51 protein-coding genes (1 of these 51 running past the window's edge) are annotated in these 56,465 nt (G+C 66.9%); 25 read left to right on the top strand and 26 right to left on the bottom strand.

Annotated elements, in window-relative coordinates:
• The 4 genes from rpsI to erpA form a co-directional block, all read left to right on the top strand.
• Nucleotides 1-165, top strand: a 165-nt coding sequence (rpsI, locus tag V6M63_RS11595) for a 30S ribosomal protein S9 (RefSeq protein WP_332742273.1), incomplete at its 5' end; no start/stop codon positions are given.
• Between the two features lie 101 nt (nt 166-266).
• Nucleotides 267-974, top strand: coding sequence for a DUF6776 family protein (locus V6M63_RS11600; RefSeq protein ID WP_332741927.1), 708 nt, complete (start codon nt 267-269; stop codon nt 972-974).
• Between the two features lie 29 nt (nt 975-1,003).
• Entirely contained in the window at nt 1,004-1,402 is a 399-nt protein-coding gene (locus tag V6M63_RS11605; RefSeq protein ID WP_332741929.1) for a bactofilin family protein, read from the top strand.
• A gap of 112 nt (nt 1,403-1,514) precedes the next feature.
• The gene (gene erpA, locus V6M63_RS11610; RefSeq protein ID WP_056267778.1) at nt 1,515-1,880 is read left to right on the top strand and encodes an iron-sulfur cluster insertion protein ErpA; all 366 of its coding nucleotides are present in this window, start codon (nt 1,515-1,517) and stop codon (nt 1,878-1,880) included.
• A 72-nt stretch (nt 1,881-1,952) separates the two neighbouring features.
• Here erpA and V6M63_RS11615 read toward each other — a convergent pair whose 3' ends face one another.
• Nucleotides 1,953-3,308, bottom strand: coding sequence for a M23 family metallopeptidase (locus V6M63_RS11615; protein ID WP_332741932.1), 1,356 nt, complete (start codon nt 3,306-3,308; stop codon nt 1,953-1,955).
• Nucleotides 3,309-3,508: 200 nt separating this feature from the next.
• Between V6M63_RS11615 and tyrS the strand changes: the two genes are divergently transcribed.
• Complete coding sequence (gene tyrS, locus V6M63_RS11620; protein WP_332741934.1) at nt 3,509-4,771, top strand: tyrosine--tRNA ligase; 1,263 nt, start codon at nt 3,509-3,511, stop codon at nt 4,769-4,771.
• A gap of 206 nt (nt 4,772-4,977) precedes the next feature.
• Here tyrS and V6M63_RS11625 read toward each other — a convergent pair whose 3' ends face one another.
• The 10 genes from V6M63_RS11625 to glgB all read right to left on the bottom strand — a co-directional run bounded on the left by V6M63_RS11625 (nt 4,978) and on the right by glgB (nt 19,425).
• Nucleotides 4,978-5,658 (bottom strand): ankyrin repeat domain-containing protein, encoded by a 681-nt coding sequence (locus V6M63_RS11625; RefSeq protein ID WP_332741936.1) that lies wholly within the window; start codon nt 5,656-5,658, stop codon nt 4,978-4,980.
• Entirely contained in the window at nt 5,655-6,146 is a 492-nt protein-coding gene (locus V6M63_RS11630) for a GlcG/HbpS family heme-binding protein (protein WP_332741938.1), read from the bottom strand. The genes V6M63_RS11625 and V6M63_RS11630 overlap by 4 nt, the downstream gene beginning before the upstream one ends.
• A gap of 104 nt (nt 6,147-6,250) precedes the next feature.
• Complete coding sequence (locus V6M63_RS11635; protein WP_332741940.1) at nt 6,251-6,892, bottom strand: response regulator transcription factor; 642 nt, start codon at nt 6,890-6,892, stop codon at nt 6,251-6,253.
• A 61-nt stretch (nt 6,893-6,953) separates the two neighbouring features.
• Complete coding sequence (locus V6M63_RS11640) at nt 6,954-8,420, bottom strand: sensor histidine kinase (RefSeq protein WP_332741942.1); 1,467 nt, start codon at nt 8,418-8,420, stop codon at nt 6,954-6,956.
• Nucleotides 8,421-8,456: 36 nt separating this feature from the next.
• On the bottom strand, nt 8,457-10,925 hold the full coding sequence (locus tag V6M63_RS11645) for a glycogen/starch/alpha-glucan phosphorylase (RefSeq protein ID WP_332741944.1): 2,469 nt from the start codon (nt 10,923-10,925) through the stop codon (nt 8,457-8,459).
• A 56-nt stretch (nt 10,926-10,981) separates the two neighbouring features.
• On the bottom strand, nt 10,982-12,502 hold the full coding sequence (gene glgA / locus V6M63_RS11650) for a glycogen synthase GlgA (RefSeq protein ID WP_332741946.1): 1,521 nt from the start codon (nt 12,500-12,502) through the stop codon (nt 10,982-10,984).
• Nucleotides 12,499-13,758 (bottom strand): glucose-1-phosphate adenylyltransferase, encoded by a 1,260-nt coding sequence (gene glgC / locus V6M63_RS11655; RefSeq protein WP_332741948.1) that lies wholly within the window; start codon nt 13,756-13,758, stop codon nt 12,499-12,501. Before glgC ends, glgA begins: the two co-directional genes overlap by 4 nt.
• A gap of 95 nt (nt 13,759-13,853) precedes the next feature.
• A complete protein-coding gene (malQ, locus tag V6M63_RS11660) occupies nt 13,854-15,359 on the bottom strand; it encodes a 4-alpha-glucanotransferase (protein WP_332741950.1) in 1,506 nt (501 codons plus the stop codon).
• Complete coding sequence (gene glgX, locus V6M63_RS11665; RefSeq protein ID WP_332741952.1) at nt 15,356-17,512, bottom strand: glycogen debranching protein GlgX; 2,157 nt, start codon at nt 17,510-17,512, stop codon at nt 15,356-15,358. The genes malQ and glgX overlap by 4 nt, the downstream gene beginning before the upstream one ends.
• Nucleotides 17,509-19,425, bottom strand: a complete 1,917-nt coding sequence (gene glgB, locus V6M63_RS11670) for a 1,4-alpha-glucan branching protein GlgB (RefSeq protein ID WP_332741954.1) — start codon at nt 19,423-19,425, stop codon at nt 17,509-17,511. The genes glgX and glgB overlap by 4 nt, the downstream gene beginning before the upstream one ends.
• Nucleotides 19,426-19,507: 82 nt before the next feature.
• Here glgB and V6M63_RS11675 point away from each other — a divergent pair, with 82 nt between their 5' ends.
• Both V6M63_RS11675 and dtd read left to right on the top strand, forming a co-directional pair.
• Nucleotides 19,508-20,437, top strand: a complete 930-nt coding sequence (locus V6M63_RS11675) for a cation diffusion facilitator family transporter (protein ID WP_332741956.1) — start codon at nt 19,508-19,510, stop codon at nt 20,435-20,437.
• A complete protein-coding gene (gene dtd / locus V6M63_RS11680) occupies nt 20,434-20,883 on the top strand; it encodes a D-aminoacyl-tRNA deacylase (protein WP_332741958.1) in 450 nt (149 codons plus the stop codon). Before V6M63_RS11675 ends, dtd begins: the two co-directional genes overlap by 4 nt.
• Here dtd and ybeY read toward each other — a convergent pair.
• Genes ybeY through V6M63_RS11695 form a run of 3 tightly spaced genes read right to left on the bottom strand, consistent with a single transcriptional unit; the run spans nt 20,874 to nt 22,721 of the window.
• Nucleotides 20,874-21,329, bottom strand: coding sequence for an rRNA maturation RNase YbeY (gene ybeY, locus V6M63_RS11685; protein ID WP_332741960.1), 456 nt, complete (start codon nt 21,327-21,329; stop codon nt 20,874-20,876). The two genes, dtd and ybeY, sit on opposite strands and share 10 nt — an antisense overlap.
• Entirely contained in the window at nt 21,329-21,730 is a 402-nt protein-coding gene (locus tag V6M63_RS11690; protein WP_332741961.1) for an MliC family protein, read from the bottom strand. Before V6M63_RS11690 ends, ybeY begins: the two co-directional genes overlap by 1 nt.
• 10 nt (nt 21,731-21,740) lie before the next feature.
• Nucleotides 21,741-22,721 carry a PhoH family protein gene (locus V6M63_RS11695; protein ID WP_056267838.1) on the bottom strand — a complete coding sequence of 327 codons (981 nt, stop codon included), beginning with the start codon at nt 22,719-22,721 and terminating at the stop codon, nt 21,741-21,743.
• 28 nt (nt 22,722-22,749) lie between these two features.
• Between V6M63_RS11695 and ruvA the strand changes: the two genes are divergently transcribed.
• From ruvA to V6M63_RS11720, 5 genes are all read left to right on the top strand, one after another.
• The gene (gene ruvA / locus V6M63_RS11700) at nt 22,750-23,328 is read left to right on the top strand and encodes a Holliday junction branch migration protein RuvA (RefSeq protein WP_332741964.1); all 579 of its coding nucleotides are present in this window, start codon (nt 22,750-22,752) and stop codon (nt 23,326-23,328) included.
• Nucleotides 23,329-23,410: 82 nt separating this feature from the next.
• On the top strand, nt 23,411-24,469 hold the full coding sequence (ruvB, locus tag V6M63_RS11705) for a Holliday junction branch migration DNA helicase RuvB (RefSeq protein WP_332741966.1): 1,059 nt from the start codon (nt 23,411-23,413) through the stop codon (nt 24,467-24,469).
• 13 nt (nt 24,470-24,482) lie between these two features.
• The gene (locus V6M63_RS11710; protein ID WP_332741968.1) at nt 24,483-25,775 is read left to right on the top strand and encodes an efflux RND transporter periplasmic adaptor subunit; all 1,293 of its coding nucleotides are present in this window, start codon (nt 24,483-24,485) and stop codon (nt 25,773-25,775) included.
• Between the two features lie 18 nt (nt 25,776-25,793).
• Nucleotides 25,794-27,020, top strand: a complete 1,227-nt coding sequence (locus tag V6M63_RS11715; RefSeq protein WP_332741970.1) for an ABC transporter permease — start codon at nt 25,794-25,796, stop codon at nt 27,018-27,020.
• Between the two features lie 4 nt (nt 27,021-27,024).
• Nucleotides 27,025-27,744, top strand: a complete 720-nt coding sequence (locus tag V6M63_RS11720; protein ID WP_332741971.1) for an ABC transporter ATP-binding protein — start codon at nt 27,025-27,027, stop codon at nt 27,742-27,744.
• Between the two features lie 14 nt (nt 27,745-27,758).
• On the opposite strand, the gene V6M63_RS11725 is transcribed toward V6M63_RS11720, so the two are convergent.
• Complete coding sequence (locus V6M63_RS11725; protein WP_332741972.1) at nt 27,759-29,486, bottom strand: lysoplasmalogenase family protein; 1,728 nt, start codon at nt 29,484-29,486, stop codon at nt 27,759-27,761.
• Nucleotides 29,487-29,588: 102 nt separating this feature from the next.
• Between V6M63_RS11725 and V6M63_RS11730 the strand changes: the two genes are divergently transcribed.
• The 3 genes from V6M63_RS11730 (at nt 29,589) to V6M63_RS11740 (ending at nt 32,337) form a co-directional block, all read left to right on the top strand.
• Nucleotides 29,589-30,599 carry an SPOR domain-containing protein gene (locus V6M63_RS11730; protein WP_332741974.1) on the top strand — a complete coding sequence of 337 codons (1,011 nt, stop codon included), beginning with the start codon at nt 29,589-29,591 and terminating at the stop codon, nt 30,597-30,599.
• A 209-nt stretch (nt 30,600-30,808) separates the two neighbouring features.
• Nucleotides 30,809-31,942, top strand: a complete 1,134-nt coding sequence (locus V6M63_RS11735) for a 3-deoxy-7-phosphoheptulonate synthase (protein ID WP_332741976.1) — start codon at nt 30,809-30,811, stop codon at nt 31,940-31,942.
• 74 nt (nt 31,943-32,016) lie between these two features.
• On the top strand, nt 32,017-32,337 hold the full coding sequence (locus V6M63_RS11740; protein WP_332741978.1) for a hypothetical protein: 321 nt from the start codon (nt 32,017-32,019) through the stop codon (nt 32,335-32,337).
• Nucleotides 32,338-32,444: 107 nt separating this feature from the next.
• Here the strand turns inward: V6M63_RS11740 and mpl are convergent, their stop codons facing one another.
• Complete coding sequence (gene mpl / locus V6M63_RS11745) at nt 32,445-33,920, bottom strand: UDP-N-acetylmuramate:L-alanyl-gamma-D-glutamyl-meso-diaminopimelate ligase (protein WP_332741980.1); 1,476 nt, start codon at nt 33,918-33,920, stop codon at nt 32,445-32,447.
• 90 nt (nt 33,921-34,010) lie between these two features.
• Between mpl and V6M63_RS11750 the strand changes: the two genes are divergently transcribed.
• The 7 genes from V6M63_RS11750 to V6M63_RS11780 all read left to right on the top strand — a co-directional run bounded on the left by V6M63_RS11750 (nt 34,011) and on the right by V6M63_RS11780 (nt 40,181).
• Nucleotides 34,011-34,643, top strand: coding sequence for a hypothetical protein (locus tag V6M63_RS11750; RefSeq protein ID WP_332741982.1), 633 nt, complete (start codon nt 34,011-34,013; stop codon nt 34,641-34,643).
• Complete coding sequence (locus V6M63_RS11755; protein WP_332741984.1) at nt 34,640-35,167, top strand: TlpA family protein disulfide reductase; 528 nt, start codon at nt 34,640-34,642, stop codon at nt 35,165-35,167. The genes V6M63_RS11750 and V6M63_RS11755 overlap by 4 nt, the downstream gene beginning before the upstream one ends.
• 248 nt (nt 35,168-35,415) lie before the next feature.
• Nucleotides 35,416-35,868, top strand: a complete 453-nt coding sequence (gene accB, locus V6M63_RS11760) for an acetyl-CoA carboxylase biotin carboxyl carrier protein (RefSeq protein ID WP_332741986.1) — start codon at nt 35,416-35,418, stop codon at nt 35,866-35,868.
• 16 nt (nt 35,869-35,884) lie between these two features.
• Nucleotides 35,885-37,234, top strand: a complete 1,350-nt coding sequence (gene accC, locus V6M63_RS11765) for an acetyl-CoA carboxylase biotin carboxylase subunit (RefSeq protein WP_056267886.1) — start codon at nt 35,885-35,887, stop codon at nt 37,232-37,234.
• A gap of 144 nt (nt 37,235-37,378) precedes the next feature.
• Complete coding sequence (gene prmA / locus V6M63_RS11770; RefSeq protein ID WP_332742274.1) at nt 37,379-38,263, top strand: 50S ribosomal protein L11 methyltransferase; 885 nt, start codon at nt 37,379-37,381, stop codon at nt 38,261-38,263.
• A 31-nt stretch (nt 38,264-38,294) separates the two neighbouring features.
• Nucleotides 38,295-39,260: a DUF3426 domain-containing protein gene (locus V6M63_RS11775; protein WP_332741987.1), complete on the top strand. Its 966-nt coding sequence runs from the start codon at nt 38,295-38,297 to the stop codon at nt 39,258-39,260.
• A gap of 30 nt (nt 39,261-39,290) precedes the next feature.
• A complete protein-coding gene (locus V6M63_RS11780; protein ID WP_332741988.1) occupies nt 39,291-40,181 on the top strand; it encodes a carbohydrate kinase family protein in 891 nt (296 codons plus the stop codon).
• Nucleotides 40,182-40,255: 74 nt separating this feature from the next.
• Here V6M63_RS11780 and V6M63_RS11785 read toward each other — a convergent pair whose 3' ends face one another.
• From V6M63_RS11785 to V6M63_RS11820, 8 genes are all read right to left on the bottom strand, one after another.
• Entirely contained in the window at nt 40,256-40,804 is a 549-nt protein-coding gene (locus tag V6M63_RS11785; RefSeq protein ID WP_332741990.1) for a histone H1-like DNA-binding protein, read from the bottom strand.
• A gap of 226 nt (nt 40,805-41,030) precedes the next feature.
• Nucleotides 41,031-42,233, bottom strand: a complete 1,203-nt coding sequence (locus V6M63_RS11790) for a ribonucleotide-diphosphate reductase subunit beta (RefSeq protein ID WP_332741992.1) — start codon at nt 42,231-42,233, stop codon at nt 41,031-41,033.
• Between the two features lie 141 nt (nt 42,234-42,374).
• Nucleotides 42,375-45,293: a ribonucleoside-diphosphate reductase subunit alpha gene (locus V6M63_RS11795; RefSeq protein WP_332741994.1), complete on the bottom strand. Its 2,919-nt coding sequence runs from the start codon at nt 45,291-45,293 to the stop codon at nt 42,375-42,377.
• 444 nt (nt 45,294-45,737) lie between these two features.
• Nucleotides 45,738-46,334 (bottom strand): 1,6-anhydro-N-acetylmuramyl-L-alanine amidase AmpD, encoded by a 597-nt coding sequence (ampD, locus tag V6M63_RS11800; protein WP_332741996.1) that lies wholly within the window; start codon nt 46,332-46,334, stop codon nt 45,738-45,740.
• 140 nt (nt 46,335-46,474) lie between these two features.
• On the bottom strand, nt 46,475-47,983 hold the full coding sequence (locus tag V6M63_RS11805) for a sigma-54-dependent transcriptional regulator (RefSeq protein WP_332741998.1): 1,509 nt from the start codon (nt 47,981-47,983) through the stop codon (nt 46,475-46,477).
• 23 nt (nt 47,984-48,006) lie between these two features.
• The gene (locus V6M63_RS11810; protein WP_332742000.1) at nt 48,007-49,797 is read right to left on the bottom strand and encodes a sensor histidine kinase; all 1,791 of its coding nucleotides are present in this window, start codon (nt 49,795-49,797) and stop codon (nt 48,007-48,009) included.
• Nucleotides 49,798-49,845: 48 nt separating this feature from the next.
• Nucleotides 49,846-50,094, bottom strand: a complete 249-nt coding sequence (locus V6M63_RS11815) for a PP0621 family protein (protein ID WP_332742001.1) — start codon at nt 50,092-50,094, stop codon at nt 49,846-49,848.
• 12 nt (nt 50,095-50,106) lie between these two features.
• The gene (locus V6M63_RS11820) at nt 50,107-50,907 is read right to left on the bottom strand and encodes a cytochrome C assembly family protein (RefSeq protein WP_332742003.1); all 801 of its coding nucleotides are present in this window, start codon (nt 50,905-50,907) and stop codon (nt 50,107-50,109) included.
• A 173-nt stretch (nt 50,908-51,080) separates the two neighbouring features.
• On the opposite strand from V6M63_RS11820, the gene ffh reads away from it, so the two are divergent.
• Entirely contained in the window at nt 51,081-52,451 is a 1,371-nt protein-coding gene (gene ffh, locus V6M63_RS11825) for a signal recognition particle protein (protein ID WP_332742005.1), read from the top strand.
• A gap of 25 nt (nt 52,452-52,476) precedes the next feature.
• Here the strand turns inward: ffh and V6M63_RS11830 are convergent, their stop codons facing one another.
• Nucleotides 52,477-53,370, bottom strand: coding sequence for an amidohydrolase family protein (locus V6M63_RS11830; RefSeq protein WP_332742007.1), 894 nt, complete (start codon nt 53,368-53,370; stop codon nt 52,477-52,479).
• On the bottom strand, nt 53,370-54,356 hold the full coding sequence (locus V6M63_RS11835; RefSeq protein WP_332742009.1) for a tripartite tricarboxylate transporter substrate binding protein: 987 nt from the start codon (nt 54,354-54,356) through the stop codon (nt 53,370-53,372). Before V6M63_RS11835 ends, V6M63_RS11830 begins: the two co-directional genes overlap by 1 nt.
• A 124-nt stretch (nt 54,357-54,480) precedes the next feature.
• Here V6M63_RS11835 and V6M63_RS11840 point away from each other — a divergent pair, with 124 nt between their 5' ends.
• Nucleotides 54,481-55,386: a LysR family transcriptional regulator gene (locus tag V6M63_RS11840; protein WP_332742011.1), complete on the top strand. Its 906-nt coding sequence runs from the start codon at nt 54,481-54,483 to the stop codon at nt 55,384-55,386.
• A gap of 117 nt (nt 55,387-55,503) precedes the next feature.
• A protein-coding gene (locus tag V6M63_RS11845) for a Bug family tripartite tricarboxylate transporter substrate binding protein (RefSeq protein WP_332742012.1) crosses the window boundary here: on the top strand, nt 55,504-56,465 show its 5' portion. Its footprint extends 46 nt past the window's final position; 962 of the gene's 1,008 nt are visible here — the first part of the coding sequence; its start codon is at nt 55,504-55,506; its stop codon lies beyond the right edge, outside the window.

The following is a 56,465-nucleotide window of genomic DNA, read 5'->3' on the forward strand; positions in this document are numbered from 1 at the left end:
GGCGCCGTGCGCCACGGCATCACCCGCGCCCTGATCGACTACGACGCCACGCTCAAGCCGGGCCTGTCGCAAGCCGGTTTCGTGACGCGCGATGCCCGCGAAGTGGAACGGAAAAAAGTCGGTCTGCGCTCTGCGCGCCGTCGCAAGCAGTTCAGCAAACGCTAATCTGTCTGGCCTCAACTGCAAAAGCCGCCTTCAAGTCGAACTTGGGGCGGTTTTTGCTTTCTGGGACTGGGTTGCGTTTGCTTTCATTTTGAAAGGTTTGCATGCGGTTTCGGCTTCTGCGCAGAAAACTCACCGTCAGCGCGCCGCGCATGGCGGTGCGCAGCGCGTTGCCGTGGCCGTTTCGCTGGCTGCTCGGTGCGGTGGTGCTCGGCTTTTCCGGGTCGCTGGCCATGTGGGCGTTCGAGTTTGGTCGCGACATCGCCGGCCTGGATCGAGCGTCCAAACAGGAGCTCACCCAGCTGCGTTCCGAAGTGCAAGCCTTGCGTGTCGAACTGCTCAATGCCCAGTCGGTGGCCAACACCTCCGAGAGCCTGCTCACCACCGAGCGCAGCCTGCAGGAACAGCTGGCCATGCGCATCCGCCAGCTCGAAGCCGACAATGAGCTGCTGCGCACCGATCTCGGTTTCTTCGAGCGTCTGATCCCGGGTTCGGGCGGAGACACCTTGAGCATTCGCAGTCTGCAGGCCGAGCGCGTGTCCGACACCCAGTGGCGGTGGCAGGCACTCATGATGCAAGCCACCAAGAATGCGCCCGACTTCAAGGGGGCACTGGCCATCACTTTCACCGGCACGCTTGACGGCAAGCCCTGGTCGCTGGCGCAGGCGCCCGTGCCACAGCCCGTGCTGATCAAAGGCTATCTGCGACTCGAAGGCATCGTCGACGTGCCCGCGCAGGCCATGGTAAAAAACGTGACGGCCAAGATCCTTCAAGGAAGCTTGGTGCGGTCGGTGCAAACATTCCAGCTGTGACAGCAGCGATACGTCGTTTGGAGAAACCCATGTTCGGCAAGAAGAAACAACCCCCCATCAAGAGCCTGATCGCCCAGGGCACGCGCATCGAGGGCAACGTCTTGTTCCACGACGGGCTGCGTGTCGATGGCGAAGTGGTCGGTGATATCCGCGCCAGCGACGAACACCCCAGCATTCTGGTGATCAGCGAGGTGGCGGTGATCACCGGCCAGATCCTGGCCGATCATGTGATCATCAATGGCCACGTCAAGGGCCCGGTGCAGGCGTTCGAACTGCTGGAGCTGCAGCCCAAGGCGCGTATCGAGGGTGACGTGTCGTACAAGGCGCTTGAAATGCACCAGGGCGCCACCATCACCGGCCAGCTCAAGCCCATGGTCGGCGGTGTGGAGGACAAACCCACACTGAAACTGGCGGCAAACAACGGCTGAGCGCATTCCCGAGCGATTTGATTTAGTATCTTTCTTATTCCCGGAGCGCAATGCGCCCGGTCTTCTCTCAGTGAACCTGCTCAAGGTCCACACATCTCCAAGAGGTCATCCCATGAGTGCAGTGGCAGAAAACATCCAGACTGAAATGCCGGCGCCGCTGGTGTTCACCGACAGCGCCGCCGCCAAAGTGGCGGAGTTGGTGGCTGAAGAAGGCAACCCCGATCTGAAGCTGCGCGTGTTCGTGCAGGGCGGCGGATGCTCCGGTTTCCAGTACGGTTTCACCTTCGACGAAGTGACCAACGAAGACGACACCACCATGACCAAAAATGGTGTGTCGCTGTTGATCGACGCCATGAGCTACCAGTACCTGGTGGGCGCCGAGATCGACTACAAGGAAGACTTGGAAGGCGCGCAGTTCGTGATCAAGAACCCCAACGCCAACAGCACCTGCGGTTGCGGATCCAGCTTCAGCGTCTGATTCGCCGAAGCGTTCGCGCCAACAAAAAGGGGAGCTTGAAGCTCCCCTTTTTGTTGTCTGCCTGTTGCTGGCTTATTCGGCGCTGGCCTGCTGAACGCTGGTTGCGGCGTTGAGTTGTACCCGTTGCAGTTGGGCCACGGCATCGAAGCGGGCACGGGCCGACGGGTTGATCGGAATGGACTCGCTCTGGCGAGCGATGGCCAGTGGATCTTGATGAACGCCGTTGTCGCGGAACTCGAAGTGCAGGTGTGGGCCGGTGGATGCACCGGTGGAACCCACGGCGCCAATCCAGTCGCCCTGGCTGACCTTCTGGCCCTGGCGCACGCCAATGCGGCTGAGGTGGGCGAATACCGTCATCTGGTTGCTGCGGTGGCGAATGTAGATCACGTTGCCATAGCCGCGCTGCACGCCGGCGAACTCGACCACGCCGTCGCCGATGGTGCGCACGGGCGTGCCGGTGGGCGCGGCGTAGTCCACGCCCATGTGGGCTCTGCGCCCTCCGGTGATGGGGTGAAAGCGCATGCCATAACCACTGCTCACACGGGAGAACTCCAGCGGGGAAGACAGGTAGAACTTGCGTGAGCTCTCGCCGTTGAAGCCATAGTAGGCGCCGCGCTGGCCGGGCTCTTCAAACCACACGCCTTCGTACTTGCGGCCGTTGTTGACGAACTCGGCGCTGAGCACGCGCCCGGTGCGCATGCTCTCGCCATCGGCCTCCAGGCTTTCATAGACCACGCTGAAGCGGTCGCCCTGGCGCAGGTCGCGGCGGAAGTCGATGTCGCTGGAGAACATTTCGGCCAACTGCACGGCGACTGGGTCGGGGATGTCGGCCGCGTCGGTGGCGGCGAACAGGGAGCTGCGGATCACGCCACTGGCCAGGCGGGCCGACGCGGTGAGGTCGCCGGTTTCGAGCCGTGACTTGAAGCCCTGCGGGCTGTTCTCGATCACCAGGCGGGAGAACTTGCGGTCGTCGCCGGCGAGCCAGCGCGAGGTCAGGCGTTGCAGTTCCTGGCGGTCGTTGGTTTCAACGCTCACCAGGCGGCCAGCGCGGCCTTGCAGCAACTGGCGGGCCGTGGGGTCGTTGCGCAGGAAACCCTGAGCTTCGGAGTCGACAACGCCCAGACGCTGCAACAGGCTTTGCGCCGTGTCGTCGCGCCGCGTCATTTCGCTGCGGAACAGCACGAAGTCGGTGGCGGGGGCACCGAGCAGGCTGGCGGAAGCGAACGTGGAGGGGTCAAGGGTTTCGACGATCTGGCGCACGGGGAGGTTGGCGGCGTCGGGTGCGAGCGGCGCGATGCCGAAGGCGGTGACGCCGGTGCCCAGCAGCAAGGCGCCGATGCCGCCCATGATGCGGCGGGGGTGCCTGGCGAGGCTTTGACGGGTGGCGTCGGTGACCTGGGTCAGCGAGTGGAGCAGCGAGCGGATCAAAATCGGTGTTTCCTGGAAAGAGTTCCAACGGTCTGTTGGATGGCACACACAGGCTGACAGGCCCAGTCGGAACAAGTTCACACGAATTGTGCCGGGGCGATGAGCTGGGTCTGAGATGTGCAAAAAACGCGCCAACTAAAATCCGTCACTCGGCGCGAAGTATAGCCAGCGCCATGTAGCCCGCATCTGAGAAAACGCTAATGAAACCCAGCATACAAGAAGCACAAAGTACTCACCAGAACCCTCCCGTTGAGAGCGTACTGACAGACGGTGTGAAAAATGCCTTGAGCGTGACACTCAGGGGGTGCGAAGAATTGATCCCCCAGGCCGACTGGATCAAAAAATTGTCACAGTCGGAGAAGAGCGGTCAGCCCTTGCGCATCAAGTTGGGGCTGGACCCGACGGCGCCGGACATCCACATCGGCCACACGGTGGTGCTCAACAAGATGCGCCAGTTGCAGGACCTGGGGCACCAGGTGATCTTCCTCATCGGTGATTTCACCAGCCTGATCGGCGACCCCTCGGGCCGCAACAACACCCGCCCACCGCTGACCACCGAGCAGATCCAGGCCAACGCCGAGACCTACTACAGGCAGGCCAGCCTGGTGCTGGATCCGGCGCGCACCGAGATTCGCTACAACAGCGAATGGAGCCTGCCGCTGGGCTCGATGGGCATGATCCAGCTGGCGGCCAAGTACACGGTGGCGCGCATGATGGAGCGCAACGACTTCCACGACCGTTTCAAGGCCGGCACGCCGATCAGCGTGCACGAGTTCCTGTACCCGCTGATGCAGGGCTACGACTCGGTGGCGCTCAAGAGCGACCTCGAACTCGGCGGCACCGACCAGAAGTTCAACCTGCTGATGGGCCGCCACCTTCAGGCCGAATATGGCCAGGAGCCGCAATGCATCCTGACGATGCCGCTGCTCGAAGGTCTCGACGGCGTGGAGAAGATGTCGAAGAGCAAGAACAACTACATCGGCATCACCGAACCCGCGAACTCGATGTTCGCCAAGGTGCTGAGCATTTCCGACACGCTGATGTGGCGCTGGTACACGCTGCTGTCGTTCCAGTCGCTGGAGCACATTGAAGCTTTGAAGCAGGCCATTGCCCAGGGCGCGAATCCGAAGGACGCCAAGGTGGCGCTGGCCAAGGAAATCACCACACGTTTTCACAGCAAGGCCGCGGCCGATGCGGCCGAGCAGGACTTCATCAACCGCAGCAAGGGCGGTGTGCCGGACGAGATCCCCGAGGTGTCCTTGTCGGGTGCGCCGCTGGGCATCGGGTCGCTGCTGAAATCGTCGGGCCTGGCGCCTTCCACCAGCGAGGCCAACCGTTTGATCGAGGGTGGTGGTGTGCGTGTGGATGGTGCCGTCATCAGCGACAAGGGCTTGAAGCTGCCTGTCGGAACGTATGTCGTTCAGGTGGGGAAGCGGAAGTTTGCTCGGGTTTCGCTTGCCTGACTTCCGTTTCGTTCATTGACCTCACGGGATCGGAGCGGCACGGCGCTCCGATCTGATGAGATGTGGGCACACCGACGTTGGCGTGCTGAAATGTTGGCTGCTGGCTGAATCGGGGTGGACGGCGCAGCGAAATCAAGGGGGAGGCGGCCGCAGGCCGACGGAGGACATTCGCGGAGCCGTCCACCCCGGTTCAGCCAGCGAAGAAGCTACCGGCCCCCAGCTTTCTCAAGCATTGAAACCATCGCCGAGTAACCACGCGACCGCGCCAAGGCCAGCGGCGTCTGACCATGCCGATCGGCCAGCTGCAGGTTCGCACCCGCATCGATCAAGGCTTTGAGCGTGGCCTGATGGCGCGCGCCACCGTCACCCAGCACCACGGCTTCGATGGTGGCCGTCCAATGCAGGTTGTTCACATGGTCCAGCGGTGCACCGGCGGTGATCAACTGGCGCACCACGCCGTCGTGCCCCAGATGCGCGGCGGCAATGAGGGCGGTGCCGTCGTAGCGGCTCGTGGTCTGCTTCGCGCTGGCGCCCAGTTGCAGCAGCACACGCAGCGTGTCCTCATCGTCGGCGACTGAGGCGATCGTCACTGCGTCGTAGCGGTCGTTCTCCAGCCGGTTGATGTCAGCGCCCGCCTTCACCAGCGCGCGCACCGCCTCGCGTTGGCGCGCGAACGTGGCCACGTGCAGCGGTGTGCGTCCGTGCGTGTCGGTGGCATTCACCGCTGCGCCGCCCGCCACCAGGCGCGCGATCTTTGCTGCATCCCCTTGGTGGGCCGCTGCGTGCAACCCGGTGTAGGTCGCCGCTTCGGTCGCGCTGGGTGCGACCTGGGCTTGAACAGTTGCACCAGTGAACGCCAGTGCAAGAACCCACAGCAGCGTCTTCATTTCAGCAGCTCTGCAACCTTGGCAATGCCCGCGTTCGCGCACTGCTCGTCCAGATGACCACCGGGTGCACCACCCACACCCACCGCGCCGACGACCTCGTTGCCCACCTTCACCGGCACGCCGCCGCCCAGCACCAGGAAACCCGGAATGTCCACCAGCGTCGCGGCACCGGGGTTCTTCTGCACGTTCTCCAGCATGGCGGCAGTGGTGTTGCGCGCCGAGGCCGAGGTGTAGGCCTTGCCTTGCGCGGCGGCCACGGTGTGCGGTCCGGCGTTGTCGGCGCGCTGCAGGGCCCGCAGGGTGCCGGCGCGGTCCACCACGGCGGCCGTCACGTTGTAGCCGCCGGCGCTGCACGACGCAACGGTGGCGGCGGCGATCTGGTTGGCCAGGTCCAATGACATGTTTTTCTCCACGCGCACGGCCTGAGCGCTGGCGACGGTGGCCATGAAGGACAGGGCGAGGAAGGACGTTTTTGCAGGGAAGGTCATGGTGTTCTCCGGTGGTGTTGAACGGTTCGATCAACCGTGGGAGAACTGTAGAAATCCGCGCGGCAAACCGCCATTCGGAAGGCTACGCGCGGCCCTCCGTAGAACTACGCGGTGCCGTTGGCGCCATCCGCGTCAACCAGCGCGGCGTAGTGGCGGATCAGCTGTGCCAGCGACGGCGCCTGCAGCTTGGCAAACAGGTTGGCGCGGTGGGTTTCCACCGTGCGCGGCGAGAGGCCCAGCGCGCGGCCGATCTCCTTGTTGGTCAAGCCCTCGACGATCAGGCCCAGCACCTCGCGCTCGCGCTCGGAGAGTTGCGCATAGCGCTCACGCGCCGCGCGGTCGGCCTGGTGGCGCTGGCGCGAGCGCACATGTTGGCGCACAGCGTTCTGCAGCGCTTCGAGCAAGGCCTCGTCGTTCACCGGCTTTTCGAGGAACTCGGCCGCTCCGGCCTTGAAGGCGCGGCGGCACATGTCCACCGTGCCGTGGCCGGTGAGCATGATCACCGGCTGGTCCACGCCCTGCGCCACCAGCGTGTCAAGCACGCTCAGGCCGCTGATGCCGGGCATGCGCACGTCGAGCACGATGGCGCCGATGGCCTCGCGGTCGAAGGTGTTCAGGAAGGCCTGCGGGTCGCTCCACGGCTGCACGCGCAAGCCCACCGTGCCGATCAGCAGGGCCAGGCTGTCGCGCACCGCCTGGTCGTCGTCGATCAGGTGCACGGTGGGGGAGAGGATGTCCATGCTCATGGGCATACCTCCGTGCTGCGCGCTGCGGTGCGAGCATGCTTGGGGCGGCCCGGCGCGGTGCTCATGCCTGTCCGATGGCGAGGGGCAAGCGCAATCGGAACACCGCGCCACCGGTGGCTGCGTTGGCGGCCGAGAGCGAGCCACCCATGCCGCTGGCCAGCGTCTCGCACAGGCTAAGCCCCAGGCCCAGGCCGCCTTCGCGCGTGGAGAAGAACGGCTCGAACAGGCGCGGCAACACCTCGGGCGCGATGCCTGGTCCGCTGTCAGCCACCGCGAGTTCGCCCAATCCATCGACCGTGCGCAGGGTGAGCGTGAGCCGGCGCTGCGCAGCGGGCACTTGTTCCAGCGCCTGCAGCGCGTTGACGATCAGGTTGTGCACGATCTGGTCGAGCGCCACCGGATCGGCCATCACGTCGAGCGCGGGCGCACTGTCCAACGCCGGCGTCACACCCCGGCGCTGGCACTCGGGTTCCAGCAGATGGAGCGCGCGGCGCACGGCGTCCACCGCATCGATGGACTGGCGCTGTCCGCCGCTGTCGGGTCGCTCCACCGCGCGGCGCAGCCGGCCCACCACCTCGGCGGCACGGCGGGCCTGCGCCGCGGCCTGCGCCATGGCAGCGCGCGCGGTGGCCAGTTCGGGAGGGTCGTCGTCCAGCAGGCGCTGCGCGGCCTGGGTGTTGGCCAGCACCGCGGTCAGGGGTTGGTTGAGTTCGTGTGCCATGCCGGCGGCGAGTTCGCCCAGCGTGTTCAGCCGCGCCACCTGGCCCAGACGCAGCAGCTCTTCGGCGCGGCGGCGCGCCATGCGCTGGCGCTGCAGCTGCCGCACCGCCAACAGCGATGCGGCCACCGCGAGCGTCCAGGCCAGCATGCGGGCCCAGGGCCATTGGCGCCAACCCACGGTCTGGGTGGCGACCACGTCGAAAGGCTGGCTCTCGGCGGCCACCACCTTGTGGAATTCGAAACGCGAACCTGCCTGAAGCCGCCCGGGCTGGATCGGGTGGTGTTGTCCCGCCAGCACCAGCTCGACCCGCACGGTGCTCGTCTGTGCGGCCATCGGCCACTCGGCCCACGGTACCAGTGACTGCAGGTCGATGGTGAGCGCGTAGCTGGCGGGCTCCGAGGCGAGCACCAGACGGTAGCGGCCGCTCTGCAGGTCCAGCGGCGCGAGCGCGGCGCGGCCGCTCTGGCGCGACAGGCGTTCGGCCTCGGCCAGCCCGGGGTCGGTCCACGGGGTGGTGGCGTCGCTGCGTTGCACCGAGAGGATGCGCGGGTAGAGCGCGGGCAGGCGCTGCTCGGGTGAACCGGCGCCGGGTGCGGCGGGCGCGGGCTGCAGCAGTGCCAGCGTGGCCAATATCGCGTCGTGCTGCACCACCTGCTGGCTCAATAGCCGGTGCACGATGCGTGCGTCGGTCTCGAACAGTGCGCGCTGCTGAGCGAGCGACTGGCGCGCGATGGCGGCCGCGCCGGCCAGGGCGATCACCGCCCCGCCGACCACCCACCACCACGAGAAACGCCAGGGCTGCCGCATGCGGCGGATTCTGGCACGCGCCCTGCGCGCAAAGGCTCAGGGGAACAGCGGCTTGACGTTCCAGATCTCGTCGGCGTATTCGCGGATGGTGCGGTCCGACGAAAAAGCGCCCATGCCGGCCACGTTCATGATGGCGTGGCGCGTCCATTCGCCCGGGTTGCGGTAGAGCGCATCGACCTTGTGCTGCGTGGCCAGGTAGTCGGTGTAGTCGGCCAGCAGCAGGTAGTAGTCGGACTCCAGCAGCGTGCGCGTGATGTCGTGGAAACGCGCGGGCTCCTCGGGGCTGAAGGCGCCCTCGGCGATGCGGTCGATGGCGGTCTTGAGGTCGTAGTTGTGGTCGTAGTAGCGGCGCGGGTTGTAGCCGCTGGCGCGCAACGCCGCCACCTGCTCGGTGCGGTGGCCGAAGATGAAGATGTGCTCCAGCCCCACGTGTTCGGCGATCTCGATGTTGGCGCCGTCCCAGGTGCCGATGGTGAGTGCGCCGTTGAGCGCGAACTTCATGTTGCCGGTGCCCGAGGCCTCGGTGCCGGCGGTGGAGATCTGCTCGGAGAGATCGGCCGCGGGGATGATCACCTCGGCCAGCGACACGCGGTAGTTGGGGATGAACACCACCTTGAGCTTGTCGCCGATGCGCTTGTCGTGGTTGACCACACGCGCCACGTCGTTGATGAGCTTGATCACCAGCTTGGCCATGAAATAGGCCGAAGCCGCCTTGCCGGCAAACACCACCGTGCGCGGCACCCAATCGGCGTGCGGGTGCGCCAGGATCTGCTGGTAGCGCGTGACCACGTGCAGCACGTTGAGCAGCTGGCGCTTGTACTCGTGCATGCGCTTGATCTGCACGTCGAACAGACTGGCCGGGTTCACGATCACGCCGGTTTCGGCGGCGATGCGCTCGGCCAGCCGGTGTTTGTTCCGCGCCTTGGCGTCCTGGAAGGCGCTGACGAATTCGGGGTCGGTGGCCAGCGGGCGCAGCTGTTCGAGCTCATCCAGATTGCGCCGCCAGGTGGTGCCGATGCGCGCGTCGATCAGGCTCGCCAGTGGCCGGTTGGCCTGCGAAAGCCAGCGCCGTGGCGTGATGCCGTTGGTCTTGTTGCAGAAGCGCTCGGGGTAGAGCCGCGCGAAGTCGGCAAAGATGGTCTGCACCATCAGCTGGCTGTGCAGGGCCGACACGCCGTTGACCTTGTGGCTGGCCAGCACCGAGAGGTAGGCCATGCGCACGCGGCGCTGGCCGCGTTCGTCGATCAGCGACACCCGGCGCAGCAGGTCGTTTTCACCGGGGAAGCGCTCGTGCACCTCGGCCAGGAAGATCGCGTTGAGGTCGTAAATGATGCGCAGGTGGCGCGGCAGCAGGCGGCCCAGCAACTCCACCGGCCAGGTCTCCAGCGCTTCCTGCATCAGCGTGTGGTTGGTGTAGCTGAACACACGCCTGCAGATGTCCCAGGCGGTGTCCCACTCCAGGCTCTGCTCGTCGACCAGCAGGCGCATGAGCTCGGGCACGGCCAGCGCGGGGTGGGTGTCGTTGAGGTGGATCGCCACACGGTCGGCGAACAGCGCGAAGTCGCCCTGGTGCTTGAGGAAGCGGCGCACGATGTCCTGCAGCGAGGCGCTGACGAAGAAATACTCCTGGCGCAGTCGCAGCTCTTTGCCATGCTCGGTGCTGTCGTCGGGGTAGAGCACGCGCGAGACGTTTTCCGACTCGTTCTTGGCTTCCACCGCGCGCATGTAATCGCCCTTGTTGAAGGCGTCGAGGTTGATGCCGCTGGTGGCGCGTGCGGTCCACAGCCGCATGGTGGCCACGCTGCTGAGTTCGTGGCCGGGCACGCCGGAGTCGTACGCGGTGGCGATCACGTCGTCGGTCTCGATCCAGCGCACCTGCTCGTCGGTCTGCACCAGGCGCCCGCCGAACTGCACCGTGTAGCTGAACTCGGGGCGCATGAACTCCCAGGGGTTGCCATTCACCAGCCAGTAGTCGGGTTCTTCGATCTGGCGGCCGTCGACGATGCGCTGCGCGAACATGCCGTAGTCGTAGCGGATGCCGTAGCCCATGCCGGGGATGCCCAAGGTGGCCATGGAGTCGAGGAAACAGGCGGCGAGCCGTCCGAGGCCGCCGTTGCCCAGGCCGGCATCGGTTTCCAGGTCGATCAGCGCGTCGAAGTCCACACCGAGCTGGGTGCAGGCGGTGCGGGCCTCGTCGAGGATGCCCACCGACAGCAGGGCGTTGGTCAGCGCGCGCCCGGTGAGGAACTCCATCGACAGGTAGTAGACGCGCTTGGCGTCGCTGTCCTGCGAGGTGGCCAGGGTCTCGCGCCAGCGGTGCATCATGCGGTCGCGCACGGCGTGGAACAGGGCGAAGAGCCAGTCGCGCCGGGTGGCCGAGCGCGGGTCGCGGCCGACCGAGTAGATCAACCGGTTGGCGATGGATTTGCGCAAGGCGTCCACGCCGTTGTCCAGGTGGTCGTATTCGAACGGGACGGGTTCGAGGGTGGGCTGCGTGTTGGGCATGGCGTTGGGGCGTTCGTTGGGGTGCGGAAGGGCAATAGCAATAAACGTGCAGGCGCTCAGGTGATGGTCGACGCCGGCATGACCGAGGCATAGACCCGCAGGTAGTCGCTGGCCGCATGATCCCAGCCGAAGCGCAGCGACATGGCGTGGCGCTGCACCGCACGCCAGTCGGCAGGACGGCGCTGCAGCGCAAAGGCGCGGCGCATGGCCGAGAGCAAGCCGCTCACATCCAGCTCGTGGAAGACGAAACCGCTGGCGCTGCCGTCGTCCAGATTCTCCAGGCTGCAGTCGACCACGGTGTCGGCCAGCCCGCCGACGGCGCGCACCAAGGGCAGCGTGCCGTAGCGCAGGCCATAGAGCTGGGTCAGGCCGCAAGGCTCGAATCGAGAGGGCAGCAGGATCACGTCGGCCCCGGCGATGACGCTGTGCGCCAGGGCTTCGTCGTAACCCACGGTGAGCGCCACCTGACCGGGGTGGCGCCGGGCGCAGTCGCGCAGGTCCTGTTCGATGGCCACGTCGCCCGAGCCCAGCACCGCGAGTTGCCCGCCGCGCTGCACCAGTTCGTCCACCACGGCGGACAGCAGGTGCAATCCCTTTTGTTCGGTGAGGCGGCTGACCACCGAGAACAGCAGCGCATCGGGCCGGGGCGCCAGACCCATGCGCTGTTGCAGGCGGGCCTTGGCTTGTTCCTTGCCCTGCAGGTGGTCGGCGTCGAAGCCGGGTTGCACCAGCGGGTCGGTCTGCGGGTTCCACACCGCGTCGTCCACACCGTTCAGGATGCCGTGCAGCTGCGCCTGGCGCTGACGCAGCACGCCGTCCAGCCCGCAGCCCTGTTCGGTGCCGGTGATCTCGCGTGCGTAGGTCGGGCTCACGGTGGTGATGGCGTCGCTGTATTTCAGCCCCGCCTTCATGAAGCTGATCTGGCCGTGGAATTCCAGCCCCTGCAGGTGGAAGAGTCCGTCGGGCAGGCCCAGGCGCGGGCGCAGGTCGGCGTTGAACAGGCCCTGGTAAGCCAGGTTGTGCACGGTGAACACGGTGGCCGGCCGGTGCTCGGCGGTGCGCGCGAGTTCGTGCAGGTAGGCGAAGGCCAGGCCGGTGTGCCAGTCGTGGCCATGCACCACATCGGGGAACCAACCGGCATCCAGGCCGGCGCCCAGCAGGGCCGCGGCCCAGCCCAGCCAGGCGAACTGCTCGGCGCTGTCGGGCCAGGCCCGGCCGTGCTCGTCCACGTAGGGGTTGCCGCCGCGCTCGTACAGGCCCGGCGCGTGCAGCAGCCACACCGGCATGCCGCTGTCGGTGATGCGCCCGGCGCGCAGCCACGGCGTGGGGCCGTGGGCGCTGGTGGGTTCTGGACCGAGACCGGTGGGCAAGCCGCTGCTGCCCCCGGCCGGCACCAGCAGGGTGGGGCCCTCGGGCGTGACGCCCGCGACCACACCGGGGAAGGCCGGCAACAACAGGCGCACATCGGCGCCCAGGGCTTGGAGTGCGGGCGGCAGACCGGCGCTGACATCGGCCAGCCCGCCGGTCTTGAGCAGCGGGAAGACTTCGGAGCAGACGTAGAGAACCTTGAGGGTCATTGCATTTTTTCGAGCATTTCTTTGGTGACGAGCACCACGCCGCTGGGAGTGCGGAAGAAACGGCGCGCGTCGTCCGCCGCATCCACGCCGATCTTCATGCCCGGCGGGATCACGCAGCCGTTGTCCACCACCACCTTGTGCAGTTCGCAGCCGCGGCCGATGTCGACCTCGGGCAGGATGACCGACGCTTCGACCGACGCATACGAGTGCACGCGCACGCGCGAAAACAGCACCGAGCGGCGCACCAGCGCGCCCGAGATGATGCAACCGCCCGAGACCAGCGAGTCCACCGCACAGCCGCGGCGGCCGTCGTCGTCGAACACGAATTTGGCTGGCGGCAGTTGCTCCTGGTAGGTCCAGATCGGCCACTCGCGGTCGTACATGTCGAGTTCGGGGATGGTGTTGGTGAGGTCGAGGTTGGCGGCCCAGTAGGCGTCGACCGTGCCCACGTCGCGCCAGTAGGCCGGCGCGTCGGGCGCGCTCTTCACGCACGACATGCCGAACGGGTGCGCCACGGCGTCCCCGGCGGCCACCATGGCCGGGATGATGTCCTTGCCGAAATCGCGGCTGGAGCCAGGGGTGCTCGCATCGCGTTTCAGCGCTTCGAACAGGTGCTCGGTGTTGAACACATACACGCCCATGCTGGCCAGTGCGGTGTCGGGTTTGCCGGGCATGTGGGGCGGCTGGGCCGGTTTCTCCAGGAAGCGCACGACGTTGCGCTCGGCATCGATGTCCATCACGCCGAAGGCGGTGGCTTCGGCCAGCGGCACCTCGATGCAGGCCACGGTGCACTTCTTGCCCAACGCCACGTGGTCGGCGATCAGGGTGGCGTAGTCCATCTTGTAGATGTGGTCGCCCGCGAGCACCAGGATGTACTCCGGCTTGTGCGCGCGCAGGATGTCCAGGTTCTGATAGACCGCGTCGGCCGTGCCGAGGTACCAGCTCTGGTCGTCCATGCGCTGCTGGGCTGGCAGCAGGTCGATGAACTCGTTGAACTCGTTGCGCAGGAAGCTCCAGCCGCGTTGCAGGTGGCGCAGCAGGCTGTGCGACTTGTACTGGGTGAGCACACCGATGCGGCGCACACCCGAGTTCAGGCAGTTGGAGAGCGCGAAGTCGACGATGCGGAACTTGCCGCCGAAGTACACGGCGGGTTTGGCGCGTCGGTCGGTGAGGGCGTGCAGACGCGAGCCGCGTCCGCCCGCCAGCACCAGTGCAATGGTGCGTTTGGCGAGTTGCTGGGGCGATGTCTTTTCCATGCTTGTCTCCGGTGGTGGGGGGCGGGTGCGTCTTGGTGCGCACTGGCTCATTGAAACGGGAATCGTGAAACGCGAACAGGCCAGGCTGTTGCCGTTCAGGGTATTCGGCCGTGCGCACGTGTCATCGCCAGCAGGCGCTCGGCGGGCCGGTGGTCGATCTGGCGCCAGTCGAAGCGCCACTCCCAGCAGCCGGTGGCCCGTCCGGGCGTGTTCATGCGGTGCTTGCCGTCCAGACCCAACACGTCCTGGAACGGCAGCACCAGCGTGTTGGCCACCGACTGCGACAGCGCCGTGATCAGCGTCCAGTGCGGTTCTGTGTCCACCGCGGGGCCCAGGTAGGCGCGCGCGGCGGTCTTGTCGTGCGCAGAGGCGGCGCGCCACCAGCCCAGGGTGGTGTCGTTGTCGTGCGTGCCGGTGTAGACCACGCAGTTGCGCTCCAGGTTGTGCGGGAGGTAGGGGTTGGCCGCGTCGCCACCAAAGGCGAACTGCAGGATGCGCATGCCGGGAAAGCCGCAGGCCAGGCGCAGCGCGGTCACCTCGGGCGTGATCAGGCCCAGGTCTTCCGCGATGATGGCCAGTGGACCCAGCTCCTCCTGCAAGGCCGCGAAGAGCGGCAGGCCCGGGCCGCTCTGCCATTGGCCGGCCACCGCGGTGGGTTCGCTGGCCGGGATTTCCCAGTGCGCCTCGAAGCCGCGGAAGTGGTCCAGCCGCACCACGTCAACCTGCTGGAACAGGTGTGCCACCCGCTCCTTCCACCAGCGGTAGCCGTTCTGTGCCATGACCGGCCAGTTGTAGAGCGGGTTGCCCCAGCGTTGGCCGGTGACGCTGAAGTAGTCGGGCGGCACGCCGGCCACCACGCGAGGTTCGAACGCGTCGTCCAGCAGGAACTGGTTCGCGTGGGCCCACACGTCGGCGCTGTGGTGGGCGACGAAGATGGGTGCATCACCCACGATCTGCACGCCGCGGCTGCGGGCGTACTCGCGCAGCGCTTGCCACTGCACCCAGAAGCGCCACTGCACGAACTGCCAGAAACCCAGCGCCTTGGGCGAATGCTGGCGCACCTCGGCGAGTGCCGCCGGGTCGCGCTGCGCGAGTGGCGTGGGCCACTGCGGCCAACTGCCGATGTGGCGCTCGTGCAGCACCATGAAAAGGGCGTAGTCGTCGAGCCAGTGCGCGTGGTCGGTACGGAAGTCGGCCAGTGCCTCGCGGCAATCGTTGCTGGCGCGCTGGCTGAAGCCCTCCCAGGCCTTGCGCAGGCAGGCCATGCGCCAGGGCGCCACGCGCTCGAAGTCGCAGTGGTGGTGGTCGAAGCCCTGGGTCGGCATCCAGGGCAGCCAGCCCATCTGGACCAGGTCGTCCAGGTCCACCATGAGCGGGCTGCCGGCGAAGGCCGAGACGCTCTGGTAGGGCGAATTGCCCGGGCCCGCCGGTGACAGCGGCAGGATCTGCCACATCGACTGACCGGCCGACGCGAGCCAGTCCACGAAATGGCGCGCGCCGATGCCGAGGTCGCCCGAGCCGTTGGGGCCGGGCAGGCTGGTGATGTGCAGCAGCACGCCGCTGGTGCGGCGCGACAGATGAGGGTGGACGGCGGTGTTCATGGCAGGCCCGGGGGTTTGCCATCGGGTGCATGCAAGCCCTGGACCAGCACCCACATGCCGGCTTCATGCAGCGGCAGCCGGCCGGTGACCGTGTCAGGGGCCTGGCCGGGCGGCGCCACCAGCGCGCGGGCGCTGTCCATCAGCACGCCCCAGTCGCCGGGCGGCAGCGTGAGTTGGCAGTGGCCGTGGGCGGCGTGCCAGACCAGGAGCAGGCGCTCATGGGGCGGGGCGTCGCCGTCACCCACGGTGATCAGGGCCGTGAGCGTGTGGCGATCGCGCGCTCGCCAGGCGTCGGGTCGCATGGGCTGCCCGTCGGTGTCGAGCCAGGCGATGTCGGGCTCGTGGCCAACGCCTTCGAACCAGCGCGCGTGGCGCAGGCCGGGGTGCTCCCGCCGGCGTGCGGCAAGACCGGCGACGAAGCCGGCGAGTTCGGTGTCGGTGTTCGCCCAGTCGAGCCAGGTGGTCTCGTTGTCCTGGCAGTAGCTGTTGTTGTTGCCGTGCTGGCTGTGGCCGAGTTCGTCGCCGGCCAGCAGCTGTGGCGTGCCTTGCGCGCAGAACAGCGTGGCCAACAGGGCGCGGCGCCACAGGCCACGGCGGTGCAGCACCACGGGGTCGACGGTCGCGCCCTCCGTGCCTCCGTTGGCGCTGAGGTTGTGGCCGTGGCCGTCGCGGTTGTTTTCCCCGTTGGCGGCGTTGTGCTTGTGCTGGTAGGCGGTGAGGTCGGCCAGGGTGAAGCCGTCGTGCGCGGTCACCATGTTCACGCTGGCGGTGGGCAGGCGGCCGCGCCGGTTGAACAGATCGCCGCTGGCGCACACGCGCGTGGCGAGTTCGCCGCGCGTGCCGTGGTGGCCGAGCCAGAAGGCGCGCACGCCGTCGCGGAAGCGGTCGTTCCACTCCAGCCAGCCGGCTTCGAAGCCACCCGTGTGATGACCGCCAGGCCCCACGTCCCAGGGCTCGGCGATCAGGCGCACGCCGCGCAGCACCGGGTCTTGCGCCATCGCGTTCAGCAAGGCACTGCGCGGGTTGAAGGCGTGGCCGAGTGCGGCGTCGCGGCCCAGCGAGACCGCGAGGTCAAAGCGGAAACCGTCCACACCGAAGGCCTGCACCCACCAGCGCAGGCTGTCCATCACCCACTGCAACACGCGCGGTTCGCTGAACGCCAGGCTGTTGCCGGTGCCGCTGAAGTTGTGCGGCACGCCGTGTTCACCCATGGCGTACCAGCGGTTCTGGCCCAGGCCGCGCCAGGCGAGGGTGGGGCCGTTGAGATCGCTCTCGGCCGTGTGGTTGAAGACCACGTCGAGCACCACTTCGATGCCCGCGCGGTGCAGCGTGTCGACCATGTGGCGGAACTCGGCGCGCACGGCGGGGGTGTCGTCGGCGCCGGCCGCGGCGTAGGCCGGCTCGGGCGCGAACACGTTGAGCGTGTTGTAGCCCCAGTGGTTGCTGAGACCACGTTCGATCAGGTGGCGTTCGCTGATGTGCTGGTGCACCGGCAGCAGGCACACGGTGGTGATGCCCAGGCGCTGCAGGTGCTGCACCACGGCGGGGTGGGCCAGCCCCCGGTAGGTGCCGCGCTCGGCCTCGGTCACCTCGGGGTGCAGGCGGGTGAGGGCTTTCACATGCGCCTCGTAGATCACCACACGGTCGCCTGCGATGGCTGGGCCGGGCACCATTTCCAAGCCGGCGGCCAGTTCGGCCTGCGCATCCACCACCACGCAGCGCGGCATGTGGGCGGCGTTGTCGGTCGGGTCGGGCTGGTGCTCGCTCCAGGCCTGCGTGGGGTGCAGCGGGTCGGCGCAGGCGTGACCGGTCTGCAGGGCCAGCCGTTCGGTGTCGCCCACCAGGGCCAGTGCCCAGGGGTCGAGCAGCAGGTGCGTGGGGTTGAAGCGGTGGCCGGCTTCGGGCTGCCACGGGCCGCTGGCGCGCAGGCCGTAGCGCTGGCCTGCGGTCAAGCCGGGCACGAAGGCCGCCCACACGCCGTCGCCGGCGGGCTGCAGTGCCACGCGGCGGTGCTCGGCGGCTGCGCCGGCTTCGAACAGGCAGACATCCACGCCATGGGCATCGGGCGCCCAGACCGAGAAGTGCACGCCGTCCTCGCCACCCTGGTGGCAGAGATGCGCACCCAGCGCAGGAGTGCCGCAGGAGGGGGTCATGTCCCGGGTTGGAGCCACAGCACCGCGAGGGGGGGCAAGGTGAAGTTCGCCGACCAGCGCTGGCCGTGCTGCGCCAGGTCTTCGGCCAGCACGCGGCCGTGGTTGCCCACGTTGCTGCCGCCGTAGTGGCTGGAGTCGGTGTTGAGCCGCTCGTGCCAGTCCCCACCGTGCGGCAGGCCCACGCGGTAGCCGTGTCTCACCATGGGGGTGAGGTTGGCCACCACCACCACCGTGTCTTCGAGCGCGTGGCCGTAGCGCGCGAAGGCGAGCACGGAGTGGTCGGCGTCGTCCGCCACCAGCCACTGGAAGCTGTAGGGGTCGGTGTCGCGCGCGTGCAGGGCCGGCGCGCTGCGGTAGATGTGGTTGAGGTCGCGCACCAGGTGCTGCACGCCGGCGTGCGCCGGGTCTTTCAGCAGCTGCCAGGGCAGCTCGGCGTCGTGGTCCCACTCGGTGGGCGGGGCCAGCTCGGCCCCCATGAAGAGCAGCTTCTTGCCCGGGTGGGCGTACATCCAGGCGTACAGCGCGCGCAGGTTGGCCAGCTGTTGCCAGCGGTCGCCGGCCATCTTGGTCAGCAGGGAGCCCTTGCCGTGCACCACCTCGTCGTGCGAGAGCGGCAGCACGTAGTCTTCGGTGTGCGCGTACATCATCGCGAAGGTCAGCTTGTTGTGGTGCCAGCGCCGGTGGATCGGATCGAGCGCGAAGTACGACAGGGTGTCGTGCATCCAGCCCATGTTCCATTTGTGGTCGAAGCCCAGCCCGCCCTCGGCCACGGGTCCGGTCACGTGCGGAAACGCGGTGGATTCTTCGGCGTAGGTGGTGGCGCGCGGTGCTTCCTGCTGCAGCACCTCGTGCACCTCGCGCAGGAAGGCAATGGCCTCGTAGTTCTCGCGCCCCCCGTGTTCGTTGGGCACCCACTCGCCGGCCGGGCGGCTGTAGTCGCGGTAGAGCATGGAGGCCACCGCGTCCACGCGCAGGCCGTCGATGCCGTACTGCTCGACCCAGAACAGCGCGTTGCCGACCAGGAAGTTGCGCACCTCGAAGCGGCCGAAGTTGTAGATGAGGGTGTTCCAGTCGCGGTGCAAACCTTCGCGCGGGTCGGCGTGTTCATACAGCGCCGTGCCGTCGAAGCGGGCCAGCGCGTGTTCGTCGGTGGGGAAGTGGGCGGGCACCCAGTCCAGGATGATCTTGAGCCCGGCGGCGTGCGCGGCCTGCACGAAGCGCCGAAACGATTCGGGCGAGCCGTGGCGCGCGGTGGGCGCATACAGACCGGTGGGCTGGTAGCCCCACGAAGCGTAGAACGGGTGTTCGCTCACCGGCATCAGCTCCAGGTGGGTGAAGCCCATGTCCACTGCGTAGGGCACGAGGTGGCTGGTCAGGTCGTCCCAGGTGGGCACGGTGTGCGGCCCGTCGGGGCGGCGCCACGAACCGGCGTGTACTTCGTAGATGGCCATGGGGACGGCGGGGCGCTCGTGGGCCGCGCCACCTCGGTCCGCGGGTGGCCGCAGGGGCTCGCACACGCGGGCCGCGTTGCCCGGCGGCAGCTCGGTCTCGCGGGCGTAAGGGTCGGTCTTGAAGACGTGGCGGCCGTCGCTGCCCTGCATGTCGAACTTGTACCAGTCGCCCACCGCAGCGCCGGGCACGAACAGCTCCCACACGCCGCACTCGGGGCGCAGGCGCATGGGCTGCGCGCGCCACTGGTTGAAGTCGCCCACCAGCGCGACGAGCCGCGCGTGTGGCGCCCAGACAGCGAACGCGGTGCCCGCCTGCCCGTCCAGCGTGGTGGCGTGGGCGCCGAGCTTCTGCCAGGGGCGCAGGTGCTTGCCCTCGGCCAGCAGCCAGACATCGGTCTCGCCGAGCCAGAAGCTGGGGGAGGTGGGGGCTGCGGTGCGGGGTGGGGGCGGCGTTGGGGTCATGTTCGCTGTGCGTCGTTCCATTCTGGCACCGCGCGCGCGCCGGGCAGACATTTCCTTCAGGGCGGTGGAAGACAATCACGGCATGACCCCCGACCGCGCCCGCCTGTTCACCCCCCAACGCCTGCTCATGGCCTCGGTGGTGGTGGCCCTCCTGACCATTGCCCTCAAGACGGGGGCCTGGCTCATCACCGACTCGGTGGGCCTGCTGTCCGACGCGATGGAGTCGCTGGTGAACCTGGCCAGCGCGGTGTTCGGCCTGGTGATGGTCACCATCGCGGCCCGCCCGGCCGACCAGGACCACCCCTACGGCCACCACAAGGCGGAGTATTTTTCGTCGGGGTTCGAGGGCATCCTCATCATCGCGGCGGCTCTGGGCATCATCTGGGTCGCCGGGCACCGGCTGATTGATCCGCAGCCGATCGAACAGGTGGGCTGGGGTCTGGCGCTGTCGGTGGTGAGCTCCGCGCTCAACGGCCTGCTGGCCTGGGTGATGTTTCGCGCCGCCCGCGAGCACCGGTCGATCGCGCTGGAAGCCGACGCCAAGCACCTCGTCACCGACGTGTGGACCTCGGTGGGTGTGGTGGTGGGCATTGCCCTGGTGCACTTCACCGGCTGGCTGTGGCTTGACCCGGTGGTGGCCATGGGTGTGGCGGCCAACATCCTGAAAGAAGGTTTTCACCTCATCTGGCGCTCCTCGCAGGGCCTGATGGACGAGGCGCTGGAACCGGAGGTGGTGGCCACCATCCAGCAGACGCTGGAGAGTTTTGCCTCCACGCCCGGCGAGGCCACCATCATCCGGTTTGACCACGTGAGCACGCGCAAGGCCGGCCAGCGGCGCTTTGTCGACCTGCACATGCACATGCCGGCGAGCTGGTCGCTGGGCCGGGCGGCTGCCGTGCGTGGCAGCGTGGAGCAGGCGCTCATGAGCGCGGTGCCGGGGCTGAGAGCGACGATCCAGCTGCTGCCCAGCGATGTGGAAGCGCACTTTGACGATGAAAAGGATCTGATTTGATTGCTGTCCTGCAGCGCGTGAGTGAAGCCCGTGTGGAAATCGCCGGTGAGATCGTCGGCTCGGTCGGCCCAGGCCTGCTGGTGCTGCTGTGCGCCGAGCCTGATGACACCGAAGCCGTGGGCGAGAAGATGCTCGCCAAGATCCTGAAGCTGCGGATCTTTGGCGACGCCGCTGGCAAGATGAACCTGAGCGTGCAGGACGTTGCAGGCGGCCTGTTGATCGTGAGCCAGTTCACCCTGGCGGCCGACACGAAGAGCGGCAACCGGCCCGGCTTCACCGGGGCCGCGCCGCCCGCGCTGGGGGAAGCGCTTTACGAGGCGTTTGTGAGATCAGCGCGGGCTGCGCACCCGGTGGTGCAGACCGGCCGCTTTGGTGCCGACATGCAAGTGCACCTTGTCAACGATGGACCGGTGACGATCCCACTGCAGATCAAGTCTCAGGCGTAGGGGTTGGGCTGGCCCAACCCGGCCAGGATCTCGGTCTCGCGCGCTTCCATCTCTTCAGCGTCGGCTTCGCTGGTCTCGTGGTCCCAGCCCTGCGCATGCAGCGTGCCGTGCACCAGCAGGTGCGCGTAGTGCTCGGCCAGCGGTTTCTTCAGCTCGGCGGCTTCGCGCGCCACCACCGGCGCGCACAACACCAGGTCGGCCATCACCAGCGGTTCGGTGGCGTAGTCGAAGGTCAGCACGTTGGTGGCGTAGTCCTTGCCCCGGTAATCGCGGTTGAGCACCTGGCCTTCTTCCGCGTCGACGATGCGCACGGTGATCTCGGCATCGGCATCGAGCGCGTGGCGGATGCAGCGCGCAACCGAATGGCGCGGCAGTGCGGCGCGGTGGGTGGCCGCATCGGCGAGCTCGCCGAATTGCAACGACAGGGTGAGTGCGTGCAAGGCCATCAGCGTTTGGCCGGTTGGGCGAAGCAGTTGGCCAGCAGCGTCTTTTCCTGCGCGGTGTGGTCGGCGGCCAGAAAGCTGAGCTCACCCTTCATGCCCTGGGTGTACCAGCGCAGGCTGTTCTGCTCGTCGAGCGCGACGAAGCGCACACCGGTGGTGGCGCGGCGCCCTTGCAGCATGACGGTGCGGCCGTCGAAGTGCAGGGCGGCAAACGCATTGCCGTTGCTCAGGTTCAGATAGACCAGCTCGATCTCGGTGCCGCCGTCGCAGCGGTATTGCACCGCCTGGCTGCTGAAGATCAGGGTGGGCGCGGCGGGTGCGGGTGGGCTGCCCTGGGCGAAGGCCGTGAAAGGCAGCAGGGCCAACAGGCCGGTGAGTGCGCGGGTGATGGGTGTCGGGTGCATGGGTCGGTTTTCAGGCTGCCTTGCGCCGCGCACGCTTGGCCGGTGCGGCGTCTTCGATGTGAGGCGTGCGCGCGTCGTAGGCGTCCACGATGCGCGCCACCAGCGGGTGGCGCACCACGTCGGCGCTGGAGAGACGTGTGATCGCGATGCCCTGCACGCGCTTCAACACACGCTCCGCGTCGATCAGGCCACTGAGCTCGGTGCGCGGCAGATCGATCTGGCTCACGTCGCCGGTGATCACCGCCTTGGCGCCGAAGCCGATGCGGGTGAGGAACATCTTCATCTGCTCCACGGTGGTGTTCTGCGCTTCGTCCAGGATCACGAAGGCGTGGTTGAGGGTGCGCCCGCGCATGAAGGCCAGCGGTGCGATCTCGATCTGCTGGCGCTCGAAGGCCTTCTGCACCTTCTCGGCGCCCATCAGGTCGTACAGCGCGTCGTACAGCGGGCGCAGGTAGGGGTCCACCTTCTGGCCCAGGTCGCCGGGCAGGAAGCCCAGCTTTTCACCGGCTTCCACCGCCGGGCGCGTGAGCACGATGCGCTGCACCGCGCTGCGCTCCAGCGCGTCCACCGCGCAGGCCACGGCGAGATACGTCTTGCCGGTGCCGGCCGGGCCGATGCCGAAGGTGATGTCGTGCGTGGCCATGTTCTCCAGGTAGCGCGCCTGGTTGGGCGTGCGCCCGCGCACCTCGCCGCGCCGCGTCTGCATGGCCAGGGCGCCATCGCCGGGGTCGACCAGGGCGGTGTCGCCGCTGAGCATGAGCTGCACCTGCTCGGCCGGAATCGGCTTCTTCGCCATCTCGTACATGGCCTGCAGGGTTTCCAGCGCCTGGTTCACCTTGGGTTTGGTGCCCTCGATGCGGAACTGCTCGAAACGGTGCGCCACCTTGACCTGCAGGGCCGCCTCGATGCTGCGGATGTGGCTGTCCAGAGGGCCGCAGAGGTGACCCATGCGGACGTTGTCGGGCGGGGAGAAGGTGTGTCTGAGAATCAAGCCGATAATTCCTGAAAAGGATCTTCCAATGATAGGCAAGTTGACCGGTACGCTGCTGGAGAAAACCCCACCCCAGATCCTGCTGGACTGCCACGGTGTCGGTTACGAGGTCGACGTGCCGATGAGCACGTTCTACAACTTGCCCGGCACCGGTGAAAAAGTGGCCCTGCTCACCCACTTCGTGGTGCGCGAGGACGCCCAGATTCTCTACGGCTTCGGCACCGCCCCCGAACGTGAGGCCTTTCGCCAGCTCATCAAGATCAGCGGCGTGGGCCCGCGCACCGCGCTCTCGGTGCTCTCGGGCATGAGCGTGGGCGACCTGGCCCAGGCCATCAGCGCGCAGGACAGCGGTCGCATCATCAAGGTGCCCGGCATCGGCAAGAAGACCGCCGAGCGCCTGCTGCTCGAACTCAAGGGCAAGCTGGGTGCCGACTTGAACGTCCCGGGTGGGGGCCCGGCGCAGAGCGACGTGCAGAGCGACATCCAGCAGGCCCTGATGGCGCTGGGCTACAGCGACAAGGACGCCGCCGCCGCCCTCAAGCCCCTGCCCGCCGATGTGGGTGTGAGCGAGGGCATCAAGCTCGCGCTGAAGGCACTGGCGAAATGAAACCCCCACGCTTGTCACTTCGTGTACTGCGCTGCCCCCCGCAGGGGCTGTCGCTCCTTGGCGCTGCCCTGCGGAGCGACGCATGAGCATCCAGACCGACGACTTCGCCCCCGCGCCGCGCATGGTGTCCGCCGCGCCGGCCTCGCCCAAGGAAGAGGCGATCGAGCGCGCGCTGCGGCCCAAGCTGCTGGACGAGTACGTGGGCCAGGTGAAGGTGCGCGAGCAGCTGGAGATCTTCATCGGTGCGGCCAAGAAGCGCAACGAAGCGCTGGACCACGTGCTGCTGTTCGGCCCGCCGGGTCTGGGCAAGACCACCTTGAGCCACATCATTGCGCAGGAACTCGGCGTGAACCTGCGCCAGACCAGCGGGCCGGTGCTGGAAAAACCCAAGGACCTGGCCGCGCTGCTGACCAACCTCGAAGCCAACGATGTGCTCTTCATCGACGAGATCCACCGGCTCAGCCCGGTCGTCGAGGAGATCCTGTACCCCGCGCTGGAGGACTACCAGATCGACATCATGATCGGCGAAGGCCCGGCCGCGCGCAGCATCAAGCTCGACTTGCAGCCCTTCACCCTGGTGGGCGCGACCACGCGCGCGGGCATGCTCACCAACCCGCTGCGCGACCGCTTCGGCATCGTCGCGCGCCTGGAGTTCTACACCTCGGAAGAGCTGGGCCGCATCGTCAAACGCAGCGCAGGTTTGCTGAACGCGCCGATGGACGAAGCCGGCGGTTTCGAGATCGCGCGCCGCTCGCGCGGCACGCCCCGCATCGCCAACCGGCTGCTGCGCCGCGTGCGCGACTTCGCCGACGTGAAGGGCACGGGCAACATCACCAAAGACATTGCCAACCGCGCGCTGGCCATGCTCGACGTGGACCCGCAAGGCTTCGACCTGATGGACCGCAAGCTGCTCGAGGCCGTGATCCACCGCTTCGACGGCGGCCCGGTCGGACTGGACAACATCGCGGCCAGCATCGGCGAAGAGCGCGACACGATCGAAGACGTGATCGAGCCCTACCTGATCCAGCAAGGCTTCCTGCAGCGCACGCCGCGCGGACGCATCGCCACGCTGGCAGCTTACCGGCACCTCGGGGTGGCGCCGCCCGTGTCGGACAACGGGCTGTTCCAGCCCGGCAACTGAAGCCGCTTGCGCCATGACCCTGTCTTCCGCTCAACGCCGCTGGGGATGGGGTGCCGCAGGGGTGTTGCTGCTGCTCGCGTTCTGGGCCGGCTGGCTCTGGCGCCACCCCAGGGTGGATGCGGTGGAGCTGCAAGCGGCGCCGCTGGTGCGCAGCCTGCAGTTCTCGGCCCGCGTGGCCACGCTCTCGCGGGTGGAGATCGGCAGCACCATCACCGGGCGGGTGCAGGCTGTGCTGGTCGAAGAAGGCGCGCAGGTTCGCCGCGGCGACGTGCTGCTTCGCCTGGAATCGGACGAACTCGCCGCCGCGCTGACGCAGGCGGGGGCGGCCGAGCGCCAGGCCGCCGCCCGGCTGGCGGGCTTGCGCAGCACCGGGCGCACCGCCGCCCAGGCCGCGCTGGCCCAGACCGAAGCCACCGTGCGCGCCGCTCAAGCCGAGCTCACACGCACCGAGCAGCTGGTGGCCCAGGGTTTCGTCAGCGCCTCGCGTCTGGACGAGGTCCGGCGCGCCCTGGAGGTGGCTCAGGCGCAGCAGACCAGTGCACGCGCGCAGACGCGGGCCAACGAAGAAACAGGTTCTGATCTGGTGCAGGCCCAGGCCCAGCTGGCCGTGGCACAAGCCACCACCCAGGCGGCCCAGGCCCGGATGGCGCAAGCCACGCTGGTGGCCCCGGCCGATGCGCAGGTGCTGTTGCGCGAGGTCGAGCCCGGCCAGATCGTGCAGCCTGGCAAAGCCTTGCTGGAGCTGGCCCTGGCCGGCCCCACACAGATCAGCGCGCAGGTGGACGAGCGCTTCCTTGAACAACTGCAACCGGGCCAGAGCGCGCGGGTGGTGGCCGATGCATTTGCCGAGCAGCCCCTGGCCGCGCGCGTGCTGTCCATCGCCCCGTCGGTCGATGCGCAGCGCGGTGCCATTGAAGTCAAGCTCGCGCTGGACGCGCCTGCGCCGGCTTTCCTGCGCGAAGACATGACGGTGTCGGTCGAGGTGGAAACCGCCCGGCGCGAGCGGGCGCTGGTGCTGCCGCTGGCCGCGTTGCGCAACGCGCTGCCCGACGGCTCGGCTGCCGTGATGGTGAGTGCCGAGGGCCACGCGCGCACGCGCGCGGTGAAGCTCGGCCTGCGCACGCTCGACGCCGCCGAGGTGGTTGACGGGCTGGCCGAGGGTGAGCTGGTGCTGATGGGCGGCACGCCCCAGGCCGACGCCCGCGTGCGCGTGCGACGGGTGCCCTGGCAGCCGGGCACGCGCATGACCCCCGGTGCGGCAGCGCCCGACGCGGGCGCTGCTCTGACCAACGCCATGGGGCGCTGAAGGCGCCTGGATTCTTGTATGGACACCTGGCTGGGTTTCGAGAGGCGCGTCGCGCTGCGCTTCCTGCGCGAAGGACGCATGCAAACCGTGCTCATCATCGTGGGCGTGGCCGCCGGGGTGGCCGTGATCGCCTACATCTCCGCGCTCATCAGCGGCCTGCAGACCAACACCCTCAACAAGACACTCGGCGCGCAGGCCCACATCACCCTGAGCGCGCCCGACGACGTGGTGGCGCCATCCGCCGTCAGGGCACCGGGCACGACCACCTTGACCGAAATCCAGCCACGCGCGCAGCGCCTGCGCTCGGTGGCCAATTGGCAGGCCTTGGTGCCGCAGCTCGAACGCCTGCCCGGCATCGCGGCAGTCTCGCCCATGGTGGCCGGTGGCGCGCTGGCGCTGCGCGGCGAGGCCACACAATCCGTCTCGCTGTTCGGTGTGGAGCTCGACCGGTACGACCGCATCGTCGGGCTGCGCAGCAAGGTGGTCAGCGGCACCGCGCGCCTGGCGCCGGGCGAGGCGATCGTGGGGCGCGACCTCGCGGCCGACCTGGGCGTGCGCGTGGGCGACCGCCTCACGGTACAGACCAGCAGCGTGAGCGAATCGGTGCGCGTGACCGCGCTGGTCGATTTGGGTGTGAAGGAACTCAACCGGCGCACCGTGATCCTGCCGCTGCGGGGCGCGCAAAGCCTGCTCGGCCTGCCCGGTGGCGCCACCACCATCGACCTCACGGTCAACGACGTGTGGGCCGCGCAGGGGCTGGTCGATGGTCTGCGCCGTCAGTTGCCCTACCAGTTCGAGAGCTGGCAGGAGAGCAACGCCCAGCTGGTCTCGGCGCTCAACGCGCAGTCGGTGAGCACGGGCCTCATCCGGGCCGTGGTGCTGGTGGTGGTGGTGCTGGGCATCGCCAGCGTGCTGGTGGTGTCGGTGGTGCAGAAGCGCCGCGAGATCGGCATCCTGCGCGCCATGGGCGCCACGCGCGGGCAGGTGTTGCGGGTGTTCCTGGTGCAGGGCGCGGTGGTGGGCGCGGTGGGCTCGGTGCTCGGCATTGTGCTGGCCGTGTTCATGATCTGGGTGTTCACCACCTTCGTGCGTGGCTCCGATGGGCAGCCGTTGTTCTTCATCGTGCTGCCGCCCCTGCTCGCGCTGCAGGTGGCCGTCATGGCCACCGTCTGCGGCGTGCTGGCGGCCATTGCGCCGGCCCGTCGTGCCGCGGCGATGGACCCGGGACAGGCCATCCGCTTGTGACGCGATGAACCCCTCCAGCACCGTCCCGCTGATCGAGCTCAGCGACGTCCGAAAGTCCTACAACGTTGGCCTGCCCAGCGAGGCCGAGGTGCTGCACGGACTCAACCTGCGTGTGATGCCTGGCGAGTTCATCGCTCTCATCGGGCCGTCGGGTTCGGGCAAGAGCACCTTGCTCAGCATCATCGGCCTGCTCGAACGCATGAGCTCGGGCACCTACCGTTTCCAGGGTGAAGCGGTGCAGGGTCTGGACGACCATGGCCTCACCATGCGCCGACGCAACCGCCTGGGCTTCGTGTTCCAGTTTCACCACCTTCTGCCGGCTTTCACGGCGCTGGAAAACGTGACCATGCCCGCGCTCATGGCCGAAGGGCGGGTGAGTGCCGCGCAGCTGGGCAAAGCGCGCGAGTTGCTCGACGCGGTGGGCTTGGCCCAGGCCATGGACAAACGGCCGTCGCAGCTCTCGGGCGGCATGCAGCAGCGCGTGGCGATCGCCCGCGCGCTGGTGATGGAGCCACCGCTGGTGCTGGCCGACGAGCCCACCGGCAACCTCGACACGGCGTCGTCCGACGAGGTGTTCGTGCAGCTGCGCCGCATGCACGCCGAGCGAGGTGTGTCATTCGTCGTGGTCACGCACGATCCGCGCCTGGCGGCGCGCTGCGACCGGCTGGTGGAACTGGTGGACGGTCGCATCTCGTGCGACCAGGCCACGCCCCTGGCGGGTTGAGGGGGGCCCGACCGTCAGTGCGGGTCTGGAGCGGGCTCGGATCGAACGATGTGCATCACGATCAGGATCTGCGCCGCGTAGTAGGTGCTCAGCACCCAGACCTGAGACATGGGCAACGGCGAGACAAAGCGGTTGATCGCGAGCAAGGTGTCGCTGAGCATGAAGAAGGCCGCACCCACCGCCACGCCGATGGCCGTGGCGCTTCGCTGCACGGTGGCGCGGCCGATGGCCTGTGCGGCCATGAGCGCGATCACCAGCACGTAGGCCGCCACCGGCGCACGCAGGGCGGCGGGCAGACCGCCTTGCCAGAGAAAGGCGTACACGGCCAAGCCGATGCCCAGTGTGGTGAGCAGCGCGCGCTGGCTCGGGAACCACGGCACTTGCCGGCGGAACAGCGCGATGTAGGCCAGGTGCGCCAGCAGGAAGGACACGAGTCCCGGAATGAAGTAACCGGGGAACATCAAGAAGGCGTCGCCGGCCAGTGACAGGGCCAGCGCTCCCAGCAGCAGTCCAAGGTCTCGTTGCAAGCCGCCCGTGCCGCGCGCATGGCCCAGCACCATCGCCATCGCGACCAGCATGGTCAGCGGTTTGAACAGCCGGTGCAGCTCCACCCAGCCCAGTGCGGCACTGGCCATGGACAGCGCCGCGCATTCGATGAACAGCGCCTCGCCCATGCCGATGCGGCCCTGCATCACCGCCCCGATGGCCCACAGCGCCACCACGAGCACCGTGAACACCACCGCGCTGCGCGACAGTGGCCAGCCGTCGGCGAACCACAGGAAACCGCTCACGCCCGCGAGCAGGGCCAGGAACTGCAGGCCCGCGAACCACTGCACGGCGCGGCCCATGGGCGGTGCGAAGCGCTGCACCTGCGCGATGTCGAAGGCAGGCGCCGGAAAGCGCGCGGCCACATCGGCGGGCCGCCAGCCGGGCGGCTTGAACCACACACGCAGCTTGTCATCCCAGCGTCGGGTGCGCCATGAGTCCTTGATCAGACCCCAGTACACCTCGCCATTGGCCCACAGCGGGTCCCAGCTCTGCAGCGGCTTGCGGGTGCCGTAGACACACAGCTCGTCTTCTTCCTGGAAGCTGCCGAACAGCCGGTCCCACACGATCAGGATGCCGCCGTAGTTGCGGTCGAGGTAGCGGTCGTTCACCGCGTGGTGCACGCGGTGGTTCGAGGGGCTGCAGAACCAGCGGTCGAACCAGCCAAGCTTGCGGACCTGCTCGGTGTGCACCCAGAACTGGTAGAGCAGGTCGAAGAGGGCGACCACGCCGAACACCAGCGGCGGCACGCCGGCGATGGCCATCGGCAGGTAGAAGACCCAGCCCAGCAGCGCACCCGTGCTGGTCTGGCGCAGCGCGGTCGAGAGGTTGTAGTCCTGACTCTGGTGGTGCACCACGTGGGCCGCCCAGAAGAGGGCGGTCTCATGCCCGGCGCGGTGCAGCCAGTAGTAGCAGAAGTCGTAGAACACCAGGGCGCTCAGCCAGCCGACCCAGGTGGTCCAGAACGGGTGGTCGGGCCAGATCGCGACCGCCGAATAGACCGCGGTGTAGATGCCCACGCGCAGCAGCCGGGTGAACACCGCGCTGATCTGGCTGAGCATGCCCAGACCGATGCTGCTGATGGCGTCGTCCAGGCGGTAAGTGTTGCGCCTGCGCTTGAGCCCGACAGCGTATTCGAGCGCGATCAGCGCAAAAAATACCGGTGTGGCCATCACGATGATCTGACTGGGGCTCATGGGCAGGTGAGGGGCAGGTTGAACGTGATGCCCGGATTGTGGTCAGAACCCGGCCCACGTGGTGATGGCAACAACCCGCATGCCGCGTGCCAGAATCGCGCCATGCCCGACCCTTCGCAGCCCGCCGCGATTGCCCCGGAGAGCGCCACCACCGCGCTCTACCGCGCTGCCTTGGGGCCAGTCAATGTCGGGCGCTACCTGCCGGTGTTTGCGCGTTTCGACGAGGCGGGCCGGGCCGGCCCCGGCTGGAATTGGGCCGCTGCGCTGCTGACCCTGAACTGGCTGGTGTTCCGCCAGCTGTGGGGGGTGGCACTGTTGTACGTGGCTGCCGTGGAAGGCCTGGCCTTGCTGGTGTTGGGGCTGGGCCGCGAATGGCTGGCCCGGCCGTCTCTCCTCGAGTGGGGCTTTCTGGGCGCGATCCTTGTGCTGAGCTGCCTGATCCCCGGTGTTTACGGCAACGCCTGGCTGCATGCCGACGCGCGTCGCCGCATGATGCGCGCCGTTCGCGAGGCCAAGACCGTGCGCGAGGCGTGCGTGGCCCTGGCCCTGCGGGCCAGCAACCGCCGCCGCCTGCTGGGCCTGGTGGCCGTCAATGGGGTGCTCGCGGTTGCAACCATCGTCATGTACTGGGGGCTGTCCCGATGGGCAGTCGACCAGCAGGTGCTGCCGATGGTGGCCGTGCCGGAGGTGGTGGTGCCTGCCGAGCCAACGCCCCCTGCGCCTGCCGAGCCTGCGCCCGTCGCTTCACCGGCACCCACGGCGCCTGTTGCCGAACCGCCACCTGTGCAACCGGCCGGGCCATCGTCCCTGGAGCCCACGTCCGCTGTGGAGCCGGCACCAGCGCCCACGCCGGCGGCGCAGGCGACCCGGCCTGCTGCGCAGGAGGGCGGCTTCGCCATCAATGTGGGACTGTTCGCCGATGCCACCAACGCCGACCGCGTGCACACCCGGCTCATCGATGCCGGTTTGCCGGCCTACATCCAGGTGGTCGATTCTTCCAACGGGCAGCGCACGCGCGTGCGGGTCGGGCCGTTTGCCAGCCGCGCCCTGGCCGACGAAGCGGTGCCACGCATCCGCGCGCTGGGGCTGGACGCGGTGGTGTTCAGGCAGTAAGCCGGACAACGGCAGGCCTGTGCTACATTGCCAACCCATGAAAGCGCGCAACTTCTTTGCCTTTTACTTTTGGTTCTCAGTCCCCGGCGGACGAGAGGCGAGGCTGTAAGCGCATCACCCCATCTCGATCAAACCGCCGGAGCCCTCAGCCCGGCGGTTTTTTTTCGACCCTGTTTCCTTAACCGCAACACCAGTCCAGGAGCACCGTGATGACCGCGAAACATGCCCCAGCCAGCAGCGATGCCTGGCACACCCGTTCGATCGACAAGACCAGCCAGACCGACGACGAACGCATCAAGGACATCACCGTGTTGCCACCCCCCGAGCACCTGATCCGCTTCTTCCCCATCGGCGGCACGCCGGTGGAGACGCTGATCAGCCAGACCCGCCAGCGCATCCACAACATCCTGCACGGCAAGGACGACCGCCTGCTGGTGATCATCGGCCCGTGTTCCATCCACGACCCGGCCGCCGCGGTGGATTACGCGCGCCGCCTGCAGCCACTGCGTGAGAAATACGCCGACACGCTGGAGATCGTGATGCGCGTGTATTTCGAGAAGCCGCGCACCACGGTGGGCTGGAAAGGGCTGATCAACGACCCCTACCTGGACGAGAGCTTCCGCATTGACGAAGGCCTGCGCATCGCGCGCCAGTTGCTGATCGAGATCAACCGCCTGGGCCTGCCCGCCGGCAGCGAGTTCCTCGATGTGATCTCGCCCCAGTACATCGGCGACCTGATCGCCTGGGGCGCCATCGGCGCGCGCACCACCGAGAGCCAGGTGCACCGCGAACTGGCTTCGGGCCTCTCAGCCCCGATCGGCTTCAAGAATGGCACCGACGGCAACATCAAGATCGCGACCGACGCGATTCAAGCCGCCTCGCGCGGCCACCACTTCCTGTCGGTGCACAAGAACGGCCAGGTCGCGATCGTGCAGACCAAGGGCAACAAGGATTGCCACGTGATCCTGCGCGGCGGCAAGGCACCCAATTACGACGCCGCCAGCGTTGCCGCGTCGGTCAAGGAGCTCGAGGCCGCCAAGTTGCCACCGCGCCTGATGGTGGACTGCAGCCATGCGAACAGCAGCAAGCAGCACGAGAAGCAGCTCGACGTGGCGCGCGACATCGCCGGCCAGATCGCCAGCGGCTCGCACAGCGTGTTCGGCGTGATGATCGAGAGCCACATCGAGGCCGGTGCGCAGAAGTTCACCCCGGGCAAGGACGAAGTGGGCGCGCTCAGGTACGGTCAGAGCATCACCGACGCCTGCCTGGGCTGGAGCGATTCGCTGCAGGCGCTCGAGGTGTTGTCGGGCGCGGTTCAGTCCGCGCGCAAGGCGAAGGCCTGAAACGGTCTGCGGGCTTTCACGGGGTGCCTCCCCGCCGGTGAGGGCCACAATGGAAGCCCATCAGGAGATTCACCATGCGAAGCCAAGTCACCGTGAGCTGGGGCCGCTCGGCCGTCTACCACTTCGATCTGGAAGAGGTGCAGCCCATGCCGCACGACCTGGCCCGCGCCTGGCTGGACGAGCAGTTCACGTTCCTCGGCTGCGAGCCGATCCGGCCCACCGGCAAGGTGCTCACGGCCGACAAGATCCTGGGGGTGGCGCAAGCCGTGGGCGAGGAGCGCTTTCGCGACGAGGCGCACCGTGCCTGGGCCATGGCGTTTGCGCGCGCGGCCAGTGCAGCGCTGGCGAAACCTGTCATCTCCATTGATGTGCCCGCGCAGGCCCTGAGCTACTAGCAAAAAGGAAACACCCCCGCGCCGCCTGCGGCGTCACCCCCTCCAGGGGGCGCACCCTGCGGCCTGGCAAAGCCAGTTCCGTGGGTGCCCTGATCAAGAGCGGTTCTTCAAGCCGAGAGCGCCTTCAGCAGGCGCTCGTGCACGCCACCAAACCCACCGTTGCTCATGCAGACGATGTGGTCACCGGGTTGGGCGGCCGACACCACCTGAGCCACCAGTTCGTTGATGGTTTTGCCGATCTGGGCGCGTGCGCCCATGGGCGCCAGGGCCTCGGTGGCATCCCAGTCCAGCCCACCCGAGTGGCAGAACGCGAGGTCGGCCGCTTCCAGGCTCCACGGCAGTTGCGACTTCATCGTGCCCAGCTTCATGGTGTTGCTGCGCGGCTCGAACACCGCGAGGATGCGCCCGCGCGGGCTGCCGAGCCGGCGCTGCAGGCCGTCGAGCGTGGTGCGGATGGCGGTGGGGTGGTGGGCGAAGTCGTCGTAGACCGTGATCACGCCACCCGTTCGCGCCACCGTGCCGCGCACCTCCATGCGACGGCGCACGTTCTCGAACGTGGCCAGCGCCCGCGCAGCATCGGCCGGAGCCACGCCCACATGCTCAGCCGCCGCAATGGCCGCCAGCGCATTGAGCTGGTTGTGCACACCGCTGAGTGACCATTCCACACGGCCCGCCGGCTTGCCCTGGTTGAGCACGTCGAAGGCGTGGGGCTCGCCCTCGGCCGTGAAGTCGCTCACCGCCGCGCCGAAGGTGCGCAGCTCGCTCCACAGGCCCTGGTGCAGCACGCGGTCCAGGCTTTCCTCCAGGCCGTTGGACACCACACGTCCCGACGGCGGCACGGTGCGGATCAGGTGATGGAACTGGCGTTCGATGGCGGCGAGGTCGTCAAAGATGTCGGCGTGGTCGAACTCGAGGTTGTTCAGGATCGCCGTGCGCGGGCGGTAGTGAACGAATTTGCTGCGCTTGTCGAAGAACGCGGTGTCGTACTCGTCCGCTTCTATGACGAAGGCCCCCACGCTCCCCACTGCGTGTGGTTCGCTGCCCCCCGAGGGGGCTGTTTTGCCTTGGGGCGGCCCGGCGGCAAAACGCCTCTCGCTGGCTGCCGGTTGGCCCATTCGCGCCGACACCCCAAAGTTCATGGGCACCCCGCCGATGAGAAAACCCGGCTGCAGCCCATTGGCCTCCAGAATCCACGTCAACATGGCGGTGGTGGTGGTCTTGCCATGGGTGCCGGCCACGGCCAGCACGTGCCGGCCCTGGAGCACGTGTTCGGCCAGCCACTGCGGGCCACTGGTGTAGGCCGCGCCGCTGTCCATGATGGCTTCCATCAGCGGGAATTTCGGCGAGCCGTCGGGGTTGCGGGCGCGGCTGACCACGTTGCCCACCACGAACACGTCGGGCTTGAGCGCGAGCTGGTCGGCGCCGAAACCCTCGATCAGGTCGATGCCCAACGCGCGCAACTGGTCGCTCATGGGGGGGTAGACGCCGGCGTCGCAACCCGTGACGCGGTGACCGGCTTCGCGGGCCAGAGCGGCCAGGCCGCCCATGAAGGTGCCGCAAATGCCCAGAATGTGTATGTGCATCCGGCGATTCTAGGTGGCGGCCCACCCCGGCCTTGCGGGTATGGCCGCACGCCGCCGCACCCCAGCCCCTGGGCGGGCACAATCCCCGGCATGGAAGCGAGCCGGGACGACATCACCTTTGAAATCGCGGCTGTGGCCGCCCGCCTGGTGGCCGAGGACGGGCTGGAGTACGCGGCGGCCAAACGCCAGGCCGTCAAGCAGCTCGGCCTGCCGGCGCGCACGGCCCTGCCCGACAACGCCACGCTGGAAGCGGCGGTGCGGGAGCACATCGACATCTTCTGCGCCGACACCCAACCGGGCGAGTTGCTGGCCTTGCGCGAACTCGCCCTGCTGTGGATGGAGCGCCTGAAGGCGTTTCGCCCGCACCTGGGCGGCTCGGTCTGGCACGGAACCGCCACGCGCCACAGCGATATCTACATGCAGCTCTTTTGCGACGACCCCAAGGCGCCTGAATGGGCCTTGCTCGACCATCGGGTGGAATACCACCCCGGCACGGTGAACGGTTGGCGCGGTGAACCGGTGGAGGCGCTGACCTTGCGCACCCGCTGCGACGCGCTGGGCCAGTGGGTGCTCATTCACCTCATGGTTCACGAACACGATGACTTGCGTGGCGCCCTCAAGCCCAATGCGCTGGGGCGCAAGCCGCGCGGCGACGCCGCGGCGCTGCTGCTGCGCATGGCCGATGCGCCCGAAACACCCGGACTGAACGAAACCGCCTCATGAAACTGCAACGAAGAACGGTGTTGATGACGGCCGCCGCCGTGGCCGCTGCCGGCGCAGGGGCCTGGATGTCCTGGCGCCGGATCGCGCCGCAAGCCGTGATGAGCGAGGCCGAGGCGGCGTTCTGGGCCAGCAGCTTCGAAGGCCCGAATGGTGAGGCGGTGGACTTGACCGCCATGCGCGGGCGACCCTTGCTGGTGAATTTCTGGGCCACCTGGTGCCCGCCGTGTGTGGAAGAGTTGCCCCTGCTCAACGCCTTCAACAAAACCAACGCGACCCAGGGTTGGCAGGTGCTCGGGCTGGCGGTGGACCAACCCGGCGCGGTGCGCAGCTTCATGCAGAAGCTGCCGCTGAACTTCCCCGTGGGCATGGCGGGCTTCGCCGGGACCGAGCTCAGCCGCAGCTTGGGCAACCCGAGCGGCAGCCTGCCATACACGGTCGTGTTCGGTGCCGAAGGCACGGTCGTGCACCGCAAGATCGGCAAGGTGTCCGAGGCCGATCTGGCCCAATGGGCGCAGCTGGGCTGACACCACGCACGGTGATCGACCGCTGGTCCGTTGCTGGGAACGCCCTGGAATAAAGGGCTAAATTCCAGCTTTGTCGCCAAAAGTTCCGTGCCTGCGAGCGGGCGTGCGCTCCCCAGCCGCGCGGGCGTTCCTCGATCGGGCGGCGCCCCCTTCGTGTACACTGCGGCACCCCAGCCGATCGGGGCGATCCGACAAGTCAGACGTTGATCGAATTTAGAACAAATTAGCCGCTTTTCGTTGGAGAAATCATGGATTTAAGAAAATTGAAGACGCTGATCGATCTGGTGTCCGAGTCAAACGTGTCGGAACTGGAGATCACCGAAGCGGAGGGCAAGGTCCGCATCGTCAAGAGCGCGCCGGTGTCTGCCGCGGCGCCCGTGACCTACAGCATGGCGCCCGCACCCGTGGCGCCCTCCGTGCCGGCCGTTGAAGTGGCGCCCGCAGCGGTGGCCCCCGCCGAGCCGGTGGGTCACATGGTCAAGTCGCCCATGGTTGGCACGTTCTACCGGGCCTCCAGCCCGGGCGCCAAGCCTTTCGTCGAGATTGGCGACACCATCAAGGAAGGCGAGACGATCTGCATCGTCGAGGCCATGAAGATCCTCAATGAAATCGAAGCCGACAAGTCCGGCACCGTGACCAAGATCCTGGTGGACAACGGCCAGGCTGTGGAATACGGCCAGCCTCTGTACGTGATCGAATAAAAAAGGCCCCGAGCCCATGTTCAAGAAAATCCTGATCGCCAACCGCGGGGAAATCGCACTGCGCGTGCAGCGCGCCTGCCGCGAAATGGGCATCAAGGCGGTGATGGTGTACTCCGAGGCCGACCGCGACGCCAAGTACGTGCGCCTGGCCGACGAAGCCGTCTGTATCGGCCCCGCTTCGAGCACCCACAGTTACCTCAACATGCCGGCCATCATCTCGGCCGCCGAGGTGACCGACGCCGAAGCCATCCACCCTGGCTATGGTTTCCTGTCGGAGAACGCCGACTTCGCCGAGCGTGTGGAAAAAAGTGGCTTTACCTTCATCGGCCCTTCGCCCGACTCCATCCGCCTCATGGGCGACAAGGTCTCGGCCAAGCAGGCCATGATCCGCGCCGGCGTGCCGTGCGTGCCGGGTTCGGAGGGCGCGCTGCCCGACGATCCGGTGGTGATCAAGCGCACGGCCAAGGCCGTGGGTTACCCGGTGATCATCAAGGCCGCGGGTGGCGGCGGTGGCCGCGGCATGCGCGTGGTGCACACTGAGGCCGCGCTGCTGCACGCCGTGCAGACCACCAAGGCCGAAGCCGGTGCCGCGTTCGGCAACGCCGAGGTCTACATGGAGAAGTTTCTCCAGAACCCGCGCCACATCGAGATCCAGATCCTGGCCGACACGCACCGCAACGCGGTGTATCTGGGCGAGCGCGACTGCTCCATGCAGCGTCGCCACCAGAAGGTGATCGAAGAAGCCCCTGCGCCCGGCATCCCGCGCCGGCTGATCGAGAAGATCGGTGAGCGTTGTGCCGCCGCCTGCAAGAAGATCGGTTACCGCGGTGCCGGCACGTTTGAATTCCTGTTCGAGAACGGTGAGTTCTATTTCATCGAAATGAACACCCGGGTTCAGGTGGAGCACCCGGTGACCGAATGGATCTCGGGTGTGGACATCGTGCGCACGCAGATCGCGGTGGCGGCGGGCGAAAAGCTGCCGTTCACGCAGCGCCAGGTCCAGCTGCGCGGCCACGCCATCGAATGCCGCATCAACGCCGAAGACGCCTACAAGTTCACGCCATCGCCTGGCCGCATCACGACCTGGCACGCGCCGGGCGGCCCCGGTGTGCGCGTGGACTCCCACGCCTACACCAACTACTTCGTGCCGCCGAACTACGACTCCATGATCGGCAAGATCATCGTGCACGGTGACACGCGCGAGCAGGCGCTGGCCCGCATGCGCACGGCACTGGCCGAGACGGTGATCGAAGGCATCAAGACCAACATCCCGCTGCACCGCGAACTGATGGTGGATGCCAGCTTCGTGGCTGGCGGCACCAACATCCACTACCTTGAAGAGTGGCTCTCCCAACGTGAGAGGTAGGGCTCTCCCGCGAAGCGCCTGCGGCGCCTCCCCCACGGGGGGGCAACACCTGCGGCCCGGCAAAACCGGTTCCGCGGTGTTCCGGGGTGGTGTCTCTTCATTCGTTGTCGTTCGCTGACTGTCGGAAATTCATTCATGTCCTCCTTGTTTGAGCTGGTGCTCATGGTGCCTGAGGCTTCGGTCGAGGCTGTGAGCGATGCGCTGGATGCGCTCGACGCCCTGAGCACCTCGGTGGAAGACGCCGACGCGATGACGGATGCCGAACAGGCGCTGTTCGGCGAACCCGGCATGCCACCACCCAAGGAAGGCTGGCAGCGCTCGCGTGTGGTGGCGCTGTTTGCCTCCGACACCGCGGCGCGCGAGGCGGCCGAGCTGCTCAAGCTGCAGGATTTCTTTGAGGGCTGTGCGGTGCTGGGCGTGCAGTCCGTGCCTGAACAGGACTGGGTGCGCCTCACGCAGTCGCAGTTTGCGCCGGTGGAGATCACGCCCACGTTCTGGATCGTGCCGAGCTGGCACGAACCGCCCGCCGCGGCCGAGCAGATCATCCGGCTCGACCCGGGCTTGGCATTTGGCACGGGTACACACCCCACCACCCGCATGTGTTTGCGCTGGACGGCACAGCATCCACCGGTGGGCTCGCGTGTCCTCGACTACGGCTGCGGCTCGGGCATCCTCGCCATCGGCGCTGCGAAGTTCGGCGCAGGCGAGATCGTCGCAGTGGACATCGACCCGGCCGCGGTGGAGTCGACCCGGCTCAACGCCTCGGCCAACCACGTCAGGTTGAGCGAAGGCTTGCCCGACATCGCGCAGGGTGAGCACGATCTCGTGCTGGCCAACATCCTGGCCACACCGCTCAAGGTGCTGGCCCCGCTGCTGTGCTCGCATGTGCGCTCGGGCGGCAAGCTCGTGCTCGCGGGCATCCTGGCGCGTCAGGCAGACGAGTTGATCGAAGCCTATGCGCCCTGGGTGGCGTTGCAGGTCAGCGACGAAGAGGATGGCTGGATCCTCATGACGGCGGTCAAGGCCTGAGCCACCGTGCAGCGCCCGCGATAATCGGCGCATGAGTTTCACCACCCGTTGCCCGGCTTGCGGAACGACCTTCCGGATCGTTGCCGATCAGCTGAAGATCTCCGAGGGCTGGGTGCGTTGTGGGCATTGCGCCGATGTGTTCGATGCCACGCTCTACCTGGAGCCTTGGGTGCCGGGTGCACCAGCGCCCGCGGGGTCGCCGCCAGAGCCCCAGGCCGAGCTCACCACTGCCAACGATCCCCACGGGGACGAGCTCATCACCAGGCCACCGGCACCACTGCCGGATGATCCACCCGCCAACTTGTCCGCCGACGCCGATTTCAGCACCGAACTTCAGCGGTTCGCGGCCGCCAAGGCGGCTGCGGACGCACAGGCCGCAGCTGTCCCGGTGACGGCTTCGACCACCAGCGACAAGCCTGTTGTCACACCTTTGGAGATTCCTGACAACGAAGTCCTTGACAGCGTGGATCCCGAGGCGATTCCCGGATTTGTGCGTCAAGCGCAGCAGCGTGCCTTCTGGCAATCGCGCGGCGTGCGTGTCGGGCTGTCTTTCCTGGCCTTGCTGCTGGCGGCATTGCTGGTGGCCCAGTGGGCATTGCACGAGCGAGATCGGATCGCCGCGTGGCGGCCCGATCTGTTGCCGCTGTTGCAGCAGGTCTGCGCGCCGATCGGGTGCGCCGTGGGACCGGTGCGCAACATCGATGCCATCGTGATCGACAGTTCTGCACTGGTGCGCCGCTTGGGCAACTTCCATTCGTTCGACCTCGTGCTCAAGAACACGGCCGACATGGCGCTGGCCCTGCCCGCACTCGAATTGAGCCTGACCGACACACGCGATGCGGTCATCTCGCGGCGCGTGTTCCTGCCCGAAGAGTGGCCGGACGCGCCCACCGTGATTCCGGCGAAAAGTTCGCTGAACGTGAGTTTCCGCCTCTCACTCTCGGTGGGCGAAGCCACGCCCATGGCCGGCTACCGCGCCCTGGTGTTCTATCCCTGACCCCTCCCAACCTTCCTGATCGACTTCACCATGCCCATTCTTGTCTGCGGATCGCTTGCTTTCGACACCATCATGACCTTCGAGGGTCGCTTTGCCGAGCAGATCCTGCCCAGCCAGTTGCACATCCTCAACGTGTCGTTTCTGGTTCCTGCCCTGCGCCGTGAGTACGGTGGTTGCGCCGGCAACATCGCGTACGGCCTGAGGCAGTTGGGAGCACACGCCGTGCCGTTGGCCACGCTGGGCAACGATGGCCAGGAATACCTGGCGCGCATGCAGGCGCTGGGCGTGGACACCGCGCATGTGAACAGTGCGGCCGAGAGCTACACCGCGCAGGCCATGATCATGACGGATCGCGACAACAACCAGATCACCGCCTTCCACCCAGGCGCCATGTCGATGGCCCACGAAAACCCGGTGCCCGCGCGCAAGGACCTCACCGTGGCCATCATTTCGCCCGATGGCCGCGACGCGATGCTCACCCATGCGAAACAGTTGCACGCAGCGGGCGTGCCCTTCGTGTTCGATCCAGGCCAGGGCTTGCCGATGTTCAACGGCGAGGAACTCAAGCAGTTCATTGACCTGGCCACCTGGATCACGGTGAACGATTACGAAGGCAAGATGCTGTCCGATCGCACCGGACTCTCGTTTGAAGACATCGCGGCTCGCGTGCGCGGACTCATCGTCACGCTGGCGGAGCATGGGTGCGAGGTGTGGGAAGGTGGTCAGAAGACCGTGGTGCCCGGCGTGAAGGCGACAGAGGTGGTCGATCCCACGGGCTGCGGCGACGCGTTCCGCGCGGCGCTGTTGCACGGGCTGGAGCAAGGCTGGTCGCTGGCGCGTTGCGCTGATCTGGGCAACCGCATGGGGGCGGCCAAGATATCGACCCGCGGTGGACAGAACTACACCGCGCCTGCGGTCTGACGAAGCAGTGAAGCGGGCATGAAAAAAGCCCGGCGCTTTCGCGCCGGGCTTGCCAAGTCATCTCAAGGACGACTTCAGGGCTTGCTGGACGTGGGGAACGGCCAGGCAGCCTGCGGGTTGAGTTTCGTTTGAGCCGCAGGAGCAGCAGGGGCCGCCGGCTTCTTGGCCGGCTCAGCTTTTTTTGCTGGGGCTGCCTTCGCGACGGCGGCCTTCTTGGCCGGAGCTGCCTTCTTTGCAGGCGCTGCTTTTTTAGCAGCAGGCTTCTTCGCAGCGGCTTTCTTCGCCGGTGCAGCCTTCTTCGCTGGCGCTGCTTTCTTCGCAGCAGGCTTCTTCGCAGCGGCTTTCTTCGCCGGTGCAGCCTTCTTCACAGCTGGCTTTTTGGCCGCCGGCTTCTTGGCCGGTGCAGCTTTCTTCGCAGCGACTTTCTTGGCCGGTGCAGCCTTCTTCGCAGGTGCCGCTTTCTTCGCTGCTGGCTTTTTGGCCGGTGCAGCTTTCTTCGCGACAACCTTCTTGGCCGGGGCGGCCTTCTTCGCAGGAGCTGCTTTCTTCGCAGCGACTTTCTTGGCCGGGGCGGCCTTTTTTACCGCAGCTTTTTTAGCCGGGGCTTTTTTCGCAGTTGCCATTGTTTTCTCCTTGATCAAGTTGCAAAGAGCACTTCATCCGGTCACTGTGCCGGTGAAGTGATTCAACGCGCTGGAGCCGTGTGGATGCATCCACGGCTGGCCCCAAGGTGTTGAATCCTGTGACAGAACCCTGCCCACGGCACCAAGGTGTCGGTAGCAAGGTTCTGAAATGTCGAAACGCATGTGAGGGTAGATCCAATTGGGCAGTGCGACCCCGGCGGAGGCATCAGTCCCAGGACAGGGCGCCGCCCGTCTGGTATTCGATCACGCGGGTCTCGAAGAAATTGCGTTCCTTCTTGAGGTCGATCATCTCGCTCATCCAGGGGAACGGGTTCTCTTCGTTCGGAAACATGGGTTCAAGACCGATCTGCGTGGCGCGCCGGTTGGCGATGTAGCGCAGGTAGCCCTTGAACATGGAAGCGTTCATGCCGAGCACGCCGCGCGGCATGGTGTCTTCGGCGTAGCGGTATTCGAGCTCGACGGCCTTGAGGAACAGCTGCTTGATCTCTTCCTTGAACTCAGGCGTCCACAGCATCGGGTTCTCCATCTTGATCGCGTTGATCAGATCGATACCGAAGTTGCAGTGCATGGACTCGTCGCGCAGGATGTACTGGTACTGCTCGGCGGCACCGGTCATCTTGTTCTGGCGACCCAGCGCCAGGATCTGCGTGAAGCCGACGTAGAAGAAAAGGCCTTCCATCAGGCACGCGAAAACGATCAGGCTCTTCAGGAGGCGCTGGTCGGTCTCGGGGGTCCCGGTGTGGAAGTTCGGGTCCATGATCGCTTCGATGAAGGGGATCAGGAACTCGTCCTTGTCGCGGATCGACTGGACTTCGTTGTAGGCGTTGAAGATCTCGGACTCGTCCAGACCCAGTGACTCCACGATGTACTGGTAGGCGTGCGTGTGGATCGCTTCTTCAAAGGCCTGGCGCAGCAGGAACTGGCGGCACTCGGGCGCGGTGATGTGGCGGTAGGTGCCCAGCACGATGTTGTTGGCGGCGAGCGAATCGGCGGTGACGAAGAAGCCGAGGTTGCGCTTGACGATGCGACGCTCGTCTTCGGTCAGGCCGTTGGGATCTTTCCAGAGCGCGATGTCGCGGCTCATGTTCACTTCCTGCGGCATCCAGTGGTTGGCGCAGGTGGCGAGGTATTTTTCCCAGGCCCACTTGTACTTGAACGGCACCAGCTGGTTGACGTCGGTCTGGCCGTTGATGATGCGTTTGTCGGCCGCGTTGACGCGACGACCTGCCGCCGCGACGGGCGCGTTCGCGGGCGCGGCGTTCGAGACGAAAGAAGGGGCGGAGGATGCGACTGCAGAGGAGGCGGTGCGCTCACTCGACAGTGAGGCTTGCAGACCCTGCATGCCGGAGGGCATGGGGTTGTTCGCTGGCTTCGTGGAGGGCGTGGTGTGATCGTCCCAGGTCAACATAGGTGTTTCCAATTCCTCGGATTATCAAAGTGTCTGCATGAATTGCAAAGTGCTCGTGCGCGATGCGCTGTGTTTGTGTTGCTGTGTCGCATCGATTGCGTCTCGATGAACACAGCACACATCACACAAGAGCTCGCTGATTTACTGACACGCTTCGCAACCGGGGTCGTCGATCGCGCAGAACTTGATGTCGGTGGCGGGTGCTTCGGACAAGGCTGCGCTCGATGCCGCGGCTGCATTGGCAGCGGTGGTGGCGGCCATGCCGGCGGTGGTGGCGTCCAGCGAAACCGCGTTGAGTTGTCCCGTGCGGCCGGTGGATTTTTCGGCTTGCGTGGCCGACGTGGTGCGCAGGTAGTACGTGGTCTTGAGACCGCGCAGCCAAGCGAGCTTGTAGGTGTCGTCGAGTTTCTTGCCCGATGCGCCGGCCATGTAGATGTTCAGGCTCTGCGCCTGGTCGATCCACTTCTGACGACGCGCGGCGGCTTCCACCAGCCACAGCGGTTCGACTTCAAATGCGGTGGCGTAGAGCGCCTTCACTTCTTGCGGCACGCGGTCGATCGGGCGCAGCGAACCGTCGAAGTGTTTGAGGTCCATGACCATCACGTCGTCCCACAGGCCCAGGCGTTTCAGGTCTTTCACCAGATAGCCGTTGATGACGGTGAATTCACCCGAGAGGTTGGACTTCACCGAGAGATTGCCGAAGCACGGCTCGATGGAGGCGTCCACACCGATGATGTTGGAGATGGTCGCGGTCGGTGCGATGGCCACGCAGTTGGAGTTGCGCATGCCGTCGGTGGCGATCTTCTGACGCAGCGCGTCCCAGTCGAGACTGATCGAGCGGTCCACGTCCACATAGCCGCCGCGTTCGCGCGACAACAGATCGAGCGTGTCGAGTGGCAGGACGCCCTTGTCCCACAGCGAGCCTTTGTAGCTGGCGTAGCGGCCGCGCTCGCGAGCGAGCTCGGTGGAGGCCCAGTAGGCGTAGTAGCAGACGGCTTCCATCGAACGGTCGGCGAATTCCACCGCTTCGTTGGAGGCGTAAGGGATGCGCAGTTCGTACAGCGCGTCCTGGAAGCCCATCACGCCCAGGCCCACCGGGCGGTGGCGCATGTTGGAGTCGCGCGCCTTCTTGACGGCGTAGTAGTTGATGTCGATCACGTTGTCGAGCATGCGCATCGCGGTCTTGATCGTCTTCTGCAGCTTGTCGTGGTCCATCTGACCATCTTTCAAGTGCTGCAGCAGGTTGATCGAGCCCAGGTTGCACACCGCGGTTTCGGTGTCGCTGGTGTTGAGCGTGATCTCGGTGCAGAGGTTGGAGCTGTGCACCACACCGGCGTGTTGCTGCGGTGAGCGCACGTTGCAGGCGTCCTTGAAGGTGATCCAGGGGTGGCCGGTCTCGAACAGCATCGAGAGCATCTTGCGCCACATGTCGCTGGCGGGCACCTTGCGGTAGGGCTTGATCTCGCCGCGTGCGGCTTTCTCTTCATAGGCCACGTAGGCCTTTTCGAAGTCGGCGCCGAACAGGTCGTGCAGGTCGGGCACGCTGTTGGGCGAGAACAGGCTCCACTCGCCTTTTTCCATCACGCGCTTCATGAACAGGTCGGGAATCCAGTTCGCCGTGTTCATGTCGTGGGTGCGGCGGCGGTCATCGCCGGTGTTCTTGCGCAGCTCCAGGAATTCTTCGATGTCCAGGTGCCAGGTTTCCAGGTAGGTGCAGACGGCGCCCTTGCGCTTGCCGCCCTGGTTCACCGCCACGGCGGTGTCGTTGACGACCTTGAGGAACGGCACGACGCCTTGCGACTCGCCGTTGGTGCCTTTGATGTGCGAGCCCAGGGCGCGCACACGGGTCCAGTCGTTGCCCAGGCCGCCGGCGAACTTGGAGAGCAGTGCGTTTTCCTTGATCGACTCGTAGATGCCGTCGAGGTCGTCGGGCACGGTGGTCAGGTAGCAGCTGGAGAGCTGCGAGCGCAGGGTGCCGCTGTTGAACAGGGTGGGGGTGGACGACATGAAGTCGAACGAGGAGAGCACCTCGTAGAACTCGATGGCGCGCGCTTCGCGGTCGATCTCGTTGAGCGACAGGCCCATGGCCACGCGCATGAAGAACGACTGGGGCAGCTCGATGCGGGTCTTGCGCACGTGCAGGAAATAGCGGTCATACAGCGTCTGCAGGCCGAGGTAGTCGAACTGCAGGTCGCGCTCGGGCTTGAGCGCGGCGCCCAGGCGGGCCAGGTCGAACTGCAGCAGACGTTCGTCGAGCAGGTCGTTGTCCACGCCCTTCTTGATGAACTGCGGGAAGTAGTCGGCGTAGCGCGCGCCCATCTCGGAGGAGGGCACTTCTTCGCCCATGACTTCCTTGACGATGGTGTGCAGCAGCAGGCGCGCGGTCGCGTAGGTGTAGTCGGGATCCTTTTCGATCAGCGTGCGCGCGGCCAGGATGGAGGCCTTGTAGACCTCTTCGATCGGCACGCCGTCGTACAGGTTGCGCTTGGTCTCGGCCACGATCGGGTCGGCGTGGATGTCCTTGCCCAGGCCGCTGCAGGCATCGGCGATCAGCGCCTGCAGGCGCTGCAGGTCGAGCGGCACGCGCTGGCCGCCGTCGATCACGTGCAGCGTGGCTTCCGTCGGTTTGGCCACTTCGGCCTGGTGGGCACGCTCTTGCGTGCGGCGCTCGCGGTAGAGCACATAGGCGCGGGCGACTTCGTGGTGGCCGCTGCGCATCAGGCCGAGTTCGGCCTGATCCTGCACGTCTTCAATGTGGAAGGTGCCGCCACCGGGGCGCGAACGCATCAGGGCGCGCACCACGTTCTGCGTGAGCTCATCCACCGTCTCGCGCACGCTGGCCGATGCCGCGCCCTGGGTGCCGTGCACGGCCAGGAAGGCCTTCATCATGGCGACGGCGATCTTGCTGGGTTCGAACGAGACCACCGCGCCGTTGCGGCGGATGATCTGGTACTGGGCGAACACCGAGCTGCTCGCGGCTGCTGGAGCGGAGGTGGATGAACCGATGGGCTGCTTCTGGGAGACGGTCGGAGCGGATGTGTTGGGGGAAGCGGTCAGCATGGTTCCTCTTTCATTTGTTGTGATGGGCTTGCTCGCAGGGCACGGGGTCGGGGAGCAGGACGTTCGGTTTCAGTTCGGGATCGCGGCGTCGTTCGGGGTGCCAAAAAGTTCTCAGCGGGGTGAAAACGGGCCGGAACAACGTGGACTGTGTCGAATCTGGAAACGCAGAGCACACACTATATCTGGTGTGTGGGTGGTCTTCAAGCCACTACCGGTAGCGTTTGAGAAAAAACCACCCCGATGGAGGAAGCCCCGTTTTGGTGATCTCGACAACAGCCGGATCTGCTCGTGTTCAGCGGCGCACCAGCGTCGCGCTGGAGTGCCCGAAAGAACTGGGTGCTGCATGTCGGGCTCAGCAACGGCGGGCCTTGTGGCGCGATTTGCTTGTGCATGCCGCCACCGGCTTGTCGCCCGCTTGCGCCGGGTCGAGCCCGGTCCGCGACTTCAGGCGCGGGGCGGGTTCGCGCCGGTGACCGCATCGGGAAAGTACGCACTTGACCAAGCCAGGTCGTGTTGCAGACGCGCCCAGTCGAATCCAGGCCCCGGATCCTGTTTGCGGCCGGGTGCGATGTGCTCGTGGCCCGCAATGTGTGTCACCGGATAGCGCTCCTGCAAGCGGCGGCACAACTGGCTGAGGGTGGCGTATTGCGCAGCTTCGAACGGCTCGCCCTCCAGCCCCTCCAGCTCGATGCCGATCGAGTCGTCGTTGCAGTTCTCGCGGCCCCGCCAGCTCGAGGCACCTGCATGCCAGGCGCGCGCATCGGCGTCGACGAACTGGACAAGTTCACCATCGCGGCGGATGAAAAAATGCGCCGAGACCTCCATGCCCTGGATCTGCCCGAAGTAGGGATGGGCGTCCCAGTCGAGCGCGTTGGTGAAGAGTTGCTCCACCTCGGGACCCCCATACACGCCGGGGGGCAGGCTGATGGAGTGCAGCACGATCAGGTCGATCACCGCACCGGCGGGCCTGGGACCGTGGTTGGGTGAAGGGCAGTGACGCGCCGTGACCAACCAGCCGCCACGCCAGGACGAATCTCTCACGTCAGAAACCCGACTCGCGTTTGGGCGAATCACAACGAACGAAACAACGCCCACCAGGAAACACCGCGGAACCGGCTTTGCCGGGCCGCAGGTGTTGCCCCCTTGAGGGGGTGGCACGCAGTGCCGCGGGGGTGTTCAATTCAAACTGCATCGTCGTCGCTGGACGGCATGGCGATGCCCAGGCGCTGGATGCGGTAGCGCATCTGCCGCAGGTTCAGGCCCAGCCGGGCCGCGGCCGCGGTGCGGTTGAAGTCGCATTCGCGCAGGGCCTTGAGCAGCACTTGTTTCTCTTGTTCGTCGAGGTAGGACTGCAGATCGGCCGGAATTTCTTCGGGCACCGTGGCCGCCGCTGCCGCGGCGAGCACCGAGTCGGGCAACTGGTCGGGCTGTGTGGGGACCTCGTCCGAATCGTCGGTGTCACCGAAATCCTCCGGCTCCAGCTGGCTGCCACTGCTCAAGGCCAGGGCGCGCTGCAACAGGTTCTCCAGTTCGCGCACGTTGCCGGGCAGCTCGCGCGCCTTCAGCCAGTCGAGCGCCTGGATCGAGAGCTCGGGCACGGGCTGGTCTGTCTCGTGGCAGATGCGTTGCAGCAGCGCGCGGGCCAGCTCGGGCAGGTCGTCGCGCCGCTCGCGCAGCGAGGGTGTGCGCAGCTCGATCACATTGAGCCGGTAAAACAAGTCCTGGCGGAACTGCCCCGCCTGCACCAGGGCGGTGAGGTCCCGGTGCGTGGCGCTGACCAGGCGCACGTCCACGGCTTCCTCCTGCACGCCACCGAGTGCACGCACGCGCCGCTCCTGGATCACGCGCAGCAGCTTGGCCTGCATGGCCAGCGGCAGGTCGCCGATTTCGTCGAGGAAGAGCGTGCCGCCCTTGGCTGCCTGGAAGTAGCCTTCGCGGTCGTGTGTGGCGCCGGTGTAGGCGCCTTTGCGCGCGCCAAAGAATTCGGCTTCGATGAGGTTCTCGGGAATGGCGCCGCAGTTCACCGCCACGAACGGACCACCGCTGCGGTGGCTGCAGTCGTGCACGGCACGTGCCACCAACTCCTTGCCGGTGCCCGACTCGCCCAGGATCAGCACCGGTGCCATGCTGGTGGCCACCTTTTCAATGCGGCCCTTGATCTGCACGATGCTGGCGGCACGGCCGACGATGCGCGAGAGCGACTTCAGGCCCGAGGGCGGCGGTGGGGCGCTGCGCATGGGTTCTGCGCCGGCGCCCGGGCTGTTGCCCGCGCGCGTCTGGTTGCCCATCAACGGATGGCGCTGGCTCTGCACCGCCTGCGTCACCGCGTTGCGCAGTTGTTTCAGGTCTACCGGTTTGGTGAGGTAGTCGAACGCGCCCGCCTTGAGCGACTCCACCGCGTTGTCGGCCGAGCCAAAAGCGGTGATGACGATGCACTTCTCGGTGCGCTGGGCGTCGGTGAGCTCGCGCAGCAATTCCAGTCCCAGGCCATCGGGCAGGCGCATGTCGGAGATCAGCACGTCAAAGCGTTGCTGGGCCAGCCACTCGCGTGCCTGGGCGAGGTCGGCGGCGGCCACCACCGCATGGCCTTCGCGCAGCAGGGTGAGCTCGTACAGCGTGCGCAGGTCGGGCTCATCGTCGACGACGAGCACGGAGGCCGGGATGGACGTGGCGTTGGGGTTGGTGGCCATGGGTTGGCGTGCGTGCTGAATGCTCAGCTCGGGGCCAGTGGGGGATCGCCCAGGGTCGGGCTGAAGCGGGTGCTGTAGGGCCGCGAATCGTTGGCCGGGTAGGCCAGGCTTTGCTGCACGGGTTGCGGACCGGCGTGGCCGTTGGGCATGGTCACGAAGAACTCGTTGCCTTCCAGTTGGTCCAGCCGCACGCGCTGGTAGGCGATCTGGGCGCCGTAGCGCTCGCAGAGCTCGCGGCAGATGTACAGGCCCAGGCCGCTGGAGCGGCTCTCGGATGAGAAGAAGGGCTCGAACAGGTGGCGCATCACGCTGGCTTCCAGCGGCTGGCCGTCGCTCCAGACCGAAAGCCGGCTGTGCTCGCTGCCATTGGGCTGGGTGACGACACGGATGGACGAGGGCTTGCCCGACGCGTGGCGCAATGCGTTGTCCAGCAGGTTGACCAGCAGGCGGCGCAGGTGTTCGGGGTCGAACTCCACGTGGGCCTGGGGCGCATGCAGGTGCACACCGAGCACACCCTTGGCCGGGTTCTGGCGCAGCCAGTCCATCGTGATCTGGCGCACCAGCGGGTCCAACGCCATGCTGGGGGTGGAGCCGTCGCCGCGCACGGGCTGTGCCCGGGCAACGTTGAGGATGTCGTCCACGATGCGCGAGAGCCGCTGGGCGTTTTGCTCGATCATGTGGATCAGCCGCTTTTGCGACGCGTCTTTCACTTCTTCATCCAGCAGCGCATTGGCCTGGGTGATGGCGGAGAGCGGATTGCGGATTTCGTGCGCCACCGCAGCCGACATGCGGCCCATGGACGCGAGCTTCTCGGTGCGCACGCGGGCTTCCACCTCGCGCAGGTCTTCCAGGAACAGCACGCACAGACCCGTGCTGCGTCCGCCGCGCGAGGTGAGCCGCGTGCGGGCGTGCAGCCGCTGGCTGGGCCGGTCCTCGTTGTCGATGGTGGTCTCCGTTTCGAGTGCCTGCCCCAGCACGAAGGTCTCGCTCACCAGGTCGGACAGGTGGCTCCAGCTGGGGCGCGCCGAGAGCAGCAGTTTGGCGGCCTGGGGATAGGCCTCGCCCATCAGCATGATCTGCGCGGCGGGGTTGGCGTTGCGCACCACACCGTGCGGATCGACCACCAGCACGCCCACGCTCAGGCTCTCGATCACCAGTTCGTTGACCTGCGCCTGCGTGCGCGCGGCGGCCTGGCTGCTGGAGGCCAGCGCCTCTTCCCGCGCGAGGCGGATGGCCAGCTGGTTGGCCAGCACCGCCACCAGAAAGAAGCCGGTGCTGGCCAGGCCGGCTTGCAGCAAGCGCGCCGTGGCGATGTCGCTGAACAGCGGCGCGCTCAGGATGGCTTCGGTCAGCAGGTACAGCGTGACGCAGGCGGCGGTGGCCATGGCCAGCAGCAGTGGGCCGAGGATGGAGGCCAGCAAGACCGGCAGGGCAAACAGCGGTGTGTAGTTGATGGAGCCCGTCTGGAAGAACTGCAGCAGTGCGAACACCACCACATCGACGCCGATGGTCAGCACCCACTGGAGCTGGATCGGCGTGCCTTGCTCCACCGGCCGCCAGGCGTACAGCACCACCAGGGTGGCGGTGAGGTGCACGGCTGCCAGCAGCAGCAGCCAGTCGGGGCCGCCCGTGCCGGTGACCACCATGAAGATCTGCAAGGCCAGCAGCACGAGCGCGATGAACACGCGCGCCCGCATGAAGGCCACCCACAGGCGAACGAAAGCGCGCAGGCGCTGCTCACGTCCCTGGTGGTTGCCGGTCTCGAAAGCAACAAACCACGAAGGGGCGAACTGCGAACTTTCTTCCCGGGCCATCTCAGCTCCGTTGATCAGGCATGTCGGCCGGGGTCAAGCACGGCGTGTTCATGTCGAACCGCCTTCCTTCAGCCGGCGGTGTTCGGCACTGCAGTAGGGGCCCAGGGTTCCCTGCACCGTGTCGCCCTGGGGCAGGTGGGTGCCGCAGTGCTTGCAAGCCACCATCACGACCGGCAGGCGCGGTCCACCTGGGGGGGCGGGCGGGGGACGAGAGGCGTCCGAGCGGTCGGTGATGCGGTTGTTGCGCCACACATAGAAGGCCACCATCACCACGGCCAGGACGAGCAGGTATTTCATGTGGACAGCGGTTCAGCTGCGCTGCAGCAGGACTTCGAGCACGAAACGAGAGCCGGCATAGCCCAGCAGCAGCAGCCCGGCGCCCAGGTAGAGCATGCGCGCGGCAAAGCGGCCGCGCCAGCCCAGACGCCACCGTCCCCAGAGCAGCACGGCCATGGTGATCCAGGACAAGACCGAAAAGACGGACTTGTGGTCCCACACCCAGCGGTGGTTGAGCAGCTCGGAGAAATACCAGCCCGCCAGCAGTGTGGCCGTGAGCAACACGAACCCGGCCGCCACGAAGCGGAAGGTCAAGCGCTCCAGTGTCAGCAGCGGCATGGCAGTTTCCGCAGAGGTGCCCAGGCGCATGGCCTTCTCGGCGCGCTGCATCAACCAGGCGTGAGCCACCGCCACCGCGATGAGTCCGTAAGACGCAATGCCCAGCGCCCAGTGCAGAGGCATCCAGTTCGAGCGCAATGCGGGGTAGGGCGTGCCCGGGAACACCAGGGCCAGCAGCACCACGGCCGTGCCCAGGAGGGCGAAGGTCCAGCGCTCGCGCAGCTGGGGATACAGACGGCGTTCAATCATGTAGACGGTGAGCACCAGCCAGGCGGTGACCGACAACGAGGGGGCGAAGCCGAAACGCGAGGGGTGCTCGAACAGACTGAGCACCAGCACGCCCAGGTGCAGCAGCCAGGCCACGGTGAGCAGCGCGCGACTCTGCATCGCCGACGCGTGGGGATGGACCCAGGCCACGACGGCATAGGCCAGTGCCGCAAGGCCTGAGAGCACCACCGCGGGCAGGTTGGTGGCGAGCGATGGCAGCAGGTTCATGTGGGCTGGGGCGCGCGCAGCGGGCTGGGGGTGGGCGCGGCTAAAATCATTGGCGGAGTTTAACGGCCTTGACCGTTGCCAACCGCCGGTGCCCCGGCCAATGGCCCGACACCCATCCCAGCCGGCGCGGACCCCGCGGCCGGCGGGTTCTTCTCCCTCCACCCGAGCGCAGCATGGCATCAGCCCTTTCCGACCGACTCTCACGCATCGTCAAGGAAATGCGCGGCCAGGCCCGCATCACCGAGACCAACGTCACCGACATGCTGCGCGAGGTGCGCATGGCCTTGCTGGAGGCCGACGTGGCCCTGCCCGTGGTGCGCGACTTCATCGCCCGGGTGAAAGAGAAGGCGCTGGGCCAGGAGGTGGTGGGTTCGCTCACGCCCGGGCAGGCCCTGGTGGGTATCGTCAACCGCGAGCTCGCGCTCACCATGGGCGATGGCGTGGCCGACATCAATCTCGCGGCGCAGCCGCCCGCCGTCATTCTCATGGCCGGCCTGCAGGGCGCCGGCAAGACCACCACGACCGCCAAGCTGGCCAAGCACCTGATCGAGAAGCGCAAGAAGAAGGTCCTCACCGTCTCGGGCGACGTGTACCGCCCTGCTGCCATCGAACAACTCAAGACCGTGACGGCGCAGGCCGGCGCCGAGTGGTTCCCCAGCACACCCGACCAGAAGCCGGTGGACATTGCGCGCGCCGCCATCGATTACGCGCGCAAACACTACTTTGATGTGCTGCTGGTCGACACCGCGGGCCGGCTCGCGATCGACGAAGCGTTGATGCGCGAGATCCAGGAACTGCACGCCGTGCTCAAGCCGGTGGAAACACTCTTCGTGGTCGACGCGATGCAGGGCCAGGACGCGATCAACACCGCCAAGGCCTTCAAGGACGCGCTGCCGCTGACCGGCATCATCCTCACCAAGCTCGACGGCGACTCGCGCGGTGGCGCGGCGCTTTCGGTGCGCTCGATCACCGGCGCGCCCATCAAGTTCGCCGGTGTGTCGGAAAAGATCGACGGCCTGGAGGTGTTCGACGCCGAGCGCCACGCCGGGCGCATCCTGGGCATGGGCGACATCCTCGCGCTGGTGGAACAGGTCACGGCCGGTGTGGACATGGCGGCGGCGCAAAAGCTCGCGGCCAAGGTCAAGAGTGGTGAGGGTTTCGACCTCAACGATTTTCTGGACCAGATCCGTCAGATGAAACAGATGGGCGGCCTCTCCAGCCTGATGGACAAGCTGCCCAGCGGCATGGCGGCCAAGGCCAGCGAAGCCGATCTGGGCCGCGCCGAGAAAGACATCAAGCGCAAGGAAGGCATCATCTGCAGCATGACGCTCAAGGAGCGCCGCAAGCCCGAGATCATCAAGGCCACGCGCAAGCGTCGCATCGCCGCAGGGGCCGGCGTGCAGGTGCAGGAAGTCAACCGTCTGCTCAAGGAGTTCGAACAGATGCAGGGCATGATGAAAAAAATGAAGGGCGGCGGGATGATGAAGATGATGAAGCGCATGGGCGGCATGAAAGGCATGCCCAAGCTGCCAGGCATGGGCTGAAGCGCGCTCGCGCCGCGGTCCTGACTCAGGGCCCGAACGGCCCGTACAGCGCGCGCGGGTTGTCGACCAGGATGCGCTGGCGCACGGCGGCATCGGGCGCCCATCGCGCCAGCAGGTCGAACAGGTCGCCGTCGTTGGGCATGCCACGACCGTTCATGTTCACATGCGGCCAGTCGGTGCCCCAGACCAATCGGTGTGGCGCCGCCCTGACCAGTGCCTGCGCCAACGGAGTGACCTCCTCGTATGGAAATTCACCGGTGGTGCATCGCATCGGCCCCGAGAGCTTCACCCAGAAGCGCCCGGTGTCCAGCAACTCCAGCAGGCGCAGAAAGGCCGGTTGCGTTACCCCACCCGACGCAGGCAGCGCCGCAAAGTGGTCCAGCACGATGGCGCTGTTGGGCAAGGCCAGCAGCGCGTCCGCAAACGTCAACAGGTCGTCGCCGAAGGGGTAGAACTGCACGTGCCAGCCCAGGTCGGCCACCAGGGCTGCAATGCGTGGGTCCAGCCGGGGCAGCGCTCCCCGGTGGCCCGGGCTCACGAAGCGCGCGCCCCGCACACCCAGTGCGTCCAGCCGCCGCAGTTCGGCGCGCGTCACGTCGACAGGCAACAGGGCCACGCCCTTGAAGCGGCCCGGATGCCGTTCGAGCACGTGACTCAGGTGAGCGGTGTTCGTGCCGTAGCCGCCACCGCTCACCACCACCGCCCCGGCCAGACCCAGGGTGTCCTGCAGATGGATGTGCATCTCCGGCAGGGCGTCCTCGGACACGTACCTGCTGTCGGGGTGGAACGGGTACTGAGCGGCAGGACCGAAGAGGTGGATGTGGCAGTCGATGGCCCCGGGCGGGCAGGCCGTGCCCGGCTTGCGTGGGTGGCGGTCCGGGGGCTGCGTCAGCGGCGGTGAAGATGGTGACAACGACATCAATCCGCCTTGATGTTCGACTTGCGCACGACATCCGCCCATTGGCCCATTTCGGTGTGGATCAGCTTTGCGAAGGACGCCGGATCGCTGGCCACCGTGTTCACGCCATCTGCCTTGAGCTTGTCCTGGAAAGCCGCCGTGCGCGCGAACGCGGTGATGGCCTTGTGCAGGCTGGCAATGCGCGCTGCGTCCGTGCCGGCGGGAGCGAGGATGCCCATCCACAGGATGCCCTGGTAGCCCGGAATGCCCGATTCCGCCACGGTCGGTACATCGGGCATCAGCGCAGAGCGCTGCAGGCTGGCAATGGCGAGTGGCTTGAGCCGGCCGGACTTGATGTGCTGGGTGGCGGTGGCGATGGTGTCCATCTTCACCGCCACCACGCCGCCCAGCAGGTCGTTCATCGCCGGCGCTGCACCGCGGTACGGCACGTGTGTGACGCGCGCGCCCAGACGTTGCAGCAACAGCTCCATGGTGATGTGCGGCAGGGTGCCGTTGCCGGCCGAGGCGTAGTTCAGCTTGTCCGGGTTGACCTTGGCGTAGGCCACGAACTCGGCGAAGCCGTTGAACGGCTGCGAGCTGTTGGCCACCAGCAGTTCAGGAATCTCCGCCACCAGCGACACCGGCGCCAGGTCCTTCTCGGTGTCGAACGGCAGGTTGGGGATCAGCGAGGGGTTGATGGTGTGGTTGGGTGTTGCAAACAGCAGCGTGTAGCCATCGGCCGGGGCCTTGGCGACGCGCGCCGTGGCGATGGTGCCGCCAGCGCCCGGCAGGTTCTCCACCACCACCGGTGTGGCGAGCTGCTGGCCGAGTTGCGTGGCGACCAGACGGGCCACGAAGTCGACGGTCCCGCCGGCGGGGAACGGCACGACCAGCCGGATCGGTTGATCGGGGTAGGCGGCGCGTGCGGGCGATGACATGCTCAATGCCATGGTGCCGATCACGACCATAATCGTGAACCAGCGCGAGCGCGATGAAGAGAAGGACATGTGTGGGTCTCCGGCATGGGTTGGGGGCAGCGCAAGGCGCGCAGTACACCACCGGCCTCCTTCGCCAACAAATGATTTGTTTGCATCCGCCGATGAACCCGTTTCATGAGGGCCTGTTCTTCCCATGCCGATCGATTTCCTGGGCATCCAGGCCTTCCTCGCCATCGTCGAGTGCGGCAGCTTCCAGCTCGCGGCGGCCCAGCTCAACCTGTCGCAAACCGCCGTCAGCCACCGCATGCGCAAGCTGGAGGAGACCCTCGGGGTGCGCCTGATCGCACGCACCACACGGGAGGTTTCACTCACCGATGCGGGTCGCGCCCTGCTGCCGCGCGCGCGCAACGCGGTGCAGGAACTCGGTGCCTCCTGCGAGACCGTGCGCAAGCATGGGCAGAACGCCAACAACTGGCTGGTGCTGGCCTGCCTGCCCACCCTGGCATCGGGCGTTTTCATCGATGTGCTGCGCGAGTTCCATGCGCGTTGGCCCGACACGCCGGTGCGGGTGTTCGACAGCAGCATCCATGAAATCATCGAACTGGTGGACTCGCGCATTGCCGCGTTCGGCATCAGCGTGATGCGGTCTCACACCACCCACGCCGAGCTCGATGTAGAGCGCATCGGCGACGAGCCTTTCGTGTTGCTGTGCCCCGAGGGGCACGCGCTGGCCGGGCGCGCGAAGGTCCCGTGGGAAGACCTGCGCGGCGAAGCGCTGATCCGCATCAGCATGACATCGGGCAACAGCATCACGATCGACGAGTCGCTGGGCGTTCTGCGCGAGCAACTGCGCTGGCGCCTGGAAGCGCAGCACACCGCGATGGCGGTCGAGATGGTGCGCGGCGGGCTGGGCCTGACCGTCGTGCCCTTGCTGGTGGCTGCCCCGGGGCCTGGCGTGGTGGTGGTGCCGTTGGAGGCGCCGGTGGTCGCTCGCACGCTGGCCGTGCTTACACGGCGCGATGCGGTGCCGAGCGAGCAGGAGGTGTTCGTCAGGGAGCGTGCCGTGGCCCTGATTCAGAGCCGCATCGCCGCTGTCTGATCCACCCGCGGGGTGGGCACGACGCCAGATGAATCTGGCGCATGGATCGGCAAGAACAATTCATTTGTTTCGGCCACCGGTGCCACCTAGACTTTCTCCGACACAAGGAGACAAGCCATGACAGCACCGCATCGCAGCACATCCGCCTTTTCATTTCCCGCCCACCGCCGCGACTTCCTCAAGGGCTGTGCCGCGACGGCGCTGGCCGTTGGCACGGGTGGCGCGCTCGCGCAGACCGGCTATCCGTCCCGGCCGATCCAGGTGATTGTTCCGTTCGGGCCGGGCGGCCTGGCCGATATTTCCATGCGCCTGGTGGCGCAGAAGATGAGCGAGCGCATGGGCCAAGCCTGGGTGGTCGAGAACCGTCCGGGTGCCGGTGGCGTGGTGGCTGCGAATTCGGCCCTCAACGCGCCACGCGACGGCCACACGCTCATTCTGTTCTCCAACGGAACGACCATTGCCAAGACCTTGTTCAAGCTTGACCACGATCCCGAAGTCGACTTCACGCCGATCTCCAGCATGGCGTTGTTCGACCTCATCCTCATCACGCGCAAGGACGGGCCTCTGACCGATCTGCCCAAGCTGCTCGCCGCCGGTCGCGAGCGGGCTTTGCTGCTGGGCAGCATCAACCCGGGCAGCACGCAGAACCTGTCGGCGGAGTTGTTCAAGTCGGTCGCCGGGCTCAATGCCAGCGTGGTGCCGCACAAGAGCACGCCGCAGGTGCTCACCAGCGTGCTGCGCGGCGACGTCGACGTGGCCTTCGAGTCCTATGCCGCGCTCAAGGGCGCGGTCGACAGCGGGCAGGTGCGTGTGGTGGCCACCACCGGTCCGGCGCGCACGGCCTGGCTGCCCAACGTGCCCACGGTCGTGGAGGCCGGCCTTGCCAACTACGTCGTCACCGGCTGGAACGCGCTGTATGCGCCCGCCGGCGTTCCTGCGAGCGTGGTGCAACTGCTCAACGGCCACATGCAGGCCGTCATGCAGTTGCCCGAGGTGCGGCAGCGCCTGATTGAACTGGGCACCGAAGCCAGGGCCAATGCGCCGGCCGAACAGGCCGAGGTGTTCCGGCGCGACACCGC

This window comes from Hydrogenophaga sp., assembly GCF_036675665.1.
Classification (GTDB): Bacteria; Pseudomonadota; Gammaproteobacteria; order Burkholderiales; family Burkholderiaceae_C; genus Hydrogenophaga.

Bases quoted from the DNA above. Each gene is read 5' to 3' on its own strand.
- V6M63_RS11600 (WP_332741927.1), top strand. From the start codon at position 267: ATGCGGTTTCGGCTTCTGCGCAGAAAACTCACCGTCAGCGCGCCGCGC.
- V6M63_RS11605 (WP_332741929.1), top strand. From the start codon at position 1,004: ATGTTCGGCAAGAAGAAACAACCCCCCATCAAGAGCCTGATCGCCCAG.
- erpA (WP_056267778.1), top strand. From the start codon at position 1,515: ATGAGTGCAGTGGCAGAAAACATCCAGACTGAAATGCCGGCGCCGCTG.
- tyrS (WP_332741934.1), top strand. From the start codon at position 3,509: ATGAAACCCAGCATACAAGAAGCACAAAGTACTCACCAGAACCCTCCC.
- V6M63_RS11625 (WP_332741936.1), bottom strand. From the start codon at position 5,658: ATGAAGACGCTGCTGTGGGTTCTTGCACTGGCGTTCACTGGTGCAACT.
- V6M63_RS11630 (WP_332741938.1), bottom strand. From the start codon at position 6,146: ATGACCTTCCCTGCAAAAACGTCCTTCCTCGCCCTGTCCTTCATGGCC.
- V6M63_RS11635 (WP_332741940.1), bottom strand. From the start codon at position 6,892: ATGAGCATGGACATCCTCTCCCCCACCGTGCACCTGATCGACGACGAC.
- V6M63_RS11640 (WP_332741942.1), bottom strand. From the start codon at position 8,420: ATGCGGCAGCCCTGGCGTTTCTCGTGGTGGTGGGTGGTCGGCGGGGCG.
- V6M63_RS11645 (WP_332741944.1), bottom strand. From the start codon at position 10,925: ATGCCCAACACGCAGCCCACCCTCGAACCCGTCCCGTTCGAATACGAC.
- glgA (WP_332741946.1), bottom strand. From the start codon at position 12,502: ATGACCCTCAAGGTTCTCTACGTCTGCTCCGAAGTCTTCCCGCTGCTC.
- glgC (WP_332741948.1), bottom strand. From the start codon at position 13,758: ATGGAAAAGACATCGCCCCAGCAACTCGCCAAACGCACCATTGCACTG.
- malQ (WP_332741950.1), bottom strand. From the start codon at position 15,359: ATGAACACCGCCGTCCACCCTCATCTGTCGCGCCGCACCAGCGGCGTG.
- glgX (WP_332741952.1), bottom strand. From the start codon at position 17,512: ATGACCCCCTCCTGCGGCACTCCTGCGCTGGGTGCGCATCTCTGCCAC.
- glgB (WP_332741954.1), bottom strand. From the start codon at position 19,425: ATGACCCCAACGCCGCCCCCACCCCGCACCGCAGCCCCCACCTCCCCC.
- V6M63_RS11675 (WP_332741956.1), top strand. From the start codon at position 19,508: ATGACCCCCGACCGCGCCCGCCTGTTCACCCCCCAACGCCTGCTCATG.
- ybeY (WP_332741960.1), bottom strand. From the start codon at position 21,329: ATGGCCTTGCACGCACTCACCCTGTCGTTGCAATTCGGCGAGCTCGCC.
- V6M63_RS11690 (WP_332741961.1), bottom strand. From the start codon at position 21,730: ATGCACCCGACACCCATCACCCGCGCACTCACCGGCCTGTTGGCCCTG.
- ruvA (WP_332741964.1), top strand. From the start codon at position 22,750: ATGATAGGCAAGTTGACCGGTACGCTGCTGGAGAAAACCCCACCCCAG.
- ruvB (WP_332741966.1), top strand. From the start codon at position 23,411: ATGAGCATCCAGACCGACGACTTCGCCCCCGCGCCGCGCATGGTGTCC.
- V6M63_RS11710 (WP_332741968.1), top strand. From the start codon at position 24,483: ATGACCCTGTCTTCCGCTCAACGCCGCTGGGGATGGGGTGCCGCAGGG.
- V6M63_RS11715 (WP_332741970.1), top strand. From the start codon at position 25,794: ATGGACACCTGGCTGGGTTTCGAGAGGCGCGTCGCGCTGCGCTTCCTG.
- V6M63_RS11720 (WP_332741971.1), top strand. From the start codon at position 27,025: ATGAACCCCTCCAGCACCGTCCCGCTGATCGAGCTCAGCGACGTCCGA.
- V6M63_RS11725 (WP_332741972.1), bottom strand. From the start codon at position 29,486: ATGAGCCCCAGTCAGATCATCGTGATGGCCACACCGGTATTTTTTGCG.
- V6M63_RS11730 (WP_332741974.1), top strand. From the start codon at position 29,589: ATGCCCGACCCTTCGCAGCCCGCCGCGATTGCCCCGGAGAGCGCCACC.
- V6M63_RS11735 (WP_332741976.1), top strand. From the start codon at position 30,809: ATGACCGCGAAACATGCCCCAGCCAGCAGCGATGCCTGGCACACCCGT.
- V6M63_RS11740 (WP_332741978.1), top strand. From the start codon at position 32,017: ATGCGAAGCCAAGTCACCGTGAGCTGGGGCCGCTCGGCCGTCTACCAC.
- mpl (WP_332741980.1), bottom strand. From the start codon at position 33,920: ATGCACATACACATTCTGGGCATTTGCGGCACCTTCATGGGCGGCCTG.
- V6M63_RS11750 (WP_332741982.1), top strand. From the start codon at position 34,011: ATGGAAGCGAGCCGGGACGACATCACCTTTGAAATCGCGGCTGTGGCC.
- V6M63_RS11755 (WP_332741984.1), top strand. From the start codon at position 34,640: ATGAAACTGCAACGAAGAACGGTGTTGATGACGGCCGCCGCCGTGGCC.
- accB (WP_332741986.1), top strand. From the start codon at position 35,416: ATGGATTTAAGAAAATTGAAGACGCTGATCGATCTGGTGTCCGAGTCA.
- accC (WP_056267886.1), top strand. From the start codon at position 35,885: ATGTTCAAGAAAATCCTGATCGCCAACCGCGGGGAAATCGCACTGCGC.
- V6M63_RS11775 (WP_332741987.1), top strand. From the start codon at position 38,295: ATGAGTTTCACCACCCGTTGCCCGGCTTGCGGAACGACCTTCCGGATC.
- V6M63_RS11780 (WP_332741988.1), top strand. From the start codon at position 39,291: ATGCCCATTCTTGTCTGCGGATCGCTTGCTTTCGACACCATCATGACC.
- V6M63_RS11785 (WP_332741990.1), bottom strand. From the start codon at position 40,804: ATGGCAACTGCGAAAAAAGCCCCGGCTAAAAAAGCTGCGGTAAAAAAG.
- V6M63_RS11790 (WP_332741992.1), bottom strand. From the start codon at position 42,233: ATGTTGACCTGGGACGATCACACCACGCCCTCCACGAAGCCAGCGAAC.
- V6M63_RS11795 (WP_332741994.1), bottom strand. From the start codon at position 45,293: ATGCTGACCGCTTCCCCCAACACATCCGCTCCGACCGTCTCCCAGAAG.
- V6M63_RS11805 (WP_332741998.1), bottom strand. From the start codon at position 47,983: ATGGCCACCAACCCCAACGCCACGTCCATCCCGGCCTCCGTGCTCGTC.
- V6M63_RS11810 (WP_332742000.1), bottom strand. From the start codon at position 49,797: ATGGCCCGGGAAGAAAGTTCGCAGTTCGCCCCTTCGTGGTTTGTTGCT.
- V6M63_RS11815 (WP_332742001.1), bottom strand. From the start codon at position 50,094: ATGAAATACCTGCTCGTCCTGGCCGTGGTGATGGTGGCCTTCTATGTG.
- V6M63_RS11820 (WP_332742003.1), bottom strand. From the start codon at position 50,907: ATGAACCTGCTGCCATCGCTCGCCACCAACCTGCCCGCGGTGGTGCTC.
- ffh (WP_332742005.1), top strand. From the start codon at position 51,081: ATGGCATCAGCCCTTTCCGACCGACTCTCACGCATCGTCAAGGAAATG.
- V6M63_RS11830 (WP_332742007.1), bottom strand. From the start codon at position 53,370: ATGTCGTTGTCACCATCTTCACCGCCGCTGACGCAGCCCCCGGACCGC.
- V6M63_RS11835 (WP_332742009.1), bottom strand. From the start codon at position 54,356: ATGTCCTTCTCTTCATCGCGCTCGCGCTGGTTCACGATTATGGTCGTG.
- V6M63_RS11840 (WP_332742011.1), top strand. From the start codon at position 54,481: ATGCCGATCGATTTCCTGGGCATCCAGGCCTTCCTCGCCATCGTCGAG.